Annotated in this window: 41 protein-coding genes and 1 tRNA gene (1 of these 42 only partly in view); 22 read left to right on the top strand and 20 right to left on the bottom strand. The window is 39.7% G+C overall.

Annotated features, from left to right (window positions below; genetic code table 11):
• From ettA to rimO, 6 genes are all read left to right on the top strand, one after another.
• A protein-coding gene (ettA, locus tag ACMUMK_RS06135; protein ID WP_414700231.1) for an energy-dependent translational throttle protein EttA crosses the window boundary here: on the top strand, positions 1–1,455 show its 3' portion. 213 nt of this gene lie to the left of the window's left edge; 1,455 of the gene's 1,668 nt are visible here — the last part of the coding sequence; its start codon lies beyond the left edge, outside the window; it ends in the stop codon at positions 1,453–1,455.
• Positions 1,456–1,608: 153 nt separating this feature from the next.
• Positions 1,609–2,937 (top strand): Na+/H+ antiporter NhaC family protein, encoded by a 1,329-nt coding sequence (locus tag ACMUMK_RS06130; protein ID WP_414700230.1) that lies wholly within the window; start codon positions 1,609–1,611, stop codon positions 2,935–2,937.
• A gap of 376 nt (positions 2,938–3,313) precedes the next feature.
• Positions 3,314–5,839, top strand: a complete 2,526-nt coding sequence (locus ACMUMK_RS06125; protein WP_414700229.1) for a TonB-dependent siderophore receptor — start codon at positions 3,314–3,316, stop codon at positions 5,837–5,839.
• A 209-nt stretch (positions 5,840–6,048) separates the two neighbouring features.
• A complete protein-coding gene (locus tag ACMUMK_RS06120; protein ID WP_414700228.1) occupies positions 6,049–8,187 on the top strand; it encodes an ATP-binding protein in 2,139 nt (712 codons plus the stop codon).
• A 127-nt stretch (positions 8,188–8,314) separates the two neighbouring features.
• Positions 8,315–8,683, top strand: a complete 369-nt coding sequence (locus tag ACMUMK_RS06115; RefSeq protein WP_414700227.1) for an AtzH-like domain-containing protein — start codon at positions 8,315–8,317, stop codon at positions 8,681–8,683.
• Positions 8,684–8,940: 257 nt separating this feature from the next.
• Positions 8,941–10,344, top strand: a complete 1,404-nt coding sequence (rimO, locus tag ACMUMK_RS06110) for a 30S ribosomal protein S12 methylthiotransferase RimO (protein WP_414700226.1) — start codon at positions 8,941–8,943, stop codon at positions 10,342–10,344.
• Between the two features lie 76 nt (positions 10,345–10,420).
• Here rimO and ACMUMK_RS06105 read toward each other — a convergent pair whose 3' ends face one another.
• The 3 genes from ACMUMK_RS06105 to ACMUMK_RS06095 form a co-directional block, all read right to left on the bottom strand.
• Positions 10,421–11,989, bottom strand: a complete 1,569-nt coding sequence (locus ACMUMK_RS06105) for a PepSY-associated TM helix domain-containing protein (protein ID WP_414700225.1) — start codon at positions 11,987–11,989, stop codon at positions 10,421–10,423.
• Positions 11,986–12,285 carry a hypothetical protein gene (locus tag ACMUMK_RS06100; RefSeq protein WP_414700224.1) on the bottom strand — a complete coding sequence of 100 codons (300 nt, stop codon included), beginning with the start codon at positions 12,283–12,285 and terminating at the stop codon, positions 11,986–11,988. The genes ACMUMK_RS06105 and ACMUMK_RS06100 overlap by 4 nt, the downstream gene beginning before the upstream one ends.
• Positions 12,286–12,676: 391 nt before the next feature.
• Positions 12,677–14,818 carry a TonB-dependent siderophore receptor gene (locus ACMUMK_RS06095; RefSeq protein ID WP_414700223.1) on the bottom strand — a complete coding sequence of 714 codons (2,142 nt, stop codon included), beginning with the start codon at positions 14,816–14,818 and terminating at the stop codon, positions 12,677–12,679.
• A 169-nt stretch (positions 14,819–14,987) separates the two neighbouring features.
• Here ACMUMK_RS06095 and ACMUMK_RS06090 point away from each other — a divergent pair, with 169 nt between their 5' ends.
• Positions 14,988–16,601 carry an alpha/beta hydrolase gene (locus ACMUMK_RS06090; RefSeq protein WP_414700222.1) on the top strand — a complete coding sequence of 538 codons (1,614 nt, stop codon included), beginning with the start codon at positions 14,988–14,990 and terminating at the stop codon, positions 16,599–16,601.
• Between the two features lie 84 nt (positions 16,602–16,685).
• On the top strand, positions 16,686–17,135 hold the full coding sequence (locus tag ACMUMK_RS06085; RefSeq protein WP_414700221.1) for a DUF2721 domain-containing protein: 450 nt from the start codon (positions 16,686–16,688) through the stop codon (positions 17,133–17,135).
• Positions 17,136–17,144: 9 nt separating this feature from the next.
• Here ACMUMK_RS06085 and ACMUMK_RS06080 read toward each other — a convergent pair whose 3' ends face one another.
• Genes ACMUMK_RS06080 through ACMUMK_RS06070 form a run of 3 tightly spaced genes read right to left on the bottom strand, consistent with a single transcriptional unit; the run spans position 17,145 to position 23,719 of the window.
• The gene (locus ACMUMK_RS06080; protein ID WP_414700220.1) at positions 17,145–18,080 is read right to left on the bottom strand and encodes an AEC family transporter; all 936 of its coding nucleotides are present in this window, start codon (positions 18,078–18,080) and stop codon (positions 17,145–17,147) included.
• A 42-nt stretch (positions 18,081–18,122) separates the two neighbouring features.
• Positions 18,123–21,971, bottom strand: coding sequence for a translocation/assembly module TamB domain-containing protein (locus ACMUMK_RS06075; RefSeq protein WP_414700219.1), 3,849 nt, complete (start codon positions 21,969–21,971; stop codon positions 18,123–18,125).
• A complete protein-coding gene (locus ACMUMK_RS06070; RefSeq protein WP_414700218.1) occupies positions 21,968–23,719 on the bottom strand; it encodes an autotransporter assembly complex protein TamA in 1,752 nt (583 codons plus the stop codon). The genes ACMUMK_RS06075 and ACMUMK_RS06070 overlap by 4 nt, the downstream gene beginning before the upstream one ends.
• 147 nt (positions 23,720–23,866) lie before the next feature.
• Between ACMUMK_RS06070 and ACMUMK_RS06065 the strand changes: the two genes are divergently transcribed.
• On the top strand, positions 23,867–24,622 hold the full coding sequence (locus ACMUMK_RS06065; RefSeq protein WP_414700217.1) for an SDR family NAD(P)-dependent oxidoreductase: 756 nt from the start codon (positions 23,867–23,869) through the stop codon (positions 24,620–24,622).
• Positions 24,623–24,635: 13 nt separating this feature from the next.
• On the top strand, positions 24,636–25,508 hold the full coding sequence (locus tag ACMUMK_RS06060; RefSeq protein ID WP_414700216.1) for an amidohydrolase family protein: 873 nt from the start codon (positions 24,636–24,638) through the stop codon (positions 25,506–25,508).
• On the opposite strand, the gene ACMUMK_RS06055 is transcribed toward ACMUMK_RS06060, so the two are convergent.
• Positions 25,509–26,054, bottom strand: a complete 546-nt coding sequence (locus ACMUMK_RS06055) for a hypothetical protein (RefSeq protein ID WP_414700215.1) — start codon at positions 26,052–26,054, stop codon at positions 25,509–25,511.
• Between the two features lie 362 nt (positions 26,055–26,416).
• On the opposite strand from ACMUMK_RS06055, the gene ACMUMK_RS06050 reads away from it, so the two are divergent.
• Genes ACMUMK_RS06050 through ACMUMK_RS06030 form a run of 5 tightly spaced genes read left to right on the top strand, consistent with a single transcriptional unit; the run spans position 26,417 to position 33,123 of the window.
• The gene (locus ACMUMK_RS06050; protein ID WP_414700214.1) at positions 26,417–26,743 is read left to right on the top strand and encodes a hypothetical protein; all 327 of its coding nucleotides are present in this window, start codon (positions 26,417–26,419) and stop codon (positions 26,741–26,743) included.
• Positions 26,744–26,778: 35 nt separating this feature from the next.
• Positions 26,779–27,897 carry an S-(hydroxymethyl)glutathione dehydrogenase/class III alcohol dehydrogenase gene (locus tag ACMUMK_RS06045; protein WP_414700213.1) on the top strand — a complete coding sequence of 373 codons (1,119 nt, stop codon included), beginning with the start codon at positions 26,779–26,781 and terminating at the stop codon, positions 27,895–27,897.
• Complete coding sequence (gene fghA, locus ACMUMK_RS06040) at positions 27,897–28,766, top strand: S-formylglutathione hydrolase (protein ID WP_414700212.1); 870 nt, start codon at positions 27,897–27,899, stop codon at positions 28,764–28,766. Before ACMUMK_RS06045 ends, fghA begins: the two co-directional genes overlap by 1 nt.
• A complete protein-coding gene (locus ACMUMK_RS06035) occupies positions 28,766–32,125 on the top strand; it encodes an MHYT domain-containing protein (RefSeq protein WP_414700211.1) in 3,360 nt (1,119 codons plus the stop codon). The genes fghA and ACMUMK_RS06035 overlap by 1 nt, the downstream gene beginning before the upstream one ends.
• 8 nt (positions 32,126–32,133) lie before the next feature.
• Entirely contained in the window at positions 32,134–33,123 is a 990-nt protein-coding gene (locus tag ACMUMK_RS06030) for an HD domain-containing phosphohydrolase (protein WP_414700210.1), read from the top strand.
• Positions 33,124–33,141: 18 nt separating this feature from the next.
• On the opposite strand, the gene ACMUMK_RS06025 is transcribed toward ACMUMK_RS06030, so the two are convergent.
• From ACMUMK_RS06025 to ACMUMK_RS06010, 4 genes are all read right to left on the bottom strand, one after another.
• Positions 33,142–34,323, bottom strand: a complete 1,182-nt coding sequence (locus tag ACMUMK_RS06025; RefSeq protein WP_414700209.1) for a hypothetical protein — start codon at positions 34,321–34,323, stop codon at positions 33,142–33,144.
• A 30-nt stretch (positions 34,324–34,353) separates the two neighbouring features.
• Entirely contained in the window at positions 34,354–35,157 is an 804-nt protein-coding gene (locus ACMUMK_RS06020) for an outer membrane lipoprotein-sorting protein (protein ID WP_414700208.1), read from the bottom strand.
• Positions 35,158–35,168: 11 nt separating this feature from the next.
• A complete protein-coding gene (locus tag ACMUMK_RS06015) occupies positions 35,169–37,475 on the bottom strand; it encodes an efflux RND transporter permease subunit (RefSeq protein ID WP_414700207.1) in 2,307 nt (768 codons plus the stop codon).
• A 165-nt stretch (positions 37,476–37,640) separates the two neighbouring features.
• Entirely contained in the window at positions 37,641–38,411 is a 771-nt protein-coding gene (locus ACMUMK_RS06010; RefSeq protein ID WP_414700206.1) for a substrate-binding periplasmic protein, read from the bottom strand.
• Between the two features lie 386 nt (positions 38,412–38,797).
• On the opposite strand from ACMUMK_RS06010, the gene ACMUMK_RS06005 reads away from it, so the two are divergent.
• Positions 38,798–41,053, top strand: coding sequence for an acyl-CoA dehydrogenase (locus ACMUMK_RS06005; protein WP_414700205.1), 2,256 nt, complete (start codon positions 38,798–38,800; stop codon positions 41,051–41,053).
• Positions 41,054–41,123: 70 nt separating this feature from the next.
• On the opposite strand, the gene ACMUMK_RS06000 is transcribed toward ACMUMK_RS06005, so the two are convergent.
• Positions 41,124–42,503 (bottom strand): MATE family efflux transporter, encoded by a 1,380-nt coding sequence (locus tag ACMUMK_RS06000; protein WP_414700204.1) that lies wholly within the window; start codon positions 42,501–42,503, stop codon positions 41,124–41,126.
• Positions 42,496–43,062 (bottom strand): DUF2239 family protein, encoded by a 567-nt coding sequence (locus ACMUMK_RS05995; RefSeq protein WP_414700203.1) that lies wholly within the window; start codon positions 43,060–43,062, stop codon positions 42,496–42,498. The genes ACMUMK_RS06000 and ACMUMK_RS05995 overlap by 8 nt, the downstream gene beginning before the upstream one ends.
• A 197-nt stretch (positions 43,063–43,259) precedes the next feature.
• Here ACMUMK_RS05995 and ACMUMK_RS05990 point away from each other — a divergent pair, with 197 nt between their 5' ends.
• Positions 43,260–43,913 (top strand): GntR family transcriptional regulator, encoded by a 654-nt coding sequence (locus tag ACMUMK_RS05990; RefSeq protein WP_414700202.1) that lies wholly within the window; start codon positions 43,260–43,262, stop codon positions 43,911–43,913.
• Positions 43,914–43,915: 2 nt separating this feature from the next.
• Positions 43,916–44,935, top strand: coding sequence for a 1-aminocyclopropane-1-carboxylate deaminase (locus tag ACMUMK_RS05985; protein ID WP_414700201.1), 1,020 nt, complete (start codon positions 43,916–43,918; stop codon positions 44,933–44,935).
• A 137-nt stretch (positions 44,936–45,072) separates the two neighbouring features.
• Here ACMUMK_RS05985 and ACMUMK_RS05980 read toward each other — a convergent pair whose 3' ends face one another.
• On the bottom strand, positions 45,073–46,200 hold the full coding sequence (locus ACMUMK_RS05980) for an FAD-dependent oxidoreductase (RefSeq protein WP_414700200.1): 1,128 nt from the start codon (positions 46,198–46,200) through the stop codon (positions 45,073–45,075).
• A 235-nt stretch (positions 46,201–46,435) separates the two neighbouring features.
• Between ACMUMK_RS05980 and ACMUMK_RS05975 the strand changes: the two genes are divergently transcribed.
• Both ACMUMK_RS05975 and ACMUMK_RS05970 read left to right on the top strand, forming a co-directional pair.
• Positions 46,436–47,971: a Na+/H+ antiporter NhaC family protein gene (locus ACMUMK_RS05975; protein ID WP_414700199.1), complete on the top strand. Its 1,536-nt coding sequence runs from the start codon at positions 46,436–46,438 to the stop codon at positions 47,969–47,971.
• A gap of 196 nt (positions 47,972–48,167) precedes the next feature.
• Positions 48,168–49,232 (top strand): ABC transporter substrate-binding protein, encoded by a 1,065-nt coding sequence (locus tag ACMUMK_RS05970; RefSeq protein ID WP_414700198.1) that lies wholly within the window; start codon positions 48,168–48,170, stop codon positions 49,230–49,232.
• 72 nt (positions 49,233–49,304) lie between these two features.
• Here ACMUMK_RS05970 and ACMUMK_RS05965 read toward each other — a convergent pair whose 3' ends face one another.
• The 5 genes from ACMUMK_RS05965 to ahpC form a co-directional block, all read right to left on the bottom strand.
• A complete protein-coding gene (locus ACMUMK_RS05965) occupies positions 49,305–50,480 on the bottom strand; it encodes a mandelate racemase/muconate lactonizing enzyme family protein (protein WP_414700197.1) in 1,176 nt (391 codons plus the stop codon).
• A gap of 50 nt (positions 50,481–50,530) precedes the next feature.
• Positions 50,531–51,298, bottom strand: coding sequence for a class II aldolase/adducin family protein (locus tag ACMUMK_RS05960; RefSeq protein WP_414700196.1), 768 nt, complete (start codon positions 51,296–51,298; stop codon positions 50,531–50,533).
• 124 nt (positions 51,299–51,422) lie between these two features.
• Positions 51,423–52,250: a phytanoyl-CoA dioxygenase family protein gene (locus ACMUMK_RS05955; RefSeq protein WP_414700195.1), complete on the bottom strand. Its 828-nt coding sequence runs from the start codon at positions 52,248–52,250 to the stop codon at positions 51,423–51,425.
• Positions 52,251–52,416: 166 nt separating this feature from the next.
• Positions 52,417–53,982 (bottom strand): alkyl hydroperoxide reductase subunit F, encoded by a 1,566-nt coding sequence (ahpF, locus tag ACMUMK_RS05950; RefSeq protein ID WP_414700194.1) that lies wholly within the window; start codon positions 53,980–53,982, stop codon positions 52,417–52,419.
• A gap of 272 nt (positions 53,983–54,254) precedes the next feature.
• Entirely contained in the window at positions 54,255–54,818 is a 564-nt protein-coding gene (gene ahpC / locus ACMUMK_RS05945) for an alkyl hydroperoxide reductase subunit C (RefSeq protein ID WP_414700193.1), read from the bottom strand.
• Positions 54,819–55,166: 348 nt separating this feature from the next.
• Between ahpC and ACMUMK_RS05940 the strand changes: the two genes are divergently transcribed.
• Positions 55,167–56,069: a LysR substrate-binding domain-containing protein gene (locus ACMUMK_RS05940; protein WP_414700192.1), complete on the top strand. Its 903-nt coding sequence runs from the start codon at positions 55,167–55,169 to the stop codon at positions 56,067–56,069.
• A 443-nt stretch (positions 56,070–56,512) separates the two neighbouring features.
• Positions 56,513–57,190: a hypothetical protein gene (locus ACMUMK_RS05935; RefSeq protein ID WP_414700191.1), complete on the top strand. Its 678-nt coding sequence runs from the start codon at positions 56,513–56,515 to the stop codon at positions 57,188–57,190.
• Positions 57,191–57,325: 135 nt separating this feature from the next.
• Here ACMUMK_RS05935 and ACMUMK_RS05930 read toward each other — a convergent pair.
• Positions 57,326–57,401, bottom strand: a tRNA-Glu gene (locus ACMUMK_RS05930).
• Positions 57,402–57,671: the final 270 nt, after the last annotated feature.

Below are 57,671 nucleotides of genomic sequence, written 5' to 3'. Positions count from 1 at the left end.
GGGTATTTGCCCCAGGAGCCGCAGCTTGATGAAAGCAAAGATGTTCGTGGTAACATCGAAGAAGCCGTTCAAGATGTAGTGCATGCCTTAAAAAGAATTGAAGAAGTTTACGCTGAGTATGCTGAAGAAGGGGCTGACTTTGATGCCCTTGCTAAAGAACAAGGTGAGCTTGAAGCCATTATTCAATCTAAAGATGGCCACAACTTAGACAACGCTCTGGAAAGAGCCGCCGATGCGCTGCGCCTTCCCCCTTGGGATGCAGACGTAAGTAAGCTATCTGGTGGTGAACGCCGACGTGTCGCCTTATGTAAATTGCTACTCGAAAAACCCGAAATGTTATTACTAGACGAACCCACCAACCACTTAGATGCTGAATCTGTGGCTTGGTTAGAACGTTTCTTACATGACTACGAAGGTACAGTAGTTGCCATTACCCATGATAGATACTTCTTAGACAATGTAGCCGGGTGGATCTTAGAACTAGACCGCGGCCAAGGTATTCCTTGGGAAGGTAACTACTCTTCATGGCTTGAGCAAAAAGATGCTCGCCTAGAACAAGAGGAAAAAGCTGAAAGCGCTAGACAAAAGTCAATTAAAACCGAATTAGAATGGGTACGCTCTAGTGCCAAAGGTCGCCAATCAAAAAGTAAAGCACGTATGGCTCGCTTTGAAGAGCTAAATACCGGTGACTACCAAAAACGTAACGAAACCAGTGAGCTGTTTATTCCACCAGGCGAGCGCTTGGGAGATAAAGTGTTTGAAGTCTCTGGATTACAAAAGTCCTACGGTGACAGATTACTTATCGATGACCTTAATTTCAAAATGCCTAAAGGCGCCATAGTAGGCATCATTGGACCAAACGGTGCCGGTAAATCAACCCTATTTAGAATGTTGACCGGACAAGAAAAACCCGATGCCGGCACTATAGATATCGGCGACACAGTACAGCTAGCCAGTGTTGATCAATTCCGTGATCATATGGATGGCAACAATACTGTTTATAAAGAGATTTCTGATGACTCAGATATTATTCGTATTGGTAATTTTGAGTTAAATAGCCGCGCTTATTGTGGACGTTTTAACTTTAAAGGCTCTGACCAACAGAAGTTCATAAAAGATTTATCAGGTGGTGAGCGTAACCGTGTTCATTTGGCAAAACTATTAAAAGCCGGTGGCAATGTGCTACTTCTGGATGAGCCAACCAATGATCTAGATGTTGAAACTCTACGGGCATTAGAAAATGCCCTGTTGGAGTTCCCTGGTTGTGCCATGGTAATTTCCCATGATAGATGGTTCTTAGACAGAATAGCCACACACATTATGGATTACCGAGACGAAGGTAAAATTAACTTCTTCGATGGTAACTACACAGAATATGCCGCTTGGCTTAAAGCTACCTATGGAGCGGATGTCATCGAACCCCATAGATTAAAATACAAAAAAATTAGTAAATAATTTTTACAACCTAAATAAAAACGCGGGTAAAGCCCGCGTTTTTATTTTCTGAACAATTAGCTTCAACTCAGATTATGAACACTAACCAATTGAGTTAGTTTGTTATAGTATTACAAACTTAAGTTTTCGACTCCTTCAAAAAAGTACCCGTAAATGCAAGCAAAAGCCCCAGAAAATCTTGTTGGATTAACGCCAATTATTCTTTTTATGTCTTTAATTATTGGCAGTGGAATAATTACCCAAGACTTTTCTAGTATGCCTATTTTAGTGGCATTTATGATTTCAGCTGGGTACGCATTATTTTTAAATAACAAAGCAGCGCCGTTATCCTTACCTGAAAAAGTTGATATTTTCTGTCAGGGTGGCGGCGACAAAACTATAATTTTGTTAGCTGTTATTTTCCTGTTAGCCGGAGCATTTTATGCTGTCACTATCGATATCGGGGCCCGTGATGCAACTGTAAATTGGGCGCTTAACTATGTGCCAACCACATACTTATTACCTGGCTTATTTGTGATTTCTTGCTTTGTAGCATTTGCCATGGGCACATCCATGGGAACAATCACAGCAATCACCCCAGTAGGCATTGGCTTTGCAGAAAGTTTAAACCTACCTACAGCTCTGACGGTCAGTATAGTTGTAGGTGGCGCTATGTTTGGTGACAACCTCTCTTTTATTTCAGATACCACAATTGCCGCTACTCGAACTCAAGGCGTGCAACTTAAAGATAAGTTTAAAGCCAACCTAATTATTGTGTTACCTGCTGCCTTGATCACCGCTATATGTTTGCTTTGTGTAGAAATAGACGGTAGCTCGGTAGTCACGACTTCTGACTATGATTTATGGTTAATACTCCCCTACTTACTAATAATAGTGTGCGCTTTACTGGGGATGAATGTACTAAGTGTATTAGGTGTAGGTATTGTTAGTGCCTGTGTTATAGGTATGTCAAAAGGGTTATTTACCTTTTCAACAATGTTTTTAAGCATACAAAAAGGCCTAGAGTGGATGCAAAATATGGCAGTCATTGCCCTATTAATTGGCGGCATAGTCGCCTTAATGAAAGCCTATGGCGGAATTCAGTGGTTAGTTACCAATACCACTAAAAGTATATCCACTAAAAAAGGGGCTGAGTTTGGTGTTGCCACTTTAGTTAGCGCACTAGATATCGCCACTGCCAATAACACCATAGCTATTGTTTCTACGGGCCCAATTGTACAAGATTTAGCCAAACGCTTTTCTTTAGATCCAAGGCGCACTGCTAGCCTACTTGATATTTTTTCATGTGGGTTTCAGGGCTTGATACCCTACGGCGGACAAATATTAGCGGCTGCTAGTCTGGCTGGAATATCACCATTATCCCTCAGCTTTTATGCCTGGTATCCCATGTTGATTATAGTATTTGGCTGCCTTGCTATTATTACAGGCTTACCTAAATTCAAAAACAAAGTTGAAAGTGATTTTTCAGAAAATCATCAATAAAGCAGCAATTTAATTTGAGCTCCCTCAAAACCTTTAATGTTTAGCTTTGCATCACCATGCTCAGCGACAAAAGCAAAACCACCTAGCCCTAAAAGACCTCAGCTAGTCACTTAGGTTTAATGTGTTCATCACTGGTGTTCTTTCACAATAATAATGCATTTTAGCGCCATAAGTGTGCGCTTTTTGAGCACATTCGTAACCAAAACCCCATCAAACCAGTTGGTCAGGTTTTTTTAGGGGCTGGCATAACTATTGCTCTTCTCAAGTAATTGCAGCACAAATCATCGTAAGAATGATAGCAGCAAGACATACACACAATAAAAACTACCCCACCTCAATAGGCGATTGTTGAGTTAAATGGATACGGAGATACACCTTGAGAACGCACAAACTTAGTAAATTATCCTTAGCAATTGGAGCCATTACAGCTGCATCACTGACTCTAGCAATCAACGCACAAGAAATGGAAAAGATATCGGTTGTAGGCGTAAAAGATGAAAATATGATTATGCCTCCTGAGTCTAACAGCGCATATGGCTTTGATATGTCCTTAGTAGAAACACCACGCTCTGTGACAGAAGTCAGTTCAGATCTAATAGAAGCCTACGGACTGCGAAGTGTTGATGACTTAGTAAGAATGACTCCTGGCGCATTCACCAGTTCATTTTTTGGTATACAAGGCGCTATGGATATTCGTGGAGAGTCTGCCGATAACTATTTCAGAGGTTTTCGCAGAATAGCAAACCCTGGCGCTTTCAAAACTAATATCCGCGGTGCTAAGCAGTTAGAAGTCATGCGAGGACCTGTAAGCCCTTTATATGGAACAGGCAGTGTTGGTGGGCAGCTGAATTACTCACCTAAATCAGCAAAATCAGACGCCACTAAATACATAGAAACAGTAACGGGAAAAGTAGACTTAACCCTAGGTACCTATTCACAAAAAATATTAGCTGGTGAAATTGGCACCCCCTTTAAACTGGGTGACAAACAAGGTGGTATTTATGTCTTTGCTGAGGCAGAGAACTCAGGCTCATTTTACAATAATTACGAACCCACCAATGAAATGCTCCAAGTGGCTATCGATTTGGATATAACCGACACCACTACCATGGAATTTGGTTTCCAAGCTCAAACTTCTGATAGTATCCAAGTACCTGGCTGGAACCGCGTTACCCAAGACTTAATAGATAATGGCACTTACATAACAGGTGCAGCTCCAATTAGAAACAGTGACAATCCTATTGGTGCAGACCGTTTGTTACCGCAAGAGTCAGGTTTTATTACCTCTGCTGCTCCTTATTTTATAAACTCATCTTTCTCAAGCGTAGGCTCTTTTTGTAGCCCAGGAGATGCAGAGAACTATAACTTCACCTACAACGAGATGTTCTTATCCTGCCCAGGGGCACCAGGCTTCATTGATGGCTATGCACTAACGGATCCTGGCACCACAAAAATTGATCATAAAACTACATTTATTGATGATATAGACTTTGCTGACTCAACAGCCTTTACCGCATACTTAGACTTTACAACTTACCTTGATGACATGGTTTGGAAAAACCAGTTTTACTATGACTACATGGATCATACTAAGTACCAGAGTTGGGGATTTACAGCTGATTACCCAGGTGCAAAAGCTGCAGAGTTCCGCTCAACTTTAATGTTTGATACCCAAGGAGATGACTTCTTAGTACAACATATTGTTGGAGCTAGCCTAAGAAACGAAGACCTTGATTTAAACCACGCCTTTTTTGATGAAACCTTTGACTTTAGGGATATCTCTGTTGGTCCGACAGCCAATGATAGAATTGACTGGGCGGTAACAGACCCCTATGAAGATGCGACAATTCTATATGATGAAGACGGTAACCCAACCGGGCTAGAAGGCACTGTGCGCCGTAACTATAATGAAGAACAAGTATCAAATGTGACTAATTTAGGTATTTTTTACCTAGCAGATATTAGTTTTGAGAAATTATCTGTACTTGTGGGCGCACGTTATGATTACTATGACGTAGAAGCTGAAGAAGAAGCGGTTTCTTTACTAGGTATCCCATTTGGAGATGGTGTACATAAAGATACTGAATCTGCACTTAGCTATAACCTAAGCCTTTCTTATGCCACTGAATCTGGCTTTATCCCCTATGTGACTTATGCTAAAGCTAACTCTTTAACCACTAACCAACTTGGTGGCATTATTGCTAGCAGTGTAGACAATGGAGAATATCTGGCTGATTCTGAGTTGGTTGAACTTGGATTAAAATACAGTAATGAAGAAGATACTATCTACACAGCATTATCTATCTTCGACCAAGACAAGACAGACCGCATAGGCCAAGCTCAAGCATTAGTAGCGGTATCTAGTACTGGGGTTGAGTTTGAAGCTCGTGCACTGTTGAATGAAAACTTCTCAATAACAGCAACTGCCACTCACATAGAGACAACAGAGGTGAGTGACGGTGCCCTTGCAATCATCAATGGTGCTGACTTTGCTTTACAAAATGGTTTAGAACCATACCAAGTATATGGTGGCCGTATTGGTGGTGACAGATCTACTTTTGTTGGCACAGGTGCAGAGTTAGACCGTGGCGGTTTACCAGACAATACTATGAGTTTTTATCTAAACTACGTACAACCAGCTGGAGATGGAAAAGTCACAGCGAGTACAGGCTTTGGTTGGGCTGATGAGACTTACACTGATGTATTAGAAACCATATTGTTACCTAGCTACATGGTATGGACAGCATCAATGGGTTATGTGACGGATAGTTATGAAGTTTTACTTTCAATCAATAACTTATTTGATGAAGAGTATTATACCTCTGCTGACCTATTTGATTCTGTCGTTGTGAAGCCATCTGAAGGTAGAACAGGCTCAGTTATGTTTAGTTATAAATTCTAAATTTTAAAAAATAAAATTACCGACTAACCTTTATATTAAGGTGTAATAAAAAATGCCTAGCTTAATTAAGCTGGGCATTTTTATATTTACCCTTCGGGGGATTTATTACCCAAACCAAACGAACAGCTTGAATACTCGAAAGTTTATCCTGACCCTATGAATTAAATAAAAATATGCTAAATTAAACCTCAAATAATGACGGTGCAGTAATGATGAAACAAAGTGAAGACAGCCAAACAATCTCTACTCTTCAAGAGTTACATCACATTACCTCTAATAATCACCTCAACTTAGATGAAAAAATTCAAAAATTACTAGAGCTTGGCTGTAAGACTTTTTCTTTACCTATAGCCATAGTGAGTCGAATTGCAGAAGAAAATTACGAAGTTAAATATGCCCACACTCCTAATGGCGAAGTCAAACCAGGTGACACATTTGAATTAGGCATTACTTACTGCGTTCATACTTTAAACAGTGACAAACCTTTAGCTTTTTCACATGTAGGCAACAGTGAAATAAAAACCCACCCATGTTATAGCTCTTTTGCATTAGAGAGTTATATCGGTGCTCCTCTTATAGTTAATGATAAACCATACGGTACTATTAATTTTTCTAGTCCCGATGTCCGAGAACAAGCATTCAGCGCTAGTGATCTAGAACTAATCGTACTTTTTTCCCAATGGGTCGGTTACGAAATTAGCCGAAATATATTTGAAAAACATCTAGCCAGACAGCAAAACATGCTCGAAATGATGAGCGAACAAGCAAACGTAGGGGCTTGGGAGTTGGATGTTGATAGCGGTAACCTTTATTGGTCCGACATGACCAGAAAAATTCATCAAGTAGCAGATGACTTTATACCCACCTTAGAAAACGGTATTTCATTCTACAAAGAAGGTAAACACAGAGACCACATATCAGAAGTCGTGCAAAAAGCAATTGAAACCGGTGAACCTTGGAACGAAGAACTCATAATTGTAACCGCCAAAAATAAAGAAGTGTGGGTAAGGGCCATTGGCTCAGTTGTAATGGAGCAGGGTAAATGTGTTGCTTTGTATGGCTCCTTTCAGGATATAGAAGAGGAAGTCAGTAATCGTAATTCGCTTATAAAAGCCAAAGAAACCGCTGAAGAAGCTGCCCGAGCCAAAAGCCAATTTTTGGCAAATATGAGTCACGAAATACGCACCCCAATGAATGGAATTTTAGGCATGCTTCAGTGGTTAGAAAGAAGTGGCCTTAATAGCCAGCAATTAACCAATGTTAACATCGCCCAATCGAGTGCTGAGTACCTGCTAGTTATCCTTAATGATATTTTAGATTTGTCAAAAATCGATGCTCAAAAACTCAAAATAGAATATGAAACATTTTCTATATCTTCTTTTTTGAATGAATTTGTTGAAATGATGCAACCAGCATTTCATGACAAAAATGTAGATTTAGAACTTATTTCACCTACAAGTACGGACTTTTTGGTATCTGGCGATCCTTTGAGAATTCGCCAAATTTTACATAATTTAGTGGGCAACGCACTCAAGTTTACCAAACAGGGAAAAGTTTCCATCAAATGGCAACTTGACGTAACTGACACAGCGCAAGTATTCCATTGCCAAGTGACAGATACTGGCATCGGCATTACTGAAAAAGCCCAAAAAGATATATTCCACCCCTTCACTCAAGCAGACTCAAGCACCACAAGAAACTATGGCGGAACAGGTCTTGGTTTATCTATTGTTTATAGGTTATGCCAACTGATGGGCGGCGTTATTAATGTTAAAAGTAAAACAGGAATAGGTAGTACGTTTAGCTTTGAAATCCCGTTGGGTATCCCAGAAACTCAAGCCATAGAAGCCATGAAAAGCAAAGCTGTGCCAGAAACTCAAGCCATAGAAGCCATGAAAAGCAAAGCTGTGCCAGAAGCGGATATATCTAAACCTTTAGCAAAGACAATTAAAAAAGCCAGTAAAGTACTAGTTGTTGAAGATAACGAAATTAATCAAGTTGTAGTGATAGAGCTACTAAAACAAATGCAGCTAAAAGCTGTCGCTTGCGGTAACGGACTAGAAGCTATTAGTGCTTTGAGCAACTCCCAATTTGATATTGTTGTGATGGATTGTCAAATGCCCGTCATGGATGGCTTTGAAGCAACACAAAAAATCCGAAGTGGTGAATCAGGAGAAAGCGTAAAAGACATACCTATCATTGCATTAACAGCAAATGCCATGAAAGGGGATAGAGAAAAATGCTTATCTGTGGGTATGACTGACTACGTGAGTAAGCCATTAGATATCGACAAACTCGCCACCACCATACAAAAGTACATCACACCGGCTAACCAAATAACGCCTTAAATTATTTTAAGCAAATACCTTTTTGGCTCAATATTATCGAATACAGTCCAACAAGCCAGCATCATTGAGTAAATAACCCAACTATCATGTATTCAAGTTACACAATGTTAAACAATAGGAATACAAGATGCGCGCACAAGATTTAAATGAAGCAGTAAATACCTACTTTGATGCACTTTACCATTGCGACACTACCCTTTTAGACAAGGTGTTCCACCCAAGTTCAAGCTTGTTTGATGTAGATGAGGGTAAATTGCTGGTTGATCCTATAGCTAACTTTCGGCAAGACGTAGCTACCCGCCCTTCACCTGCCAGTGTTGGCCAAGAAAGAGAACAAGAAATCATCATGATTGATTGGTTATCTAAGGATTGCGCTACGGTAAAAGTGCGGTTGCGGGCCCACTCAAATATATTTGTCGACCATTTGAGTTTTGTAAAAGATGCAGATGGCTGGTGTATTGTATCCAAAGTTTGGCACTTAGAGCGCACAGTCTAAGCTCTAAAGGTAAGTAACAAGATATTTAAAAAGCCTTCACCTTTTAAAATAGCATGTAAAGATGCTGGTTTATGGATGAGATGGAGGCTAGTTAAGCTTCTCAGAAACCCACTACCCCTAGGCATTTTCTACTGTATAATATCCCCTTTCTACGCTGGCTTACTCATAAAATAGTAATATTTTTCAGTTTAGCAGTAACATTTTATTGAATGGCGCTTTTTTTGAACATCAAATCATGAGAAGTAGCAAGGTATACCATGACAGTTGAAACTTTCACCCCAAATAAAACCACTACATTAGAGACGCCAGTAAAAGTCTTAGAAGATAGCCCAACTCAAAAAGCGAACGGAACCAAAATTGGTTTTGTTAGCTTAGGCTGCCCCAAAAACTTAGTAGACTCAGAGCGCATTCTAACCCAATTACGCACTGAAGGTTATGATGTGGTTCCGACCTACAACGACTCTGACTTAGTGATAGTTAATACTTGTGGGTTTATAGACTCTGCGGTTCAAGAGTCTCTAGATACTATAGGTGAGGCACTTAACGAAAATGGTAAGGTGATAGTGACAGGCTGTTTGGGTATCAAAGAAGACGAAATCCGTGAAGTTCACCCTAATGTATTAGCCATTACCGGCCCCCATGCATATGAAGAAGTTGTCAATCAAGTGCATGAGCACCTACCCCAACCAGAACATAATCCGTACTTTAATTTGGTGCCAGATATTGGTGTAAAACTAACGCCACGGCATTATGCCTATTTAAAAATATCTGAAGGGTGTAACCATAGATGCACGTTTTGCATTATTCCTTCAATGCGTGGTGATTTAGTCAGCCGCCCCATTGGCAGTATTTTAGATGAAGCTAAACGCCTCAAAAATGCGGGAGTAAAAGAGTTACTAGTTATCTCGCAAGATACCAGTGCATATGGCGTAGACGTAAAATATAAAACAGATTTTTGGGACGGAATGCCGGTAAAAACTGACATGAAAGCCCTTTGTGAAAAACTTGGTGAAATGGGGATTTGGGTTCGTTTACATTACGTATACCCTTACCCGTCGGTAGATAAAGTCATGCCGTTGATGGCAGAGGGGAAAATACTGCCTTACTTAGATATTCCGTTTCAACATGCAAGTCCACGGGTGCTGAAGCTTATGAAGCGTCCCGCTGCAGCTGAAAAAACCATGGAGCGTATCAAAGCCTGGCGAGAAAAGTGCCCTAACCTAGTAATACGCTCTACCTTTATTGTCGGTTTCCCTGGTGAAACTGAAGAAGACTTCCAAATGCTCTTGGACTTTTTAGATGAAGCACAACTAGACCGTGTAGGATGTTTTAAATACTCTGATGTAGATGGTGCTAAAGCCAATGACTTACCAGATCCGGTGAGCGAAGAAGTTAAGCAAGAGCGCTTTGAACGCTTTATGCAAAAACAAGCGCAAATCAGTACTGCCAAACTAGCAGCAAAAATTGGCCTAGAGTATCAAGTTATCATTGATGAGGTCACCACTGAAGGCGCAGTCGGTAGATGTTATGCCGACGCTCCTGAAATCGACGGTAATGTTCATTTAACCGATGAGTTTGACGTTAAACCTGGTGATATTATCTGGGCACAAATAATCCATAATGATGAGCATGATTTATGGGCTGTTAAGGCTGAGGACTAAAAGACCCAGCTACAGTTTACATACAACCCAGTTAACATCTTAATTCAAAGATGTTAACTGGTTCTTTTATGACTGTTTATATTGCCCAAATACTGTTGCGCTCTCCATTTAGCGCCCGATTTTTAGTTTTCTTTGCTGCAAAATAGAATATTCCTGCAAACACAAACGCCACTACATCAACCATAACACTCCCAAAGTCTCTACTTGCCCATTGATTAAAACTAGCACTCAAGTGACTAGCTACACTGGTAAGAGGTATAAACAAACAAGCAAGGCAGCTAGCGTATTGTATATGGATTGCACTGACTGCGGCCCCCCGTAAAAAGCTATATATAACAGCAGCAAAAAAAACAAAGTAATAGCAGCCAAGATAGCTGTAGTTAATGTCTGCATTAAAAAAGTATAACCATTTACTAGAGAATAAGGTGACAGCAACCGCTAGCATAGAGCCTAAACAGACGCCCACTGTCAGGCTAGCCATAAAGCGATTTGAGAGACTCTGTATTGGCTCTTTCTTTCTGCGTTTTTCAAGCCATATTAAATTGCCGCTATAAAATAGAAACGCGCCTAATAGCCCCATTATAAAATATAACCAACGCCCTATATCGCCGCCAAAGCCACCAAAATGCAGCGAGAAGAAACTGGCTACATAAGACACATAATATTCATCGTCACTCATAGGAATACTGCTATAGGTCACATTGAGGTTATATGGGTGCAAGTAGATAAAATCACCGGTATTGTTACGCATCATTTCATTATTATTTTTAAGCGTAATACCCACCGAAGGCCGAGACGATAGTAAGCCTGAAAAAGCAATAGACTCAAGGTGATAACCATCTACAAGCGAATCTACTTTATCTAGGTAACTAGAGATAGGTGGTAAGTCGTCCATTGTATACTCTACCGCAGGGCTGGCAACTCTCTCAAATGTGGGCTCATCTCCATAAACTAAACTCAAGCCATCGTATAGAACATCATGAAACGCAAAGACGATCACAGTCCAGGCAATAATGAAGTGAAACGGTAAACTAACAACTCCGACTAAATTATGGCTATCTAACCAAAATCTATTGGCCCCTTTATCTTTGCGTAAAGCAAAAAAGCTTTTCGTCAAAGTAGGCAGCAAAAATATAATGCCAGATACCAGCGCCAGAAAATATAAAACCGATGCCACGCCTAACACCACAACTCCTAAGTCTTCGTGGCCTAACTTTCCAGCTATACCTGCGGTTCTATGTAGCAGGTCAATAAGATTGCCTAACTCGTTTGCAGGCTCAGTTTGGGTAACTAAGCTACCATCTTCTGATAATGTGCCATGCACCTTAACATCATCTAATGTTAAACGGCGGCCACCACCTTGTTCAAACCATGTAATGGGTGATAACTGGTCACTAAAGTTTATGGTAAACCCCTGTGATACTTTGTCAGAAGAAGCACTTGCTTTGGCGATTAAATCATCAAGTTTATCAGTGGGAACTTGTGGTAAATGATAGTGAGAAGGCGTGGCCCAATGGGTCAACTCATCTTCAAACATAGTCAAAGAGCCAGCATAAAACCCAATAAATAATACCAAACCAGCCACTATACCTGTCCAAGTATGCAAAGACTGATAGGTGCGCAAAATGTCACTACGTATTTTCATGACAGCCACCTTAAAACTAAGAACACTCCATAAACCGCGATATTGCCTAGGGTTAAATAGAATATGGCTTTGAAACCAGTTTTAAATAAATAACTAAAAGACATGACTAGCATCCACAAGGGAGAAATTATCCACATATTAAATTGATTTTTAGCTACTGCGTCTAAGCCACCAGGCCCAAACCAAGCAAAAATAGCCACCACGCCATAACTCAAGGTTAAACCTAAAATTGCACCAGCAAGGGTTTTCGACCACCAATGGGGTTGTATTTTTTGTTCGGCGGTTAGTCGGGTCATGAGGAACTCCCTTTTCTTGCGTCCCTTGAAAAGCAAAGGCTCAACAAAGGAATACACCCTACTACAGTCAATAACATGAATAGCCAAAAAAAGAATGCCGCAGATACCACATAAGTTTGCAGCCAAAAAAACAAAGCCATTAACCAACAAAAATAGCCAAGGAAACGCCATTTTTTTGATAAACGAAAAGAGATGAGGAGTTGATGCTTATTGGTAAGGTACACCAGCACACTCCCCAAAATGATTAGGCCTAAAGCCAGGGGTTGCCACATTTTGAAATACTCGATATTAAACATAATAAGCGTCGAAATACCCACTCGTTACATTTTGAAATTACTGAGAAAAGCCCGGAAATCACAGAGAATTTACCGGGCTTATTGCTGTATAAAGCTTAAAAGTCTACTTTTACTTTAAGAGCAAGAGTACGTGGCTCACCAATCCTCAAACCACCATAAGAATCTGCAGCCGTCCAATATTCTTTATCAAACAGGTTGTCTATGGAAGCTATGAAGGTAATAGGCACATTATTTACTAACGTGCTGTAACTGCCGCCACCATACACTACAGTATACGCAGGCACGTCCCAGTAGTTGTTTGAATCAAGTGTGGTTTTACCGTGGTATTTAGCACCTAAGTTGAAAGTTAGCCCTTCAACTGACGCCACATTATAATTAGTCTGTAAGGTAAATTGTTGGTTAGGGGTTCCAGCTACATCATTTCCTTGAGTAGTTGAACTTGTTTTATCGTACTCAGTATCTAACAACATTAGATCGCCATATACAGATAGATTATTTGTTACATCCAACGCTCCGCTGAGTTCAAAGCCCTGATAAATAGTTACCCCTTCTTGTACCAAGTAATTATCATCTGTGACTAAAGTTGCCCCACGTTCAATACGAAATAATGCAGATGTGAGTGACCAACCGTCACCAGCAGTTTTCAAGCCTAGCTCATATTGAGAGCTTTCTAACGGTTCTAACAACTCATCTGCATTAGCATAGGCATCGCCTACTGTAGACGTTTGTCCCTCAATAGATTCCACATAACTTCCGTAATAAGTTGTGTTTTTACTAGGTTTAAACATTAATGCAAATGTTGGTGTTATAGCGGTATCGTCGTAATGATCATGAGACGAGAAGTATTCACTTGCGGTATGCTCTATACCATTTGACCGTACCCCCACTAACGCCTGCCACTTGTCATTAAACTCAATAAAGTCACTGATAAATAAAGAGTCTTGGGTATCAGTCCATGCAATTTGGATGTCTTTTTGCAAATCGGCACTATAGGTTGGTAAATCCACAGGATTAAATAAATTGTCTGTGCCATAGCCCCTAGTGACTAGTCGGCCATATTCACCACCATCATTTCGGTAGGTTGTGGCTTTTTGATGAGAAGCGCCTATCACTAAATTATGTGTAATATTACCCGTAGCTACTTCACCAGTAAGCATTCCTTGAACTTGGGAATAACTCACATCAAAATATTGTTCGTAAAGTGCTACATCAAAATCCCCTTCACTATTTAGAAGATAAGTAAGGTTTTTCACCCATCTCGTTTCATTTTTTGAATAATCATATTCAACTCTAGCTTGCCAATTATCATTAATGGTCCAATTTAAACTAGTAATAGCGATTAGGTTTTTGTATTTATCAAAAGTACCATCCACCGCTAAATTAGTTGTGCCACTGACGGTCTCGGGTAATGAGTCTGAGCTGTCTAAAGAATTACCTAGCTGTGTCCACGAGTTTTCAATTAGGCGGTCACTGTAAATTAAATCTACAGTCCAAAATAAAGAGTCAGTTAAGTATGCATCAAAGGCCACTGAAGCGGTTTCACGGTCAATACCTCCATCATCTAAGTAGGTATCACCATTTTCTTTGACTAGGTTAACTCTTACGCCATATGCATCATCATCACCGAAGCGAGTGCTAGCATCAACGTGACCGCTAAATATACTATCACTACGAAAACCCAGATTAGCGCTGACAGAGGTATCTCTGGCTTTTTTAGTTTCGTAGTTCACTATGCCACCGGGTGCTGCCATTCCATACATAAAGCCGGTAGCACCTTTAATTAAGGTCACTTGTTCAAAGGCTTCGTAGGGTAACTCTCCACTAAAACTGTTAATAGACATGCCATTAACCTTAAAGCTTTGTGTGTAGTCCAATGTTAAACCACGAACACGCAGTGTATTACCAAATGCACTATAAGCGCTGCCATCTACCGAAACCGAAGCTTCGCGGCTAAACAGGCTGTCTAAAGTATTTACTTGGCGGATTTCCATATCTTCTAAAGAAATCACATCAACCGAAAAAGGAGTATCTAAAATAGAGCGATTACCTAATGCACCACCATTATTTTCAATACTGAGCTCGTTAATTTTATGCCCTACTACACTGATCACCTCTATGCTTTTCTCAGCATTGTTTTGCTCATCAGCGGCGACAGCAGAAAAACTATTTATCATAAGTGCTGTGCTGCAAGCCACAGCAAGGTGGCTCCTATTAAATTGTAAATCCATACTTTTCATTAAGTGTTCCGTAAAATTGTTGAATGACTATTTGAGGTTGGCTTTTTATGCCAACCCTAATTTCTTAGACTGAGGTGCACCAGATCACGAAGAATATACCACAAATGATAATGATTATTAATAGCATTTATGTTTACATAATGACATATATCAATAAAAGTGTAAGAAAATGAAACTAACAACAATGACGTCAAAACTTATAAATTACTTAGTCATATCTGCCATATGGATATTCGGCATAATGTCATCACCATTGTGGAGTGCTGAATTTTCAGACTTAGACATAGGCGAGGCTTTTAAAGGGAGTCTCAGCCATAATCAACCTGAGCGTGGTTTCAAAGTCGTATGTAATAAAGGAGACTATTTAACCGGATATCTCGATAGTCCCAAATACCCATTAACTCTAGATGTAATTAACTCAGATGGAAAAATAATACGCCGACTAGTCCATAATCAATCAGGCAAGAACTACTTTTATTTGGTGGCTGAAAACTGTTCGAATACTTGGCGGGTATCAGGGTTAGGTAGATATAACCTAAAACTTGAAGCTCAAGTATCTATTGAAGATCAAGCCCCACCTCAAACTGAAAGCCCATTAAGCCCACGAGTAAAAACCTTAGAAAATGCCTTAAAAGTGGGAAGTACAACCGATAGTTTTTGGGCTGATGTGGAAGAGTCTGGTACGCCCTTGATAGAAAAGACACCAGCAGGAATATTAATGACCTTTTTAGCTCGAGGGGATTATAGTAATGTAAAACTACTTGGTGCCCCTTCAAATGATCATGAATCTCTAAAACGACTTGGGCAATCAGATACTTGGTATAAAAGCTTTCATGTACCACAAGATACACATCTATCTTATCAAATAGCTCCGAACGTACCTTACCCTCCATTTTCTGGTTTTGCGAGACGGGTGGCGATTAAAGCGGTGGCACAGCAAGACCCCTACAATCATTTTCCTTGGCCAGCCTCAAGTATCGACAAATACTCAGGGTACTCAACAATTAGCCTTTCCACGAAGACTAAAGAGCCTAAGAACCAGATAACAGAAGTAGCTAAAAAAGGGACCTTATCTAGCTTTTCTTTTACCAGCCCAACCTTAAAAAACACAAGAAATATAACAATTTACACTCCAGCGCTAAAAAACCAAGCGCCTTTATTACTGTATATATTTGATGCCCAAAAATATCTGGAACTGGTTGAGCTTCCTAAAATGTTGGACGAATTAATCGCCAACAAAAACATTCCACCAGTGATAACCGTTTTTATTAGCAATCCAGATGCAGCTTCCCGTGCCAATGAATTACCCGCAAACAACCTATTTGCTGATGCATTGGCAAACGAATTAGTCCCTCAAGTCAATCAAAGGTTAAACATTCCCATTCCCAGTACAAGAGTAATTGTAGCTGGCTCAAGTTATGGAGGGTTAGCAGCAACCAATGCAGCTTTGAGGCACCCTAAAGTATTCGGCAATGTTCTCTCCATGTCCGGATCATTTTGGTGGGCACCCAAAGAAAATCAAATCAATAGCCAACATTATATGGCTAAACAATTTATTACTATGTCTCAGAAGCCCATTCGACTATTTCTAAGTGCTGGCCTATTTGAGACCTCTCGTGGGGTCGGCGATGGTATCTTAGAAACAAACCGTCATTTACGAGACGTTTTGCTAGCAAAGGGATATACCACCTACTATAAGGAATACTCTGCTGGACATGATTATTTTTCTTGGCGAGACATAATTGCTGATGGGTTAATGACTTTGTTTCCCCAAATGGAATAATTAATATGGGTAAAGTTTTAGATGTGCTTTTTATTGTTATAGAATGGTCTTTCTATATAGCACCAACAAGGCAAAACGAAAAGCATGGAAACGAATGTACCTGGTATAGCCGAGATCATACAAATAGTTGTTGCCCCTGTTTTTATGCTTACAGGCATAGCGGGGTTCTTAAACGTTATGTCAGGGCGCTTAGGCCGAATAGTGGATAGAGCTCGCATAATGGAGCGCCGAGTACACACCATAAAAAACCCTGATTACCTTAAGCAGTCAGAAAAAGAACTAAAAAACCTTTGGCGCCGCATTACGCTTATTAACCGCTCTATTGGCTTGTGTACAGCCTCAGCCTTATTTGTATGTACTATGGTGGCGTCATTATTTTTAGGTGGTTTTTTACTGATTGATCTTAGTGAGTTGATTATATCTTTATTTGTTTTAGCACTGCTTTTACTTATTTTTGCACTGCTAATGTTTTTAAAAGAAGTTCAGTTAGCCACACGTACTTTACAAATGGGTAAAGAAAAATTATTTGAATAAATAAAGCAACTATACCCAGTGAAAATGTCGGAGCAAAAACAAGCCTAGGGTTGAGCTCACCAAAGAAAACAAAGTACTACCCGCAATAATTGCAGCAGTTAAATGGTGATCTCCTCCAATACTGCGAACCATAGGATAGGCAGCAGCCGCCGTGGGTGCCGAGGTCATCATATAGAGAATACCCAACTCCATCCCTCGTAGCCCAAACATATAACCTGCTACAGTCGCCACCAAAGGTAAAAATACAATTTTACTGGCGATAGCCCAGTACAATAGCGCAGATGCTCTAAACTCTTGCAGACGAATAGAAGCTCCCACACACAACAAAGCCAAAGGTAAAGTCATACGCGCCAAATACTGGGACGTATCGGTTATTAATTTAGGGATTTCTATAGCCAATAGTGCAACAACTAAAGCTAAGCCAATCGCTATAGCTAATGGGTTAGTCAACACACTTTTAGCCACGGCCTTTAAAGAGGGTGTTTCTGCTTGATGGTAATAAAGTGTCAAAATAGAAAATATATTAAGGGGCACCACTAACATAGCCAAATACATGGACGCCAATGGTAAAGCCGACTCCCCAAAGGCATTTACAGCTAGAGCTAAGCCAATAATCGCCATATTACCGCGACATGAGCCCTGTACAAATGCTCCCCTGGCATGCTTGTTAGTAAGGTAATAACCCATAAAATGAAATACCAAAAAGGTAATGGTCATCACCACCGCCCCAAATACAATGAGTGACGTGGGAAATTCTTGAGACAGATTAATGTTGGCAATATTAACAAACAACAAGCATGGCAAAGTGAGGTTAAAGACTAACTTAGAGCCAGTTTCAACAAATTCATTAGTGATCCAATGGATCCGTTTTAAAACAATCCCTAAAATAATAATCAAGCTTATGGGTAAAGTAACTTCGACAGCAAAACCTAATGATGCAAACATTTATAGTCTTCCTTGTTTTGTTATTGTTTGTAGCATCTAGTTTTATTCCTCACTCTCTTGTTTGTTTTCATTATCACCAAGACTAAATTGATAATAGATATCTAGGGTGCTTTCTAGTCCGCTCACAGCCTCTAAATATAATTTGGGTAGAAGTTCATAACGTATCGCCACCTCAGACTCCGAATCGAACACACCCACGCCATAACGGAGTTGGACTCCAGGGGAAATAGTTCCCGTTAAAGATAACTGGGTTTCATCGCCCTGCCCTGATGTATCCAAGGACACGTCCTCAAACCCTAATTTACTGCCCACCTTGCTGACAAGGTTCTCACTTTGGCCTAAACCCAAAGAAAGTAAAAGATTAGTTAAAATAGTGTCTTGACTATCATCACTTGAATCCCCTAAACCACGGCCAGTTAAGATATAAGACAAACTTTGTTGTTGCTCCATGTCTGGCTCTGAAAAAACAGTGACTGTAGGGCTTTCTACTCCACCTTCAACTCGTAAACCTGCCACCACATCATCTTCGGTTAAATCGGGATCACGTATCGCTTCTACATTTAAGTAGGGCTTATCTAAAGTACTATTAAATAAAATATCCCCTTCACGAATGATAAGGTTTTGCCCATAAGCTTTATATTTTCCGTTTACCAATTGCACTTCACCACTGGCAAGCAAATCTGCTTTTTTATTTCGAATTCGCAATTGCCCCTGCAAATCTGTCGTTAACCCAAAGGCATCAAGCTTTACTTCATTGGCTTTTAGAGGGTCCACTTTAATAAGCAGGTCAATAGACAATTGCTGGGCACTTTGTTGCTGCTTTTGTTCCCGCTCGACTAAGATTACATCGTCAGATAAAGACTCTGCACCTTGTGGTAAGTCCCTAACTTTCACTCTTGCATAAGGTAAGCTTACCTCACCAATAACTGCTACATTATTAGCTGCAAACTCTATATTTATATCCGGGCTAACTTTGGCCTTAACGGTATTTTGATAATCAAACTCTAAAGCATTACCACTGATATTTACATTACCACTAAGTGAAGGAGCCCAAGCAATTTGGCCGTTTAGTTCACCCGCACCTTTTCCTAGTCTATAGCTACCAGTAAAATCAGCGCTATTGCCCTTTAGCATAATGGTTTGTTGAATATCGCTCAGCCAAACGGGTAAAGACTCTCCTTTAAGCTCTCCATTTACAAATGCCAACTCACCAAATAATTGTGGACTAGACAAACTTCCTTGCACTTTTGACTGGCCCTGTATGACACCTTGTAACGCTTCTAATTGAGGCACAAGAGCACGAAACGGCGCTAAATTAAATTCAGAAACCTGTAACTCACCGTTTATAGGCCAATCTGCGATTTGCTGCAAAGAAGCTGGCTGCCCTTTTAGACTGCTACTCAACTTACCAATCTCTTGCCCAATAAAACTAAGGTCGACTTGCATCTCTTCAGCATCAAGACTTGCACTTAAAGACAAGTCTTGAACATTTAACTCAAAATCATTTTGCTCAGTAAACACCCAGTTCGCTGGACTTAGTTGCATGTTAACTTGAGCACTAGGTAAAGACTGGATATTCCAGCTTCCCGATGATGTTAATGCTAAGCGGCTGTTTGTTTGCATCAAAGGTAAACTTGGCGCAAACCTGCGGATTAATGGCAGTAAGTTAAAGTCTTTAATTGCCAGATCCCAATAGGCAGTATTTTGTAAGTATTTTGCCTCTTTTATACACAGCTCACTTTCTAACTGACGCCAACAATGCTGAGAAATTGAATATTCTTGTTTACCCCAATCAGCTTGTATCTCAAAATCGTCAACTAAGCTAAGGTTCACATATGACGAATTAAGCTCTCCACTAAGCCAACGGCCATGCCAGTTATTTTCGTTTAGTTGACCTGTCACCTGAACATCAGCACTTGTGGTTTCACCTGTAGCGGTGATCGCAAGGTTATGACTTAGCGCATTTCCTTTTAAGCTCAACGTAGCCGAGTCTACTTGGTTATTAACCCCTTGGATCCCTGACAGCGTTAACCAGATATCTAGTGGCTTTGTATCATCCCACTTCAGTTGTCCGGCTCCAGTAACATCCTCTACTGAAATATCTGCAAAATTTAGGTCACTGGCTGCTAATTGATAGTGTATTTCTGGTTGATCTATTGAGCCACTTACCCCTCCATCAAGAGTGATTGTACCTTCCGCATTAGGAAGTGAATCTGCCAGCTGTGGAACCTTTAGATTTACCTGAACATCTACAAGTCCCTGATTTTGTTTAAATGAACCTTTTACAAACAACTGATTTTCCGAGTTTTCTACTAGTAAATCTCGAATTTTCAGCTCGCCATTTTCCACAAAAGACAGGCCTCCTGTGACTGCTAAAGGGTAATTTTGCCAGGTTCCATTAATATCTAAGGCATTAACATCAAGCTCCCACGAACCACTACTATTGGTAGCAAAAGTAGGAATACGGCCATTGATATCGGCTTGAATATCAGGCCAAAAAGTTTCAGGCTTTATATTCTGTACTTGGGTAATACCTTGCCATTTAAGGGTATTTGCAAAATCTAAAGTCCCAGTTGTATCTATACTTCCTTCTAGGGTACTAATAAGTAATTTATTTAGGTTAAGTGCTTTTTGAGTAGAGGTTAATTTAGCTAACGCGGTAAGCTTTAGTTGTGCATCTGGAATAGTTTGACCTATCACCTTGGTATGCAGGTTTACCTTTAATGACGCTAGGCTTCCACCTAAGGTCAGTGAGCCGGTTTCTGATACATAACTCATATCATCTAAAGGCCATCCTAAATTGTTCCAATTCAAAGAAGCGTTTAAGGGCAAACCTTGTTTAGACAACTCGGCTGTGGCATCAAAAGATAAGGTTTGCGGTGTTTTTTGATTTGATGCACTGACATCACCTCTAGTTACCCTTAGTTTCGCCACCAGCTTTTCGATGCTTCCTTTTGACTTTAATGCAAAATCCACAGGAGTATTTTCGGGCCAAAAACCTTGGCCATCTAGACTTAAATCATGACTAAGCTTTTCATTTAATTGTAAGTCACCTTGGGCCTGAATATGCCCAAGTTCGTGCTCTATATAGAATGATTTCACTGTAACAAGCTTACTTTTACCTTCAGCTTCTAAGTTGATTTTCTTCAACAAAATGGGAGCCTGTTCGGCAATATTCAGTTGTGTATTTAGCATTTCAAAGTTTTGAATATCGAAATATATAGGCAAGCTTATCGGCATAGACGAAATAGGCTGGTACTGCCAACTAGCCCAATTGAAGTCACTCTTTGGCTCTGGTGTTTGACTAGCATATGTAGTGATTGACAAATCTTGTAACTGCAAGCTTTGTACGTGCAGCTGATTGTAAAATGTCAATTCACCTGTGAGCTGCTGCCAAGATAAGTCTAGGGTATTGTCAACACTCACGGATATTTGGCCAATATCAATATTTTTAACGGATACCGGTATAGGCAAGGTAATGAGTGATGTATTGGACTGTGCAGTGTCTGTGGTCTCTGACTGCGCAATAGTAACTAATACTTTTGAGGTATTAAGTGATTCAACGCACAGCGCTAAATTCCAGATACACTCAAAACTAATAGACACTTTTAAGTCATGGATAGCCGCTTGAGTGGTTTCATCTTGCCAGTTAACTTGTATTAAATGTAACTCAGAGCTAAGGCCACCACTGCCATATTCTAGATGTAACGGCTCTATTAAATTATCAGCTGCATTCACTACTAGCCTTGCACCTAACGGTGTAAAAGCAAAACCACATATCAAAACTAGGGTAATCAAAAGGGCCAAAATAATTCGGTAAAATACCTTTATCATTTTTCGCTTACTAGCCGCGCTACTAACACTTTGAGTATCTTGGGTGGTATTACTCATAAAGACGGCCCCATAGAAAGGTGGAAGTAACGGGTGCTACCAAAGTCGCTCTCTCCTTTGGCCAAGTACAAACGAACTGGACCGATGGGCGAATTCCAGATGGCCCCAACCCCTAGGCCGACAGCATAATCCTTAAAGGGATTGTCGGTGGCATTACCTGCATCGATAAATACAGCGCCACGCCAACTTTGGTATACAGGATAGGAGTATTCAAAACTTGCCACAGCTAAAAACTGTCCACCGGTGAGCTCTTTCTCTCCGTCATCATCCAACTCAAACGGTGACAAAGTATTGTAATCGAAGCCTCTTACACTTTGATCTCCCCCTGTAAAGTAACGCAAACTAGAGGGTACTTGATCAAAGTCATTGGTCACTATGCCACCAACTTCAGCTCGCCATAAAAACCGATGTTGCCCAAAGCTCCTTACCCATTTTGTTTTAGCAGATAATCGTAATAAATTAATATCCGAAAACACTGAATCAGAGGCGACTTCCGCGGTGATGGTTTGTTTATCGCCCCAATCAATATCAAGGCCACCTCGACTACGTAAACGACTAATTGTCATTCCTGGTGTCAAAAGTCGCGTGGTTTGCTCTTCGTCTAAACCTTGGATAAAGGTCTCTTGCTCAAGTCGAATAAATGCTGAGCGCTGCCAATCTGATCCTTCTACTGTCCAATGCCTAGTGGCAGATAGTGACCATTTCTCACTGTCTGTGTCATTATCATCTTCAGCTTGATAGCCCACCTGATAACTCAAATAATTTTGTATAGCATCTTCCAAAGGCACTTTATAATTCAATGACACAGACTGTTCAGGTTCCGAGACGTACACCTGCCCACCTATTGAATGACCACTGTTGTTTACCCAGGGGCGCTGCCATTTTCCAGTAAACCTTGGACCAACGTCAGACGATACTCCAGACCCAACATCAAAATTATCTCTTGGCTTATGGGTTAAAATAACCTCAATAGGAACAGTATAATCCTTTGCGTCTGAGACTATGGGCCTGACGATTGCGTTAGTAAAATACTGGGTTTGATTGACTCTTCTATTCAGTAGACCTAGTTGGCTTGCTTGGTAAAAATCTCCAACTTTAAAAGGCAATAAATCTGTAACCAATTTCTGAGCTCTAAGATCTTTGCCAAATTGTAGCTCTCCAAATTTATACCGCGTCCCTGTATCTATATGCAAAGCAATGTCAGCAACATTTAGAGATTCATATACTTTTATGTCTTTTTGCTTAAATTCAGAATCAAAATAACCACGAGCCAGCATTAAGCTCTGCAGTTGTGCTTTTGTAGACTCATAAAGAGCATGCTCAAGGGCATTACCTGACTTTAACTTTACCGAAGCCTTCCACTGCATAACTTCTTCATCTTCAGCACCCTGCCCCTCAATAATGATCGCGACATCTCTAAGTTTAGTCACCGGACCTAAATCAATGTTAAGAGTCCATGGGCTCTTTGGCGTACTCACAGAAGGAGCTGATATTTGCGTTTTAACATGGTAGTAACCATAAACTTGGGTAGCAATATTCACTTTTTCAATTAATTGCTGTTTATACTGAGAGAACTGATAAACACTTGTAGGAGTATCTAGATATCCAACATGGGCTTGGATATTTTCACTAACAGTAGAATTTTTTACACCTTGGATCTCAACAGCAGCAAGCACATTAAAAGAAACAATAAAACTCAGTAAAATTAAGTGAATAAAGGCAGTGATACGTAGAACTAACAACGGCAAAAACGTCTCGCTTTTCTTATAAAGAATAAAATATGGAAGCTGTTTGCTATTCTACAAGATACCTATACCGTTGTAATGCTTAAAACACATCTTTACACTTAGCTGATTTACTTCAACAGAATCACTTTAATAAGATAGCCACCCCATATGAAAAACAAAACAAATCAGAAAGTATGTATAGTCACAGGCGGCAGCTATGGCATTGGTGAAGCAATTTGCCATAAGTTTTCACAACACCACTACCTAGTAGTTAATTTAGATATACAAGCGAACCCAAATCAATCATCCAATGTTCAGTGGGTAAAGTGCGATATGTCTAACCCAGAAGAAATCAAAGTAAACATCCAAGATATACTCAATCAATATGGCAGAGTTGACACCCTGATATCCAATGCCGGCGTTCATTTTTCAGGAAACATAGAGCAAACAAGTGAAGAGGATTTTGAGCGCGTTTTTTCACTCAATGTGAAAGGAGCTATCACTGCCACTAAAGCAATTTTACCCACAATGAAACAACAAAATTCTGGGGTAATCTTATACATGGCGTCTGACCAGGCCTTAATCGCAAAGAAGAATTCCTTCGCCTACAACTTAAGTAAGACCGCTTTAGCATCAATTGCAAAAACCACTGCGCTAGATTATGCCGCCTTTAATATTAGAGCTAACGCAATTTGTCCTGGTACCATAGAGACTCCTTTGTATCACAATGCGATTCAAAGTTATGTGGATAAATCTGGCGCGGATATTAATCAAGTTCACCAAGAAGAGGCAGCTCTGCAACCTTTAGGAAGGTTAGGAAAAGCCAGTGAAGTAGCTGCTTTAACCTATTTTTTAGCTTCTGATGAAGCGGCATTTATAACAGGAAGCTTACAATCTATTGATGGTGGTTACACCACACAATAGCCTTGATTTCATTATGACTACCTCCACAATAAAGATCATTGATCCCCACTTACATTTATTTAATTTAAATGAAGGTAAATATGATTGGTTGAAAAAGCAAAGTCCTCCTTTTTGGCCGGATAAAGAAAAAATTAATCGAAATTTTACTGAAGCCGATTTACAGCTCACAAAGCCATTAACGTTAGCAGGATTTGTGCACATTGAAGCGGGCTTCGATAATCAGCAGCCATGGCGTGAAATAGACTGGCTAGAGCAAAATTGTAGTCTGACATTCAAGAGCGTTGCTTTCGCAGACATTAGTGCAATGACATTTTCTAACCACATAGAGCAATTAATTCAGCGCCAATCTGTGGTAGGAATACGAGATATATTGGATGACAGAGCTAGTGAGGTTTTAAGCTTAGATAGTCTTAAAAGGCATTTTTCTCTCTTGGAGCAACACAGCCTTAGCTTTGATGCACAACTGTCTTTACAAGATACCCAGTCAATACGAAAGCTCATAAAGCATGCTAAAGAACACCCTAGATTAAAGATAATCATCAATCACTGTGGCTGGCCATTAGATGCCAATACCTCATCGGCACGTAAAAACTGGCAATCCAATTTAGAGGCGTTATCCCAATGCGAGAATGTAGCAATTAAGCTATCAGGCTGGGAAATGTCAGACCGAAACTGGGAAATCCCTCAAGTCACAGGCCTAATACTAGAGTGTTTGCAAGTATTTGGAGAAAAAAGGGTCATGCTGGCGAGTAACTTTCCCCTTTGTACATTTAGCCACTCTTATAATGAATTATGGCAAGCCTATAGCCATTTAGAGGACGTATCAAAGGAGTGTTACACAAATATTAGCTTCACCAATGCTTTTAGTTGGTACCAGTTTGGCTAACTAAAAATTATATCTTAAACCAATAGATAGAGCAGACATCTCAAGATCGTTTTGCCCCTTTATATACTCTGCCTCTGTGCGAATAAGTGTTCTTGCTCCTATGAAGAAATCAAACCCTAAACCAAGGACAGCAGCTGCACCACCTTCGTTATAATCACACAAGTTTGCGCTGCCATAATTTTCAACTTCTATTGCGATGGCTTTACCTAGGCTACATTCTTGGGAGGCCTCTTGTATAAATTGTCCTCTGATATCGGTTTTCAATACACCTAAACGATAAAACAATTCCCCATGGTGATTAGATGCTTTTCCAAGAAAAGCTAAAAATAATGCATCCCCTTGTTTAACACTTCTACCTTTAATTACATCGCTTTCGGTTGGTAATGCAGAGGTATATAGATCGTCGTATCCTAATTGTTGGTACCCAGCCTCAACGTACCACTTGCGGTGAAACTCATATCCCAAAGCAATTTTATAGGTTAGGTTTTGGCTCTCATCTTGAGCGACTTCTAGCTCGCTTACCCCCAAAGAAAAAATGCTATACATCCTTTTTGCTGCCACTTCTTGGCTACAAAAAATTAGTCCCAAAGTTAAAAACACCAACCTTTTTATCATTACTCATTAGCTCGAATACCCCTTATTATTTATACCATACTACATTTGTTATAAGCTTCAAAACTGAAGGCTTAATAGCCGGGAAGTTATAGGATTTGCTAAGTATGTATAGTTAAATACTTCAAAAGTACAATCCATAAGTTGATAAGTTTAACCATGATATTTAGTATACAAATCAATAATATATAAAACTAAAATAGAGAGGGCTCGATTAGGTGATAAAAGTAACCATTACCCTAATATCAATACTAATATTTTGCTCTTCTTGTGCAGTTGGAACAGCTCCCCCGATAATGACAGATGAAAAATTTGAAAGTCGCGTTAATGAAAAGGGAAAAACTGAATTTGTATACGGTATTTCATGGGAAAACACTTCCCAAGAGTCCCTGCTACGCAAAGGTAGAATGGAGATAGACAGGCCCAGCAATGATAGGTTTGCATCAGACAACCAAAGATTATCAATTCAAGCTAATAACCAAACTAAATTAGACTTAGAAGACCGAGCTGCCGCAGCACTCAAGGTAAAACTAGAAAAAGAACAGTTATGTAAAAAAGGCTACGACATTAGTAATGTTGTATGGAAAGCAGACAATATCCGTTTACTCGGGTATTGTTTTTAATTACAAATATATAATTTTTTATAAGTAGACATTAAATGCAAAGTATTAAAACTCGCGCAGCAGTTGCTTGGGCAGCAAACCAACCATTGACCATTGAAGAAGTGGATCTAGCTCCACCTCAAAAAGGCGAAGTACTCGTTAAAATAGTTGCCACTGGAGTTTGCCATACCGATGCCTACACCCTATCAGGAGATGATCCAGAAGGTTTATTCCCAGCAATATTAGGCCATGAGGGAGCGGGGATTGTTCAAGCTATTGGTGAAGGCGTAACCTCAGTTGAGGTTGGCGACCATGTTATTCCACTGTACACCCCAGAATGTGGCCAATGTAAATTTTGTTTATCAGGAAAAACCAATTTGTGCCAAGCTATTCGCTCTACACAAGGCAATGGTGTAATGCCTGATGGCACCAGTCGATTTTCCATTAACGGCCAACCAATTTATCACTATATGGGGACTTCTACCTTTGCTGAACATACTGTTGTTCCTGAAATAGCTCTCGCTAAAATCCCCAAAGAAGCACCATTAGAAAAAGTATGTTTACTAGGCTGTGGCGTTACCACTGGGATGGGAGCTGTCACTAATGCAGCTAAAGTAAAAGAAGGCGACACGGTAGCTGTATTTGGGCTAGGAGGCATTGGTCTTTCGGTACTAATTGGAGCCAAGATGGCAAAGGCAGGTCGCATTATTGCCATTGATGTCAACGAAGATAAGTTCGACATAGCTAAAAAGCTAGGGGCAACAGACGTAGTAAACCCTAAGAGGTTTGATTCATCTATTCAAGAAGTCATAGTAGATATGACAGAAGGTGGCGTTGACTATTCCTTCGAGTGCATTGGTAATGTTGATGTTATGCGCTCAGCACTTGAATGTTGTCACAAGGGTTGGGGCGAGTCTGTGATTATAGGCGTAGCTGGCTCAGGGCAAGAGATATCTACACGCCCATTTCAATTAGTGACTGGCCGAGTATGGCGAGGCACAGCATTTGGCGGAGTAAAAGGTCGCAGTCAATTACCAGATTATGTTCAAAGATATATGGACGGTGAATTTGAACTTGATACCTTCATTACCCATACCATGCCCCTTGAAGACATTAATTCAGCCTTTGACCTAATGCACGAGGGCAAATCTATTCGTAGTGTGGTGCATTTTTAATGACAGCAATAACAGAATTAGCTGAGCTGAGTGCCAACAAATGTTTTGGTGGCACTCAAAAACAATTTAGTCACCGTTCAAAAGTACTGAATTGCGAAATGAAATTTAGTGTATTTATCCCACCAAGGTTAACACCTGATCAGAAAATGCCAGTTCTATACTGGTTAAGTGGTTTAACTTGCACTGATGAGAACTTTGCGACGAAAGCCGGAGCACAAAGAGTCGCCGCTAAATTAGGCATAATGCTAGTAATGCCAGATACAAGCCCTAGAGGTGAAACCATACCCGACGCTGCCGATGGTGCTTATGATTTAGGCTTAGGTGCAGGTTTTTATGTTAATGCAACAGAGCAGCCTTGGCAGGAAAATTATCAAATGTATGACTACATTGTTGATGAACTACCAAGTCTAATTAAAAAAGAATTTAAGGTAAAAGCCAAAGCTGCCATTGCAGGTCACTCAATGGGCGGGCATGGAGCTCTAATTATAGCCTTATCAAATATGAAACAATATTGTTCTGTCTCTGCATTTGCACCTATTGTTAATCCAAGCGAATGTCAATGGGGACAAAAAGCCTTTAAACATTATCTTGGAAGTAACACTCAGGACTGGGAGGCATACGATAGCTGTGCATTAATGCGCCAACAAGGAAGCTTTTTACATATTCCCATCTTGATTGATCAAGGACTTGATGACAATTTCTTTCATACCCAAAAGCTAACCAGCCCCTTAGAGCAAGTAGCCAAGGATATAAATTACAAAGCACAGTTTCGTTATCACGCTGGTTATGATCATAGTTATTTCTTTATAGCTAGCTTCATAGAAGAACACCTGTCCTTTCACGCGGAACACCTCAATAAGAACAATTAATGAATTATATTTTGAATTTATTCGACTACTCCTCAACGAGTTTACTTTTAGTAGGTGACTTCAATCTTGGTTTAGTCGTTTTATCATTAGTCATAGCCACCTTTTCTTCTTTTATGGCTTTTCAGGTGGCTCAGCAGGCAACCACCACTCTTTCAAGTTTTCGTAAACAAGCATCTTTGCTTGTGGGCAGCCTAACGTTAGGTGGCGGTGTATGGTCTATGCATTTCATCGGCATGTTAGCCTTTGAATTATGTACAGACGTCAGTTACAACTGGGAGTTAACTTTATTATCCCTCGTCCCCTCAATAGCCGCGTCTTGGGTAGCCTTAAACGTATTAATTCTTCCTAAAATGTCCTTATCTCAGCTAATTATTGGTGGGGTTCTAATGGGGTTAGGCATAGGCACTATGCACTATTTAGGTATGGCAGCCATGGAAATGGCCCCCTTGTTGCGCTATGACATCACCATTTTCAGTATCTCGATTGGCGTTGCTGTCGTGTTAGCTATTTTGTCTCTTTGGACTAAGTTTGGATTAAGAAATACCTTCCTTGCCAGTAAACATTCAATGTTTACAGACATAATTTCTAGTTTAATCATGGGACTAGCGATATATGGCATGCATTATACTGGTATGGCGGCGGCTCGTTTTGTGATGCCAGAAGGGATAGAAACATCAAGCCAAACCAGTGACATCTCGTTATATTTAGCCTTGACCATTAGCATAATCACAGTCTTTATCATCTCTATTGTATTGGCCATAAATGTGGTGTTTCGTTACAAAGACATTTCAGCAGCATCTAAGCTAAATGAACAAAAGCTACTTGCAACTATGGATACGGCAATAGATGGCATAGTCACCATTAATGAAGCAGGAGTTATTGAAAGTGTAAATAAGGCTGTGGAGTCTCTTCTTGGATGGACACCCGAAGAAATCATTGGCAAAAATGTAAAAGTACTGGTTCCTGACTCTATCAAACCCCAGCATGACAACTTTATTAAGCAGTATTTACGAACTAAAGATGCAAACATAATTGGGCAAGGCAGAGATGTAGAAGCCTTAACTAAAGATGGAGAGTTAATTCCAATTCGCTTAGGAATTGGTCATGCAGAGTTTAATGGTAAACATTTGTTTGTTGGCTTTATTTCAGACTTAAGAGATAGAGTTAAAATGGAGTCAGCCTTAGTAGCAAGCGAAGCTAAACTGCGCTCTTTAATGAGTAATATTCCAGGGATAGTGTACCGCGCAAAATGTGAAGATGACTGGCCTCATATATTCATGAGTGAAGAGGTGGAGAATATCGTTGGGTATCCCTATAAAGACTTCATACTGCCAAATATAAAACGTAATTTGTCAGACTTTATTCATCCTGAAGACTTGGAGAGAATAGCCGACACAGATCTAACAGCTCCAGGAGGTTTTAACCTAGAATTTCGTTTAATCGACCGCTATGGCACCACTAAATGGATGCTTGGGCATGGCAGAATATCTAAAAACAATATCAATGGAGAGGAATTTATTGATGGTTTTATTATGGATATCAGTGACAGAAAAGAAATGGAAGTAGCTTTACTTAACGAGAAAGTAAAAGCCGAACAAGCAGTCGCTACTCGCTCAGCTTTCCTAGCAAATATGAGCCATGAAATACGTACTCCTATGAATGCCATCATAGGTTTCAGTGACATACTACTTGAAACCAACTTAAACGATGATCAAAACAAGCATTTAAAAACAATCAACCAATCTGCAAAATCGCTGCTACACATATTAAATGATATTTTAGATAGTGCTAAATTAGAGAAAGGTAAGTTTCAATTAGAATATAGAGACTTTTCCTTAATCGAAGAAATAGACGCAGTAGTTTCGACCTTGTGGCTTCAAGCCAACAATAAAGGCGTACCAATTAAGCTGGACATCGCTCCTAATATTAATGGCATATTTAATGGCGTCCCAGATAGGCTAAGACAAGTTCTCACTAATCTATTGGGCAATGCTGTGAAGTTTACCTCTGTGGGTGAAATTTTAATTACGGTAAAACAACTCGATGCTCAAAAGTTTACTTTTTGCATAAAAGATACCGGCATAGGGATGAGCCCTAAACAGCTAAAATCAGTGTTTGACGCATTCTCTCAAGCAGATGAGTCAATGAGCCGACGCTTCGGTGGAACCGGATTAGGTACAACTATTAGTAAACAACTAGTCGAGCTTATGGGTGGGGAAATTCGTGTTGAAAGTGAAATTGATGTGGGCACGACCTTTTGCTTTGATATTCCATTAACTAAAGTTACACACAATGAAAACTTAGCAGAAACAAAACCTAAAGTAGTAAGCTTGCCTCCCCTCACTGTGTTAGTTGTAGACGATATTGAACAAAACATTGAATTGTTAAACATAGTATTAAAACGAGACGGACATACTACATTCAATGCAAGGGATGGCGAACAAGCTCTGGAACGAATGAAGAGACAAAAGTTCGATCTTGTTTTGATGGATATTCAAATGCCAGTATTAGATGGATTAAGCGCGTCCAAAGCACGAAGAGCCTTTGAAAAAGACAATGGCATAGAGCGTGTTCCAATTATAGCCCTAACCGCCAGCGTACTTCCTGAAGACAAGCTATCTGCCGAACAGGCGGGCATGGAAGGTTTTGCTAATAAACCCATAGATATTATCCAATTGAAAAATGAAATGGCCCGAGTATTAAAACTTGGACACAGTGCTGTAGCAGAGACCAGTAAAGACTTAAGTAGCAATGATAGTATTAATGTTGAAAAAGGTGTCGCACTTTGGGGTTCAAAGGCAGCGCTCTACAAAGAAATACAGTTATTTTCCCAAGCAACCTTAAATGAATTTAAACAGCTACAAGTAATGCCACAAAACGGTTCTTGGGAACAGTTTTTACAAAAAGCCCATAGTCTAAAGGGCTTGTCTGGAAATTTAGCCTTAACGAGTTTAGCAAATTTGATGACAGCTCTTGAAAAATCAGCGATGAGTCAATCTGCGCAGCAAGCTGACACTTTGCTCAAGAAAATACATATTGAGTTAGAAAAGGTATGTAAAATCGTTAAAGTATCAACCAATAAACCCGATGCCTCTAAGAGTCATGATGCTAGCCCTACCTTAAATTTAAATTCCTCTGAGGTTTTAGAGCTACTGACGACAATTGAAGAGCAAGCATCTAGAAATGAGTTTAATGAAGAGTCTCTAGATGCTTTGACAGCGTTAAATTTACAACAACAAGATGAAGTAATGAGTATTGCAGAAGCATTTAACAATTTTGATTTTGAAGAGGCCCAATCCTTAATCAAAGCTCTAAAAGCTAGCGCAGATGAAGAAAATAATGAACAGAATAAAGCTTAGGTATAAATATGTCTGATGATCGCCCTAAATTATTAATCGTAGATGACGAGCCTGTAAACCTTAGAGTGCTTAATCAAACATTAAACGAAAATTACAGACTGACATTTGCGAAAAGCGGCAAAGAAGCCCTCCGTTTAGTGGGTTTAGACAGACCTGATTTAATACTACTTGATGTTATGATGCCTGAAATGACCGGCTACCAAGTATGTGAAACCTTAAAATCCCAAGAAAATACGAAGGCTATTCCCGTTATTTTTGTATCTGCCTTAAATGACAGCTCTGACGAAACTAAAGGGTTTAATGTGGGCGCTGTAGATTACATTACTAAGCCTATTTCACCAGCAGTGGTAAAAGCGAGAGTACGTACGCATTTATCTTTAGTTGATGCTGAGGAATTAAAAAGAACACGCCTACAGGTAATTCAGCGACTTGGAAGAGCATCTGAATACAAAGATAATGAAACCGGCATGCATGTAATGCGTATGAGCCACTACTCTAAAGTGATAGCTTTAGCCTGTGGTTTTTCAGAAAGTGCTGCAGAGAAATTACTCCACGCAGCCCCTATGCATGATATTGGCAAAATAGGTATACCTGACAGCATTATGCTCAAGCCTGATAAGTTGACAGATGAAGAGTTTGCAGTGATGAAACGTCACCCGGAAATAGGCGCAGAAATACTTGGTGAGTCAGACTCTGACCTTATTGACCTGGCCAAAGTGGTTGCCTTAACACACCATGAAAAATGGGATGGTTCAGGATACCCTAAAGGGTTAAAAGGTGAGGAAATCCCCCTAGAAGGACGTATTGTTGCTCTAGCAGATGTATTTGACGCCTTAACCAGTAAGCGCCCTTACAAAGAAGCCTGGCCAGTCGAAAAGGCTATAAACCTGATTCAGGAGCAAAAGAATAAACACTTTGATCCTGAATTAGTTGATTTATTTGTACAAGAATTGCCTGCTATCTTAAAAATTAAGCAGCGTTGGCAAGACGAAGATTAAGGAATATTTAGACAAAACTTAAAAGTAATATTCTAGACTGAGCTGCACGTAATCGTCTCTTCTGAGTAAATACGTCAGCTCTGAAGGCTCATCGCTTGAAAACATCCAAGCATCTACACGCCACTTCCAGTTGTCGTTTATTCTACTAGAAGCCTCTATAAAACCAGAGCGAACACTTGAATACTCTAAGTCTTGAACTATACCCACTAATACCTCAGTGCCATCAATATCATTGAACACAATCCGGCTTCCTAGCATTAAGTCATTCTGAGATTGCGCCAGAAGATCTCGCTCATCGAACTGATACTCCATTAACCAATTGATATCAATGAAACTATCGAATACTTGTACAAATGAATACTCAAAGCCTCCAACAAATGCAGTGGTACTTTGGTCTTGGATTTTACGTTGAACCCCTTCAAATTTAATGGTCCAATCACCCACTAAGGCGAGCAGATCTAACCCTACTTGTTGAAGTAATGGATAAAAAGGAGTAAGGCTAGATTCAGAAAGTTCATTGGTTTCAATTGTAAATAATGGCTCTCTTGAGGTTCCATCAAAATAAGACAGGCCAATATCCCACACTCCAAGTGAATGCTCCCACCGAGCTGCCCAATCCAAATTCTGTTGTTTATCCTCTGACTCATACAAAGCATTATCTGTATCAATAGGCAAAGGCGCACGGAAGCGACCATCTGTACCAGGAAATGTTCGCTCTCTAAAGTAAGGTAAAACATAAAGAGTCGTATTGCCCCATTCCTTGAACAAGGACACAGTAACCATTGGTTGACCCAGTTTGTCTTCACCATCAATGGCTTCAACTAAATCTGTTTGATTAATAATATCAACTAAATGTAAAGATTCAGTCTGTCCCCAAAACACCTTACCAACACCAGCTTGTAGTTCCCAATCGGATCCAGCATGGGTCCATTTTAGCTCGCGTATATCTAAATGGGAGCGTTCAGAATCTTGTTGGTCAAACCGAATAAAGCCCTTAAATACAAAGCTATCATCACCATTGTTCAGTGATGTATACAATTCTGGAGAAAAATAACCAGACAAGTTACTTCTTTGTTGCTGCGGATAAATAGCATCTTCGAAAAAATAGCGCTGTTCTATGCCGGCTTCACCATGATACTCAATATCTGCAAAGATCCTCCCCGAAAAAACAACTAAAATAAGTAAAAAAATATTTTTCAATTTATACCCTCAGCCACTCCAACCCCTATTTTATCTAACATTTTTAAGCCTTGCCTCATCAAAGTCACTGTCGTTAAGCCCTACGCCAAATTCTAGACTGTGGGTGACTAACTCAGTACTTTTGCCATTTTGCTCATTAAACATCTCCATTCTCATTGGGCGCCAATATTTGCCTAAATATAATTTATAATCATGCATAACAAGCTCTTTTAATAAGCTTTTCTTACGGTCATAGGACTCCACCTTTAGCACTCTGTAGTGCTCTTTATCTACCCAAACCACTTGTTTGGTATATCCCGAATACTTATCTAAGGGGATTTGCTCTACGACAAAAGTGTCTTGCCCATTAAAGCTATCTTCTCTTAACAACTTAAAGCTATACTTTTCAACCTCAAAAGAACTCATATCTTCATAGGCAAACTCACTCCCCATAAATGGGCCCGATTTATTTTTAGAGCGTATCCGTGTTACTCGCTTACGTTTCGGTAAAAATATCCACTGTTCATCGGGTTCAATGGCATGTGAGAAGCTTAAAAACGCAGTACCTTTTACGTCTAAAGGCTGATCAAAAATAGTTAAGCCTTTATCGCCATCATCTGCTATTTCTAGTGATTTCATGCGCATTTTTCGCTCAACTTCTTGCCCTTGGCCATTTCGTAAAATCATACTGACATTTGCAGTACTATCTCCCCAGCCCAAATCTCTTGCTTTACGCTCTTTGGCAATTGCTAATCCTTTTTCAGCGGCAGTTTGCCCATAAGAATAAGAAAGTGGCAAAAACAACAAAAATATAAGTAAAAAAGTTTGCCTAATACTAATTTGAAAATCAGTCATGGATAAAATCCTTATGAAAATTTTGAAGCGCTACTTTTATCTTTTTTACTATCAAACACCATGATAAAAGCAGGCAGAAATAAAAAATCGACAGCTAAGGCGACCACTATAATAATACTTGTCAACAAGCCCATTTCAGAATTGATAGCAAAGGAAGACAAAGTCAAAACTGAGAACCCTGCCGCCAAAACTAATGTAGTTATCCATAACGCTTTTCCTACACTGGCAAAGGCATACCTAATGCTATTTATGGCATCTTCACCACTTTTACGAGCATAATCATACTTAGTTAAAAAGTGCACAGTATCGTCAACAATAATGCCTAAGGTCATACTGAGTACCACTGATAAACCTAAGTTTACCTCAGCAGAGTACAAGCCCCAAATCCCAAATCCTATACAAGCTGGTAAGAGATTAGGTAGTAGACTAATGAGCCCCAAACGCCATGACTTTAATGCAAATATCAATAAACCTGAAATCAATATAAGCGCCACAACAGAGCCTTTTAACATACTTTGCATATTTGCTTCACCAATGTGGGCAAACATCAAGTTTGGACTGCCAGCCGTTAAGGTAAGGTCTGTAGCATTTTCTTCAAACCAGCGTTGTGCGCGGCGCTCAAACTCGGTTATTTCTTTACTTCCGAGATTTTTTATAGTGGTCATAATCCGGGTAGAAGACTTATTCAAATCTAGCTGATTCGTTAAATCTAAACCGTATGGCAATGAAAACTCATACATCAATAAATACTGTGCAGCTAATTCCCGATCATCAGGTAGTGTATAAAACGCCATATCATCGTTATTCATATTTTTATTCAGACGTTTGTAGGTATCCGAAATACTAGAAACATGATCAACTTCAGGCTGCTCTCTTAACCACTCACTAAAACGTTCAACAATTACTAGAATTTCTGGAATATTAATACCTGAGTCAATTCCAGTGCTGATGACATAGTCCACAGTAGACATACCACTTAGGTTTTGTTCTTGAAAATCAGTAGATTGTCTAAATTCGCTTGTTGTATCAAAGTATTCAGTTGGTACATCATTTAACTGATTTTTAAAAGAAAAACCAACCGCCAGTGATGTCACAATTAAGCATAATGGCAAAAGTTTTTTATGATGGCCTATTACCCATTCCCCGAGCTTTTCTATCATACCTAGTTCGTTTGCCTGCTTTGTGGCCTGCTTGATAGGAAGCAACATTATCATTGCCGGTAAAATACTAAGCGAAAACAGACAAGCAAACAGTACCCCTAGAGCGGTTAAATTACCTAAATCAGCCAAAATAGGAACATCAGAGAAGTTCAAGGTTAGAAAACCAATTGCTGTGGTCACACTGGTAATTAAAATTGGCTTCACGTTTAGACGGACACTATATAAAAGTGCCTCTGTCTTATCTTTGCCTTGCCCCATAGAAAACATCATAGTAGCTATAATATGGATACAATCTGCTACGGCTAACGTCATAACAATAGTAGGCACATTTACAGTCGCAGTACTTAAAAATAGGCCAAACCATCCTGCCAAACCCATTGTAGACACTATACTGGCAGTTATGACGATAAGTGTTGCAAAGGTGCCTGAGACTGTTGCTAATAAAACAGCCATAATCAAGAGTATAACTACAAACATTAACGGAATTAGAGTAGTCGCATCTTGTTTAGCTGAATCTGCAAATGCATTATTCATAAAAACAACACCGGTATGATAAAAATCATGATTAGGGTATTTTTGTTTAAATGAATCCGTCATATTCTTTACGAACTCTGCAATAGCAAGCACCTCAGAAGTTTGATCTCCATCGGGTAAATTCACGGTAATATTAATAGAAGTCACTTGGGAATTTTCGGAGACTGTACGCACAAGTAAATTAGGCTCTTGTAGCGCAATATTTCGGACTTTTTCAATTTCACTATCAGAAATACTGGCAGGCTCTAAAACCAAATCATCAACTAACAAATCGTCGTATTCTGCCCATGTATGCTGAAAATTAGTAAGCGAATCAACTCGTGTTGACATGGGTGTCTGCCAAGCTTCTTCGGTCAACTCTTGAATTAATATTAGTGTTTCTTTAGTAAATACATCACCGGACTTAGGGGCAATAATGATACTTGCGTTATCATTTTTACTAAAAATGTTCTGCATGTTTTCAAATGCTACTCGCTGAGGGTTTTCATCCTCAAAGAACACCTTGTAATCCCCTCTAAAATATAAATTTTTAGCCCCCAATGCCGAAGCGACGATAACTAAAAAACCAAGTATCAAAACTAGTTTTGGGTGAGTAATGGGGATATTTAACCAAGAGCTTTTCACTTAACATGCAACCTATTTTTGTAATTAAGGGAAATAAGATGATAGTAGAACACATACATATAGGGGCTTATAATCACTGCGAGGAGGCGAACTGAGCCTACTTGCATCACCTACAATACTAAACATAGTTATCTAAGTCTTTCAATAGACTATAGATTTCCAAATTTAATTAAGGGTATTGTATTGGCTGTATTGGTACTTATCAAACAACTTAGCCTGCCACTTTTGATAGTCATCTGTTAAAAATATTCTATTAATATCACTAACAGTTGCTAGATGTTTAGATTTTTTTGATAAAGAGATATGTAAGTCACCTATAACTATTGGCTTAGGTAAATCTGTGATTCTACTCTGTAAATTGTGTTTAGTTATGAAGTCTTTGCCCGACTCACGGCTAAATATAAATGCCTCAACTCGTCCCAACAAGAGCATTTTAAACAATTTGGAATAATCTTCTACAACCACTAATATGGCATGTCTGCTCAGGTAGTTATCAACTTCATCCCCAAAGCTTACGCCTCTAACTTTACCTATAATTAACCCATTTAAATCAGCTAGGCTTTGATGGCCAATTTTCGAGTCAGCTTTTATAAATAGCGCATTTTCGTTAGAGGCAATAGGATGAGGCATAAACACAGAATACTCAGTTCTAGTAAAGTTTTTAAAAGAACAAATATTCATATCTACTGCCCCATTCTCAATAAGTTTTTGGCAACGCTTCCATGGGCCTATATAGGTTAGGTCTACCTCGTACCCAATCCTTCGATATAACTCCGTAGCTATGTCAGCACAAAGCCCAACAATTTTATCACTTTGTAAAGAATTCCAGGGAGCATAGTCATGATGGCCGCATGCCTTAATTACCTCATTACTGGCTAAGGCAATCTGACTAAAAATAATGTTACTTAATAGCAAGAACACTAGACGACGACACATGTTAGCTACTCTCTTTTAATCTGTAGTTTAGTTTGTAACTAATCGCCGTAATTCGGTCAACCAGCGTTTAGGAAGCTTGCGTCCCTACTTTCAAAAATTTCTACCAAAGATACCGTCCATATGTCAGCAAATAGAACCATAGCAGATTTTTTACCACTGGAAAATATGACTCATATTCCCACAGAAACTTTAAAGCACAATAGATAATGAGCTTAGTCAATCTGATAAATAAACTTCGCCAACCATAAAGAATTGTTTCCCCTATTTGTTATCTGACATCTAAATATTTAAGACGCCAACAAAAATAAAATCTTTAAAGAATTTTGATCTTTTTTCTGAAATCAGTATTATAACACTTAACTGGTCAGATGAGCGGATGAGACAAAATGAGTATTAGAACAAGCCTTAAAAAAGTATTACCTCCAATTTCAATTACCGAACAAGAAGCGTTAGAAGCTGGTGACGTTTGGTTAGATGCTTCGATTTATCAGGGTAAACCTGACATGCAAGCATTAAGAAGTATTCCTTCGGCTAAATTAAGTGCAGAAGAACAAGCATTTTTAGATGGCCCTGTTCAACAAGTGCTAGAAATGGTCGATGACTTTGCCTTACAAAGTGAAAAACATATCCCACAAGAGATTTTAGACTTTTTGTCTATTAACAAGTTTTTCGCGTTGATCATTCCCAAAAAGTTCGGTGGATTAGAATTTACTCCTTTCGCCAACTCAACCATAGTTGCCACTCTTGCTACTAAAAGCGGAGCTTTAGCTGTTACTGTTATGGTGCCAAATTCACTAGGTCCTGGTGAATTACTCATGCATTACGGCACACCTGAGCAACAAAACCATTACCTACCAAGATTAGCGATAGGCCAAGACATTCCTTGCTTTGCTTTAACTAGTCCAGAAGCAGGATCAGACGCAGGTGCGATCCCAGACGCGGCGATTGTGACTAAAGGAATGTGGGAAGGTGAAGAAGTTATAGGTTTACGAGTTTCATGGGATAAGCGATATATCACACTTGCCCCTATCGCCACTGTGTTAGGTTTAGCATTTAAAGTATTTGATACTGACGGTTTATTAGGTGATCAAGTTGAGCTAGGTATTACCTGTGCCCTTATTCCTAAATCTCATCCTGGAGTGGAGCTAGGCAACCGTCACGACCCTATGGGTGTGAAGTTTTATAATGGTACCACCCGTGGGCAAGACGTTTTTATTCCAATGGACTTTATCATTGGCGGACAAAAGAACATTGGCCGCGGCTGGCAAATGCTGGTTGCATGCCTAGGTGCAGGTCGTGGTATATCTTTACCGGCAATGGGCGTAGCTTCAGCGCAAAATGCACTTAAGTCCACAGTTGAATATTCTTTTGTACGTGAGCAGTTTGGTGTACCAATCGGACGTTTTGAAGGTATACAAGAAGAGTTAGCTGATATTGCTGGTAAAACCTTTGTATTAGAAGCCATGCGAGTGCTCACCACCGAAGGTTTAAATTTAGGTTTGAAGCCCGGCGTAGTCACAGCTATGGCGAAGTATCATATGACTGAGCTAGGAAGAGATGTGCTCAACTCTGCTATGGATATTCAAGCTGGTAAAGCCATTCAACGAGGGCCACAAAACACCCTAGCCGGTGGTTATGCAGCCCAACCCATCGGTATAACGGTTGAAGGTGCAAATATCCTTACCCGTAGCTTGATGATTTTTGGTCAAGGGACCATGCGCTGTCATCCTCACTTAAAAGAAATGGTTGATTTAATTCATAGTGAAGATAAAGATGCCGATGCTCAATTCAACAAAGTATTGGGTAAAACCGTGAGCTTCAGTGTTAAAAATGCACTACGCAGCTTAACCAAGAGCTACCTACCATTTACCAGAGGTGCAGAGTCTGCTTTCCCTGAGGTGCGTAAGTACGAGAAGCGAATGAACTCGCTGGCTGCAAAACTAGCTCCTATGGCAGATTTATCCCTTTTAGTGTTAGGAGGCGATTTGAAGAAAGCTGAAATGCTATCTGCGCGCCTAGGTGATGTGATGAGCTATTTGTACGCTGCTATGGCAGTGGTTCGCTTTTATGAGCAAAGAGTCGAAAGTCGTCACCAAGCACTACCTTACTTTGAATACGCTATTCAGTGGTGTCTAAATAAAGGTGAAACTGCACTAAATGACTTTATTGCAAACTTCCCGAATACACCAGTAAGAGGTTTAATGAGGTTATTGACGAACACTTATACTTCGTCTGTCAAAGGTATTTCAGATGATCTTAAAAGAAAATTATCTACTGCCTCTATGCAAGATTCGAGCATAAAAGCTCAGCTAACCCACTTGGTAAAAGTGATTCCTGGTGATGGCAATGACATAAACGAGCAAGCCTTTAAAGCCAAGCACGCCGTTATGCCACAGCTTAAGAAAATACAAAAGGCACTTCGTAAAGTTCCCGTTGTACCTTTCATATCATTCGAAAACGCTATCGGTAAACTGCAAGCAGCTGGTGAATTAACAGCTGAAGAAGTTGCCTTGGTGCTGGATTACAATGAGAAACGCAAAGTGGCAATTCGTGTAGATGAGTTTACCTTTGATCTAGAGTTACTTGATAAAAACCTAGAGCTTGTTGATGAAAAAGACGCAAGTTCAGCAAACGCAGCTTAAAAGTTTGCGGTGATTCAAAAAAGGGGCCTTGATTGTAATCAAGGCCCCTTTTTTATTTAGAACACTCACTTTAAGTGTTTTTAAAAAACAATCCGAATACCCTTTCATCACTACTACTGAGTTTTAAAACACTTAAGGTCAACAACAAAGCTAACATTTCAGTAACTGGTGCTGCATACCAAATACCCCATTCATTAAAGAAAAAAGGCAAAATAAAAATTAAAGGTAATGAAAAAGCATAGGTCTTAGTAACGCCTAAAATCCCAGCTCGTTTAGCATCACCTATAGCCTGAAAAAACATACTAAGCATCATCTGGGGCCCCATTAAAAACAGCCCTAAGGTAGTAAATGGAAAAATACGCGCCACTTCATTTACGACATAAGGATCGGTTACAAATAACGAGCCTAAATCTTTGTAAAATACTAAGCCTATTAGCTGTAAAACCACGCAGTAAATAAACGAGACAACTAGCGCAATTTTTATACTGGTGTTCACTCTAGTCAGGGCATTTGCACCAAAGTTATTTCCCACGATAGCTTGAAAAGCCATACTCAACCCCAAGAGCGGCAAAAATATAAAGGTCATTAAACGGGTTATAATCCCATAGGCTCCCACTGTTGCTTCGTAATTGCCTGCGTCCCACACCTGCAAATTATACAATATGGCCCCAGAAGATAATGCTAAGCCAATGTAGTTCAAGCTAGATGGTGCACCTAAAGACAAAAATGTCGACCAATGTTGTCGAGACCGCGAAAACTGCACAACTTGTAACTTAATACCTCGAGACTGATATTTTCGATAAATGAAAATCACCAATAAAGACGTCACCTGAGCTAGCACTGTACCGTATGCTGAACCCGCCACTCCCCAATGTAGTTTAACTATCAATACGTAATTAAACAGAGCATTTAACAGCACAGAGGCTAGAGAAATTACTGCCATAAAAGATACATGGCCTTCACACCTTAAACTGTCACCATTGATCCCTAAAACGAACACAAAAGGTGAAAAAAAGACGAGAATAGCCATGTATTCATAACTCATATCAGCAATCACTTGAGAGCCATGACTTACAGATAATGTAAGCACCTTACCACCAGCGGCAAAAAGCAAAATAAGCGCACAACAAACCACTAGAGATAGGGTGATGGCCTGGGAAAAGGTTTCAAATGATTGAGACTGCTCGCCAGCTCCCAATTGTCTTGCCATCAAACTAGCAAAGCCATTCGACACTAACGTAGAAAGAGCAACCATCATAATAAAGGCTGGAAACATAGAGGTCACAGCAGTCAGAGCATCAGCCCCCACATAGACACCAAGAAAGTAGGCATCAACCAGAGAGAATGAGCCATTAACTAACATAATTAAGATGATAGGAGCAGCCGTCTTTAAAAACACCCTTGGCAAAGGTGCGTTTAAAAAACTATTGTCATTTTGGGTATCACTCATGAGGATTAGCACCATTATGTAAATCTGCTATGAGATTAAATTTATCTAAAACAAACTCTTTGATCTCTAATGGCCATGATGTAATTGCCGCTTCAAAGCCAACTTTACTGTTTCGGTATAAGGCGCGGCTTGCTTCCTCATAACCGGCTTCGTCACCTAAGAAAGCCATCATAAATTTGTCTAACTGTTGCTGTTTAGTACAAATGATATCTTCCGTTGACGCATTAGATAGAGCCTCATCAACTAAACGTCTCAAAGTGGCAGAAGCTCCCCCTTTTTGGGTTGCTAACCACTCCCAATGTCGAGGCAGCAGGGTGACTTCCTTAGCTTTAACCCCAAGCTTAGGGCGACCGGGTTTATTTACTTTCCCTGTACCTTTAAGGGCATTTTCTAAGACATTTTGAGAATCACCATGCCAACTAAATTCGACCCTACGACAAGTTTCAACTTCAAACACCATAGCTTCTATATCTCGCTCGAGTGCCTTTACCTCTTTAATAATGTGTTCCAGCGAACCTTTAGCTAGCACTGTTTTTCCGTAAATGGCTAGGTATTGCATCTGTAAGCACCTTAATTTGATTAAAACACCAACAATTTTACCCAGATGAAATTAAAAAACAATATTACCCAGATAAAATTAACACCGAGATGTAAACATCCGGACTTAGAGCACGAGCTACTCTTAATGTTGAATTTGAGTTAGCAGTTTTAAATTTAAGCATTGATCTAAATCGTATACGATTATACTATCTATTCATGAGCACAATAAAACAACAAACCCAAACCACCTCAGAGCTAATCGCAGAGCAACTGCGTAACGCTATAATTGTGGGCGATTATCAAAGTGGCCAAGCACTAAAACAAGATGCATTAGCGAAGCAATTTGAAGTCAGTAAAATCCCCGTGCGAGAAGCGCTATACCAATTAAAAAGTGAAGGCTTAGTCACTTTTTTAAACAACAGAGGCTCAATAGTCTCAAAGTTATCAATTAGTGAAGTAGAGCAAATCTACACTATGCGATTAGCGTTAGAAGAAATAGCCCTCAAACGAGCCATACCAAACTTCAAACCTGCCAACAAAATTGCCGCTGAAACAGCACTAAAACTCATAGAGTCTTCTGACAATCCACTGGATTGGGCGGTACTGAACTGGGAATTTCATGCGGGGATCTATCGAGCTGCAGCCATGCCTAAAATGCTTGAAACAATTTCTATGCTGCACAACAACGTGTCGCGATACCTCCTACTTTATTTAAAAGACATGGAATACAACTCAGTGTCACAAGACGAACACTGGGAATTATTAGACGCCTGCAACAGTGGCAACATTCAAGTAGCGACCCAAGTGTTAAAGAAGCACTTATCGGATGCTCTACAACAAACAATACAATTTATGAAGCAGAGAGACTAACTATGAGCCTTTTAGAGAAATTTGAACGATACCCACTTACATTTGGTGTAACCCCTATCGAGCACTTACCACGACTAACAGAGGCTTTAGGTGGCAAAGTAGAGATTTATGCTAAGCGAGAAGACTGTAATTCTGGCCTAGCCATGGGTGGTAATAAACTACGCAAGCTTGAGTATATAGTGCCTGACGCCATCGCCTCTGGCGCTGATACTTTAGTTTCAATCGGTGGCGTGCAGTCTAACCATACACGTATGGTGGCAGCGACCGCAGCTAAAATTGGTATGAAATGTCGCTTAGTTCAAGAAAGCTGGGTACCCCATGACGATGCAGTATATGACCGAGTTGGTAATATATTAATGACGCGTTTAATGGGCGCGGACTCTCGTATAGTCGATGATGGCTTTGATATTGGTATTCGAGATAGCTGGGAAAAAGCAATGCAAGATGTACGTGACAATGGCGGTAAACCTTATGGTATTCCTGCAGGCGCTTCGGTACACAAGTTTGGAGCCTTAGGCTATGTTGGATTTGCAGAAGAAGTCCGTGCACAAGAAGCAGAGCTTGGATTCAAGTTTGATTATATTGTGGTCTGTGCGGTAACAGGCTCAACCCAAGGCGGCATGATAGTAGGCTTTAAAGCTGATGGCCGTGCTAATCGCGTAATAGGTATTGATGCATCTGGCACAATCGAGCAAACCCGAGCACAAGTCACTGACATTGCCCGTAAAACCGCTGCCTTAATCGAGTTAGGCCAAGAAATTACCGATGAAGATATTCATATCAACCCTGACTATGCCTACCCTGCGTACGGCGTACCTAGCCAGGAAACAAATGAAGCAATTCGTTTAGCTGCACAAACCGAAGCTATGATCACAGATCCGGTCTACGAGGGAAAATCTATGCAAGGTATGATTGATTTAGTCCACAAGGGCTTTTTCCCTGAAGGCTCAAAAGTACTATACGCCCACTTAGGCGGAGCACCTGCATTAAATGGATACAGCTACACTTACCGCAACGGTTAATATTAAGTATTTGATAACCTAATAACTAAATGCCAAAGGCCATTGATGTACCCCATCGATGGCCTTTTAACTTTTTCAATCCTTTGGATTAGCTTATGATCGCTAGCCCTTTGAAATCCCAGTTAGCTTTTGGCAACTTACCCTAATCCAGCAAAAAATTGCTGACTTTCCTTAAGAATCCTTTCTGTTTCTTCTGGGTCTGGCTCTGTTGACCAATCGTCAAGGCCAAAGGTGCCCCCCAAAATCATGTAGTCATTGCGAGAGAACATATAAAGCGAGCCTGTACCGCCACCAACAGTGAGATAATCCACAGCAGGATCCGGTGGCAGTAATATCAATTGCCCTTTCGCTGGAGTGATCCCTTTATCTCCAAATAGTGAACGTGAACCCAACCCAGTGCAATTAAATACAACCGGCTCAGGTAGTGTGTGTAACTCTTCCTGGCCTTTAAAATCACGTATCACAAACTCACCACCCGCTAATCGCACATCCCGAATTAAGCTACGTAAAAACGTTGTTGTTTCTACCAGCATGGTGGCTGATACAGTGCAATACTTAGTGGGAAACGGATGTGCATTTGGCCCATAAGTCTCTCGGTAGGGGTAATATTGGCTAAAAGGTGAGTCATTTTTTGGCTTTTCATCACTGGCTGTATATAACTCCATCCACTGAATACCGTAATCATCTCCCACCATCCTAGCGAAAGTTTCGTGGGCAATTTTTGCAGCTAACTGTAATTGCTGCTTAAAAGCATCTGTTGAGACTTTAGGATCATGCACACTATAAGGCCCCCACTCACCTCCAGCTACTTGAGATGTGGTATGTCTTGCCATTTCGCGGGTATAGATAGTGACTTTCCATCCAGCTTCTTGTAATAGTCTTGCGGTAGTTAACCCCATAACGCCACCGCCTAGGATAGCAGCATGTTTGTTTTGTTGATTGTTAACTTCATTTACTGCTAAGGCCGAAGAGCCCCAAGATAGGGTAATTCCCCCTCCACCATGTCCATAGTTGTGCACTAGAATTTTTTCACCAAACGACTCACTGCGAACCACAAACCCTTCAGCCCGAAAAGGCCTATGACCTACTACTTGGGTAACAATATTGTTTTTATCAATTTTTGGAGCAACCAAAGGTTTTCGTGAAAATGGTCGCTCAAAGCTAGGTTTTGCTGGCGTTTGAGCACAACCAATTAAAGAAGCTGAAGCCATACCCGCCCCTATTCCTTGTATAAACTGCCTACGTTTAATATCCCGTTGAAACATGGTTAACCCTCTATTTTTATTATATTTTTACCTAGCCAGTAATTTTTGAATAACTAGATCTTTATGCTTGTAGATTTTGAAGCAAAGCCCTTACCAAAAATGCTAATGCACCCCAAGTTTCAGTTAATAGCAAAAAGAAAAAAACTAATGGACCTGTGGTGATATCATTGCCAAATCGACACAAATTTTTTCTAGATATAGTTCATTATTACTCCCAAAGTAAGGATTTTATACTTTGACTTCACCTGACATCAGCTCCATCTTACCCATAGTGTTCACCCTAGTTTTATCACTTTATACGCGAAACGTAGTGATAGGTCTTTTTACGGGCGTCATAACTGCAGTGGTCATGCTCAATGGATTTAATCCGTTAACTGTACTATCAGAGTTGGTAAAAACCCACCTAGTGGGAACTATTACAGATAGCTACAATGCAGGGGTTATAGTGTTAATGGTTTTCATAGGAGGTTTTGTGGCCTTAATGGAAAAGTCAGGTGGTGGCCCGGCGTTTGCGACAAATATTATGAAGTGGATAAACAGCCGCGCTCGCGCACAAATGGCAGCTTGGTTTGGGGGGATTTTTATATTCTACTCTGATCTTGGTACGCCATTAATTGTTGGGCCAGTATTTCGACCATTATTTGATAAGTTAAATATATCTCGACAAAAACTAGCTTTTATTATTGACTCTACAGCTTCTCCTGTTGCGATATTAGTCCCTTTTATTGGTTGGGGAATTTACATTATGGGCCTTATGCAGAAAGAGTTTGACAGTGCAGAGCAGTCATTGTCTGCATGGAGTGCCTTCATTCACACTATCCCATTTCAATTTTATGCGATTTTAGCCATCTTCATTGTGCCGCTACTTGTATGGCGAAATAAAGACTTTGGACCTATGGCGGCAGCTGAACAAAACTGCTTACCAAAACATGTTAATTCATCAGACTCAATCTCTAATGGCGCTCTACATAAAAAACCAACTCCAAAACCAAGTGAGGAAGCTCCATTAATTCAGCCATTTACCCACGCAAATGCCCGTGCGTCATTTGTATTTATTCCCTTAGCAGTCATGGCAATTGTTTTGGCTATGATGTTAGTGCCAATGGGCTTCCCTTTTAAAAGTGTTCCTGGCTCTGCCTTTAGGGCGGCATTAAGTAGTGCCTACTTTTTAGCTGCATTGTCACTTATAGGACTCATGGCTTGGTACAAGGTACGTAGCGTCAATACTAGTATCACCATGTATTTAAATGGAATGAGTAACATGATGCAGGTAGCCATTATACTGACCCTAGCATGGACTCTCAGCTCCCTTGGTAAAGAGCTAGGTACTGCACAATATATCGCTGAGCAGGCTCAGCGTGGCTTTCCATATTGGCTACTTCCTGCAGTCGCATTTATATTTTCTGGCATTATTTCTTTTGCAACAGGCTCCTCCTGGGGAACCTTTGCAATAATGCTACCTTTAGTTATCCCTACAGCATTTGCTATTGATGCGCCTTTATTTGTGAGTATGGGCGCAGTTTTGTCTGGTGGGTTATTTGGAGATCATTGCTCTCCTATATCAGAAACCACAATATTATCGGCAACCGGTTCAAACTGTAATCAATTTGAGCATTTCAGAACACAATTACCCTACGCCTTGTTAAACGGCGCAGTTGCCTTATCCAGTTTTATTGCTGCGGGGATTTATCAACATAGTGGTATTTTTCTCGTGGCATTAACGATTCAATTTCTGCTCATTGTTTACATAACAAAGAACAAATATCATTAAAATTACTAAGGGAAATAAAGAGAAACCACACTTAATTAAAGTAGCAGCAGTCAAAGCTCACTATTTTAGCAGTTACTCGACTTTCTGATTTGTAATCAAATAAAATAAACTGGTACAGTGGCACAAATAGGCCAATTAATTACCCAGCTTTAGTTTATTAATATGACAAACAATAAGCTCACTAAATAGATTATTGATGAAACACATTAAAATATTAATCAGCGTACTCATAATGCTAGTCTCCCAGCAAGTATACGCAACCACTATCACCATGGTCATTCCTGATAAACAAGGCTGGGTATTTTGGGAGTTAGTTAACCAAGTCAGTGAGGCAGTAGCCAAGAGCTTAGATGTTGAATTAAAAATTGTAACAGGGGGCGAAGACAGGTTTGCGACCCTAGCGATAATTGAAAAAATCACCTCAAGTAAAACAAAACCAGATTACTTAATTTTTCGCCCTTTCAACGGTAATGCGATTACTATTTTTGATAAAATTGAGGCAAGTGGTATTAAGTTCGTAACTTTAGAAAGTGTCGTATACGGTGACGAAGCTTTAACAATACAAAGACCAAAACAAAAATATAAACACTGGATTGGTGAGGTTGCTTTTGACAATGTCAAAGGTGGAAAATTACTATTGGATACCCTAATAAAAGAACACCATGCAAATACCCCCGAGCGCCCAGCATCAATTATTGGGTTAGGCGGTGATTTTGCCAGTTTATCCACATCCAGACATCTAGTATTAACTGAGCTTGAGCAATTAAATGACAAGCGCCTAAATCAAATATTTCCCACCTATTGGGACCCAACCTATATTACTGATAACTTTGCCTTGATGATGAATCGTTACCCCGATGCCAATGTTTTTTGGTGTGCAAGTGATGAGCTAGCACTAGAGGTACTCAAGCAAAGCCAACTATTGTTTAAGAAACCAAAAGTAATAGGTGGATTTGATTGGCTTCCAGAAGTATTAGAAACAATCAAAACAGGGCAGCTTACAGCTTCGATGGGTGGTCATTTTTTAATGGGCGCAATTGCGATTACCAATATCGTAGATTATGAACATGGCATAGATAGATTTGCATCTCACACTAGCCCTTATGAGTTTGAACTTATCACTAAACTCAATGTTCAGCCTCATTTAGATTTTATGAAGCAACAAAAATGGCTAGACGTTGATTTTAAGCAATTCTCGGCGTATCGAGCTGGAAAAACGCCCCCTCCACTAACAATACAGAACATACTTAAAACCTTATAAAGTAAAACGCCCTAGTGCCACGGCTCCTAGGGCATGATTTAGTATGACTAATCTAGCATTTTAACTAGTGTGTTACTTCACTTCCATATTAGGGGAGCGATACACCAACTCATCGTTTAATTCGATACCTATGCCTGGTGTTTCTGATACCTCAAAAAAGCCATTCACAGGTTGCGGATCTTGAATACATAGCTCACGGTTCCATTCTTTAATGGCATAGGTATGGTGTTCATGAATTAAAAAATTTGGAATGGCGGTTTCTAAATGTAAACTCGCCGCTGTAGCAACTGGGCCACCACAAACATGGGCTTGTACTCGAATATCGTAAACATCTGCATAGTCGCAAACTTTCTTAGTCTCGGTAAATCCACCACATAAGCCCACATCAGGCTGTAGCACGTCTATACTTTGGTCTTCAAAATAAGGTCGTACATCCCAACGATGATAAAGCCTTTCTCCACCAGCTATAGGGACACGGACATTTTCAGCTACTTTTTTGTGTACTGCTGAGTTCAGATAGTTTACTGGCTCTTCGTACATCATACAGCCAACTTCTTCAATAACTTCACCCATTTGAATAGCAGAAGCAGCCCCCATTAAGGAGTGTGATTCAAAAATAATATCAACGTCTGTACCTACCGCGCTGCGGATAGCCCTTAACCTATCCCCAAATAATCTCATTTGAGGTTTAGTAAATAACTTAGTGCGATCAAAAGAAGAGTTGCCATCTTTATCATAAACTATAGGGTCAACTTTAACGGCATCATAGCCTTCTGCTACCGCTTTAAGTGCAGCTTCTGCATATTGTTCTGGCTGGGTAAGCTTAGTGCACTCTTTGTCCCAATCAAATTGTAATTGGCTGGCGTAGGTTCTTAACTTGCCATTAGTTTTACCACCAAGTAATTGATAAACAGGAACACCAAAGGCCTTACCTTTTATATCCCAAAGGGCTGTATCTATTGCACTCATTGCTGAATATAAAACAGGGCCGCCTCCTAATCCCCAGAAACTCTCTCGTAACATCCGAGTCCAGAGTAATTCTGTATTCATTGGGTCAAAACCAATTAACATAGCTTCGGCTATTTCTTTAATCATATGAGCCGCAGCACTATGTCCTAAGTCATAAGCGAGGCCTGCTTCACCAACACCAGAGATACCTTCATCTGTATGAATACGTATAAACACTGGGTTCCAAGGTGGCCGCTTAGGGCAGTGAATGTCGAAAATTTCAACACGGGTAATTTTCATTTATAAGTCCTGTTTTAACGCTTTAATAAATTGAACAAGGAGTAATTTAGTTACTCGCAAAAAGAAGGGTCAAGTTTATAAACCCGCCTTAACATAGCAGGCCAAGCTTTCTGGCCACCGGTTTCACCACTGTGGACAACATTAGCTTGCTGTTGAATTCCGTCCACAATTTCTTGAGGTATTTCAATTACTGGTTGCCCACTTTGCAATAAATCCATTTGAATTTCGCAGGCACGTTGTAAGTCATAAAAACGCATAAACGCATCACCTACTGTTGGCCCTAACGTAAGCCCCCCATGATTATGCAGCAACATGTGGTTAGTGGAACCTAAGTCAGATTGTAACCTTTGCTTTTCTTCTGCATTAACAGCTAAGCCTTCGTAGCCATGATAGCTAAGTGACGCCAAAGAAAACATTGCATATTGACTCCAAGGCTTTAACCCTCCACGAACCGTAGCTACACCAATAGTGGCTTTAGTGTGCAGATGAATCACACACTGGGCGTCGTGGCGTACTTCATGGATGGCACTATGGATAGTAAAACCAGCGGGATTAATAGTATAAGGAGACCCATCTAGGATATTTCCATGCAAGTCTACCTTCACTAAGTTAGAGGCAGTAACTTCATCAAAGGTTAGCCCAAATGCATTTACTAAGTAATGGTCAGTATTTGGAACTCGAGCTGATATGTGAGTATAAATTAAATCTCCCCAACGATGCTCTGCCACTAAACGGTAACATGCTGCTAAGTCTACCCTGACTTGCCATTCTTCAGCTGACACCTTGTCTTTTAAACTAAATTTTTCTAGTTGAAACACTAAGCCTCCTACCGACTCAACCTTTACTGCTAATACTTACTCTATCTTACAGGATTTACATCTAGTTTTAGACTCAAAACGTAACCACTTATATCCTTAGATTATTTATTACCGAATATAGAAATCACAGACAGCTAGGCTTAGCTTGTAACCAGTTCTCTGTAGCATACTCAGTGTTACCACATGTGATGTGTAAGGTATAAGCATGCCTTGATTTATTAGAGATATTTGGGGCACTAAAATGGGGTAACTCTCCGTTAAATACGACTAAGGATCCTTTTTTAACCTCTAAAGGTTTAGCACAACTATCTTCTGGCCAAGGCATGTCATGCAATTGCTTTAACTCGGTTTTATCATCTGGATATCGAACAAATACTTCTTTAAGCGGTATCGGATCACCTCCAGATTGAACCTGCAAACAGCCATTTTCGATAGTGGCATCTTCTACAGCAAACCAAAATGTAATAACAGAAATGGGAGCCGTTAAAAAGTAAGTCGCATCTTGATGCCAACGGATCACCCCACCAATTTTAGGCTGTTTAAAAATATACATTGATTGATGAATTTGAGGCTTCTGTTGTCCTAAATCCATAGCAATGTTTTTGATAGTTTCGTTGTGGCTAAAGTCTCTAAACTCTGGTGAAAGCGTGTGTAGAGCGTGGCCAATTTTATTAATACTTAAAGATTTAGCTTGTTTCAATTCTCCTTTTTCATCAAAAGCATCTTCTTCAAAAAAACATCTGACTTTGTCGCCAGAAGACAAAAAGTAATCATCTCTGGTTTTAGTTTGATCTTGGGTAGAAAACACCGAACGGGTGGAGTTTGGATCAAAGTCGTCCACTATTTTCAATGCGGCTTGTTTTAAAGTTTCCATTTGACTTGCTGAGAAACATTCTTCTAAAACGAGATAGCCGGTTTCTTGATAGGCAGCTTTTTGGGTATTGGTTAACATGCTTGAACGCTCATTAGCTTATAAAAACAGGCAAGCAAGATGTACGATATGGAAGGAAAATTCAAGGAAACTGCGCATGAAAGCGCATAATTTGCGTTATTTACTTATAAACCGAACAACTTAAAACACCTGAGCAAGCTCAGGTGTTTTAATAGTATCAATGAAATTAACTTTCTCTGATGATGTAATCAAAGGCTGATAGCGAAGCTTTAGCGCCCTCACCCATAGCAATAACAATCTGCTTATAAGGAACCGTTGACACATCACCCGCTGCAAATATACCAGGAGTGCTGGTGTGACATTTCTCATCAATAATGATTTCACCGTGCTTAGTTCTATCAACTACTCCGTCTAAGAAGTCACTGTTTGGTACTAAACCTATTTGCACAAAAATACCCGATAAAGCTTGTTCTTTTACTTCACCTGTTACTCTGTCTTCATAGGCAAGGGCAACCACTTTACCATCTTTTGCAATCACTTCTTTTGTTGCAACATTTTTGATGATTGTAATTTTGTCATGTGCTTCTGCTTTGTCTACCAATACCTTGTCAGCTTTTAGGTCCGGTAAAAACTCAAAAACAGTAACATGATCAACCATTCCAGCTAAGTCTAAGGCAGCTTCAATTCCCGAGTTACCACCACCAACAACAGCGACGTCTTTGCCTTTAAAGAATGGACCATCACAGTGAGGGCAATATGCAACGCCAGAACCTACGTTCTCTTTCTCTCCAGGAATGCCTAATTCTCTCCACTTAGCACCAGTAGCAATAATGACAGTTTTCGATTCTATTACTTCACCACTAGACAAGTACAAGGTTTTTGGGCCTTTGCTGTTATCTGCATTTTGCTCAATCTTATCGACACGTAAAAACTCTTTAATGTTAATGTCGTAATCACTCATGTGAGCTTGCATATTACCTGTTAACTCGGTACCAGTTGTTTTGGGAACAGAGATTAGATTTTCAATGCCAACTGTATCTTTCACTTGGCCACCAATTCGGTCTGCAATCATAGTCACGTTCAAACCTTTACGAGCGGCATAAATAGCAGATGCCACACCAGCTGGACCAGCACCAATTACAGTAACATCTTGTAAAGGTAACTTTTCAGAGCTACTTGCATTAAGGATATAAGGGAAACGCTCAATAAGTTTATCGACCAATTGTGCAGTATCTATTTTACCGTTAGCGAATAACTCACCATTTAAGTACACACTTGGTACACCCTGAATATTGCGCTCTTCAATCAAGTCTTGAAACAAACCGCCGTCGATCATTTCTGAACTAACTTGTTCGTTTAACAAAGCGAACTGATTTAACGATTGCACTACATCAGGACAATTGTGGCAGCTCAGAGAAATAAACACCTCAAAGTGTAACTTATCTTGGATTTTTTCAATCATGCCTCTTAAGGTTTTATCAAGCTTAAGCTCTGTGCCTGATGATTGTAGAATCGCTAAAATAAGTGAGTTAAATTCGTGACCACTTGGAATGCCAGAAAAATGAATACCGTTATTTTTACCTTCTACTTCTAAATAAAAAGTAATAGGGCTGCGTAGGCTTTCGTCACGCTCGACTAACTCAAGGTTGTCAGATACTGAACACAATTGAGTTAAAAACTCTTTTAATTCAGCACGTTTTTCTTGTTCACCAGTTTGTAAAACCAGTGAAACTTTATTCGTCATATTTTGAGTATAAGATTTTAGTGCATTTAAAATATCGTTACTTAACATAGTTTTACCCTTTGATTTAATTGATGAAAGCATGTTTGCTTTCGATGTGGTTATATTAAGGAAAGGTCTTTGATTAATAAAATTAATAAAATCTAAGTTAATATTCTAAAATACTGAACGTTTTATTGGATTGTAAAATAGTAGCTCTGTTACTTTTAGCGCTTCTACGTTTTGGACTGATATCGCTAATTAATTCTGGGCAAAAAAAAGCGAGTTAATAACATTCGTTATTAACTCGCTTTTATAGGGGTTTAAAACTTATTTCGTTAGGCTTAGATTTTACCAACTAAATCTAGGCTTGGTGTTAATGTAGCTTCACCTTGTTCCCAAGCAGCTGGACATACTTCACCGTCATTTTCACGAACATATTGTGCAGCTTTAACATTACGAACCATGTCTTTAGCACTACGGCCGATACCACCAGCATGAATGTGTGCAACTTGGATAACGCCATCAGGATCCGCTAAGAAAGTACCACGGTGTGCCATGTGATCTTCTTCAATCATTACATCAAAACCACGAGTGATTGTACCTGTTTGGTCACCAATCATTGGAAATTGAATTTTACCAATTGCATCTGAAGAATCATGCCATGCTTTGTGAGAGAAATGAGTATCTGTAGATACTGCATACACTTCAACACCTAGCTTTTGTAGCTCTTCATACTGATTAGCCATGTCTTCTAGTTCAGTAGGACATACAAATGTAAAGTCTGCTGGGTAGAATAAGAAAATTGACCATTTACCTTTTACGCTTTCTGATGTTACTTCAACAAATTCGCCGTTATGGAATGCTTGCGCTGTGAATTCTGGTATAGTTTTGCCGATTTGAGCCATTTGTATTTCCTCGTTTATTTAGAATGTAACTTCTATTATTTAATTAAGTTTCAAAAGCCTGTTTGCTTTCGATGGATGTATATTAGGTGGAAATTATATATTGGTAAATTTGGTTAAATTGATTTTTACATTCTAAAAAACAGAATCACAAATAACTCACCAGCTCCCTAAGCTCTAATAAACACTGGCACCCCTATTTAATTACATATCTATCTACTAGGGACTCTGTATAAAAACATAAACTCCATCTCCTAAAACTAGGACAGCAGTATAAATAATAAAGACTAGTTAATCCTAAAATACTGGTTAAAATTACTATAATGTTCAATAAAACAAATAATCAGAAGTATGATCTCACTTAAACAAATTAATTACGCATTAGCAGTCGAAAAAACCTTACATTTCAAAAAAGCGGCCGAAATGTGCAATGTCTCCCAATCGGCACTGAGTACCGCAATTAATGAGTTTGAGAAACAGCTCGGCTTCTCTGTTTTTGAACGTAATAATAAACACGTATTAGTCACAGGAGATGGCCAAGCCATACTTAATAAAGCTAAAAAGGTTAAATTGGAAGTTGATGAACTAGTCGCACTTTCACAAAGTAATAAACAGCCTTTCGCTAGCCCGATGACAATAGGGGTTATTCCTACCATAGGCCCATATTTGCTACCAAAAGTCCTACCAGAAGTCCGCAAGCAATACCCAGATTTCAAATTAAAAATTCAAGAAGACCAATCCCATATACTTGTTGAAAAAGTCCGTACTGGAGAAATAGACGTAGCTATCTTGGCCTTACCCTATCCAATTGATGGCTTAATGGGCTTTGACTTTTGGCAAGAAGATTTCTATTGGGTTTGTCACAAGGATGAAAGTCCTAATAAAATAAATGAGATTACTAGTGAAGAGCTAGAAATAGATAAATTAATGCTGCTCAAAGATGGCCATTGCTTAAAAGAGCATGCCTTAGCCGCGTGCAGTTTACAAAACAAAAAACAAGATACAGACTTTGATTCTGCAAGCTTACATACCTTAATTCAAATGGTTGCAGGTAAACTAGGCACCACACTTGTACCTCAAATGGCCTTAGACCAGTTGACTCACAATGAATCTGAACTCACCGCTATCCATTTAAATGAACCTGGGCCCCACAGAACTATATCTTTAGTCATTCGCCCTAACTACGTTAGAACCAAAGAACTAACATTGCTCAAAGATATATTTAGGCAACAATTAATTGAAAAATGCAGCTAAATCCATTTTTTAGAATGAGATAATAAAAACAATCAATTATACTAAACATAAAATGGCGTGCACTATGGTTTTGTCTTAACTCAACCAGGTATTTAACATGAAAAATTTATTAAGCAGAATAGCCGCAAGTTTCAGTGTATCTAGAACTAAACAAGAAGTTTTACAGTGTAATTATTTAAACAACTACTATGGTGATCAATATTGCCAGAAAAAGTAATCCCATATCATTGCACTCTATTCTTAAAGCCGTCTAACCTGACGGCTTTTTTATAATTATGCTTTTCACCAATTTTTTGTAAATTTCGCTAACCTTTTACGCTTTCCATCAGTCTAAATATTCCTAATTAAAAAAAACATTTATTTTTCATAACGTTATACTTATGGCATAAGCTCTGCTTAGTCTTGCTAAACATTTATCTAACCGGTAAACAACAAGGAATACCATGAACAAATCTCGTTTAACCTTAGCTACTATTTTAATTCCCATCATGCTCTGCACATCTAGCTGTATCATCCATGTAAATGCCCAAGGAGAGCAACAGGATAAGAGCAGTGTTTTTGGCGGCTTCAGCATATCTAAAGAGCGTCAAGTGGGTGATTTATCTTCAATCAATGGTGGTATCACATTGCAAGATGAAGTTATCGCTAAAGACGTCAGCACAGTGAATGGCGGTATCAAAATCGGCAAAAATGTAGAAGTCTCCGCACTATCCACAGTAAATGGCAATATTAAATCTGCCGAAGGCTTAACAGTTCAAGGTGAGGTAAGCACGGTAAATGGCAATATTGAAATACAAAAAAATAGTCAGATTAATAACCAGGTATCCACAGTAAACGGAGATATTACTCTGACCACTTCAGTGGTTAATGGAGATATTGAAACTACAAACGGTGATATATCTCTTAAATTAGCAACAAAAATAGCTGGAGATATCATTGTTAAATCTACAAACAATAGTTGGTGGGATTCAGAAGACAATCATAACAATAGCCAAACGCCAACCTTAAAGATAGATAGCAGCTCTACAGTAGAAGGCAAAATAATATTAGAAAGAGAAGTTAACTTACAAATAGAGAGTGCTGAGTTGCTCAATAAAGTAGAACATAACTACACAAAATAACCTCTAATCAGCAAGGTCTAAAAGTGAGATATGGCACCCTTGGGCTAGCGAGTGTGCTGAAATAGACAAAGAGTAATAATTCGTTGTAAAAAATCAATAAAAAAGCCGCTTAATTACTTAAGCGGCTTTGATATATGGCGTCCCCAAGGGGATTCGAACCCCTGTTACCGCCGTGAAAGGGCGGTGTCCTAGGCCTCTAGACGATGGGGACAAAAAATCTTCTTTGCAAAGTACACTTTGCAGATTTTTTGTCAGGTGAAGTGAGCCAGCGAACTGAGCGACCTCATCCAACATAGAAACTTCGCATACGAAACATGTTTCGATAAGTTTTTGTATGGCAAGATGATCCTGCGAATCTCGCGACCTAACTTTTGATGCTCTACAAAAACGAAACTTCTATCAAACTTTTTATTAACTGGCCTAGGTGGTAGTTAATATTCCTTGTTGTCAAACTTGAGTTTAATCATTTAACTCAATAAAT

This window comes from Paraglaciecola sp. 2405UD69-4 (genome assembly GCF_047525415.1).
Classification (GTDB): domain Bacteria; phylum Pseudomonadota; class Gammaproteobacteria; order Enterobacterales; family Alteromonadaceae; genus Paraglaciecola.
Note: the sequence above shows the minus strand (reverse complement) of the source record. Positions and strands in the feature narration are given on the sequence as shown.

Coding starts and splice junctions, on each gene's coding strand:
- ACMUMK_RS06095 (WP_414700223.1), bottom strand. CDS start 14,818: ATGAAAAGTATGGATTTACAATTTAATAGGAGCCACCTTGCTGTGGCT.
- ACMUMK_RS06085 (WP_414700221.1), top strand. CDS start 16,686: ATGGAAACGAATGTACCTGGTATAGCCGAGATCATACAAATAGTTGTT.
- ACMUMK_RS06045 (WP_414700213.1), top strand. CDS start 26,779: ATGCAAAGTATTAAAACTCGCGCAGCAGTTGCTTGGGCAGCAAACCAA.
- ACMUMK_RS06115 (WP_414700227.1), top strand. CDS start 8,315: ATGCGCGCACAAGATTTAAATGAAGCAGTAAATACCTACTTTGATGCA.
- ACMUMK_RS06005 (WP_414700205.1), top strand. CDS start 38,798: ATGAGTATTAGAACAAGCCTTAAAAAAGTATTACCTCCAATTTCAATT.
- ACMUMK_RS06060 (WP_414700216.1), top strand. CDS start 24,636: ATGACTACCTCCACAATAAAGATCATTGATCCCCACTTACATTTATTT.
- ACMUMK_RS06075 (WP_414700219.1), bottom strand. CDS start 21,971: ATGAGTAATACCACCCAAGATACTCAAAGTGTTAGTAGCGCGGCTAGT.
- ACMUMK_RS05980 (WP_414700200.1), bottom strand. CDS start 46,200: ATGTTTCAACGGGATATTAAACGTAGGCAGTTTATACAAGGAATAGGG.
- ACMUMK_RS06000 (WP_414700204.1), bottom strand. CDS start 42,503: ATGAGTGATACCCAAAATGACAATAGTTTTTTAAACGCACCTTTGCCA.
- ahpF (WP_414700194.1), bottom strand. CDS start 53,982: ATGTTAAGTAACGATATTTTAAATGCACTAAAATCTTATACTCAAAAT.
- fghA (WP_414700212.1), top strand. CDS start 27,897: ATGACAGCAATAACAGAATTAGCTGAGCTGAGTGCCAACAAATGTTTT.
- ACMUMK_RS06105 (WP_414700225.1), bottom strand. CDS start 11,989: ATGAAAATACGTAGTGACATTTTGCGCACCTATCAGTCTTTGCATACT.
- ACMUMK_RS06080 (WP_414700220.1), bottom strand. CDS start 18,080: ATGTTTGCATCATTAGGTTTTGCTGTCGAAGTTACTTTACCCATAAGC.
- ACMUMK_RS06090 (WP_414700222.1), top strand. CDS start 14,988: ATGAAACTAACAACAATGACGTCAAAACTTATAAATTACTTAGTCATA.
- ACMUMK_RS05935 (WP_414700191.1), top strand. CDS start 56,513: ATGAACAAATCTCGTTTAACCTTAGCTACTATTTTAATTCCCATCATG.
- ACMUMK_RS06120 (WP_414700228.1), top strand. CDS start 6,049: ATGATGAAACAAAGTGAAGACAGCCAAACAATCTCTACTCTTCAAGAG.
- ACMUMK_RS06065 (WP_414700217.1), top strand. CDS start 23,867: ATGAAAAACAAAACAAATCAGAAAGTATGTATAGTCACAGGCGGCAGC.
- ACMUMK_RS06020 (WP_414700208.1), bottom strand. CDS start 35,157: ATGACTGATTTTCAAATTAGTATTAGGCAAACTTTTTTACTTATATTT.
- ACMUMK_RS06030 (WP_414700210.1), top strand. CDS start 32,134: ATGTCTGATGATCGCCCTAAATTATTAATCGTAGATGACGAGCCTGTA.
- ACMUMK_RS06100 (WP_414700224.1), bottom strand. CDS start 12,285: ATGACCCGACTAACCGCCGAACAAAAAATACAACCCCATTGGTGGTCG.
- ACMUMK_RS05970 (WP_414700198.1), top strand. CDS start 48,168: ATGAAACACATTAAAATATTAATCAGCGTACTCATAATGCTAGTCTCC.
- ACMUMK_RS06055 (WP_414700215.1), bottom strand. CDS start 26,054: ATGTATAGCATTTTTTCTTTGGGGGTAAGCGAGCTAGAAGTCGCTCAA.
- ACMUMK_RS05990 (WP_414700202.1), top strand. CDS start 43,260: ATGAGCACAATAAAACAACAAACCCAAACCACCTCAGAGCTAATCGCA.
- ACMUMK_RS05965 (WP_414700197.1), bottom strand. CDS start 50,480: ATGAAAATTACCCGTGTTGAAATTTTCGACATTCACTGCCCTAAGCGG.
- ACMUMK_RS05940 (WP_414700192.1), top strand. CDS start 55,167: ATGATCTCACTTAAACAAATTAATTACGCATTAGCAGTCGAAAAAACC.
- ACMUMK_RS06130 (WP_414700230.1), top strand. CDS start 1,609: ATGCAAGCAAAAGCCCCAGAAAATCTTGTTGGATTAACGCCAATTATT.
- rimO (WP_414700226.1), top strand. CDS start 8,941: ATGACAGTTGAAACTTTCACCCCAAATAAAACCACTACATTAGAGACG.
- ACMUMK_RS06050 (WP_414700214.1), top strand. CDS start 26,417: ATGACAGATGAAAAATTTGAAAGTCGCGTTAATGAAAAGGGAAAAACT.
- ACMUMK_RS05985 (WP_414700201.1), top strand. CDS start 43,916: ATGAGCCTTTTAGAGAAATTTGAACGATACCCACTTACATTTGGTGTA.
- ahpC (WP_414700193.1), bottom strand. CDS start 54,818: ATGGCTCAAATCGGCAAAACTATACCAGAATTCACAGCGCAAGCATTC.
- ACMUMK_RS06010 (WP_414700206.1), bottom strand. CDS start 38,411: ATGTGTCGTCGTCTAGTGTTCTTGCTATTAAGTAACATTATTTTTAGT.
- ACMUMK_RS05955 (WP_414700195.1), bottom strand. CDS start 52,250: ATGTTAACCAATACCCAAAAAGCTGCCTATCAAGAAACCGGCTATCTC.
- ACMUMK_RS06035 (WP_414700211.1), top strand. CDS start 28,766: ATGAATTATATTTTGAATTTATTCGACTACTCCTCAACGAGTTTACTT.
- ACMUMK_RS05995 (WP_414700203.1), bottom strand. CDS start 43,062: ATGCAATACCTAGCCATTTACGGAAAAACAGTGCTAGCTAAAGGTTCG.